At 37.0% G+C, this 57,671-nt stretch carries 47 protein-coding genes and 1 riboswitch (1 of these 48 running past the window's edge); of the genes, 13 read left to right on the forward strand and 34 right to left on the reverse strand.

The features are described 5' to 3' along the window. From MHB53_RS11860 to MHB53_RS11920, 13 genes are all read right to left on the reverse strand, one after another. On the reverse strand, positions 1-195 hold the beginning of the coding sequence (locus MHB53_RS11860) for an alpha-mannosidase (protein ID WP_340918474.1). 2,919 nt of this gene lie to the left of the window's left edge; 195 of the gene's 3,114 nt are visible here — the first part of the coding sequence; its start codon is at positions 193-195; its stop codon lies beyond the left edge, outside the window. 5 nt (positions 196-200) lie between these two features. Next, entirely contained in the window at positions 201-812 is a 612-nt protein-coding gene (locus tag MHB53_RS11865; protein ID WP_340918477.1) for a YesL family protein, read from the reverse strand. A gap of 366 nt (positions 813-1,178) precedes the next feature. Beyond that, the gene (locus tag MHB53_RS11870) at positions 1,179-2,492 is read right to left on the reverse strand and encodes a glycoside hydrolase family 125 protein (protein ID WP_340918480.1); all 1,314 of its coding nucleotides are present in this window, start codon (positions 2,490-2,492) and stop codon (positions 1,179-1,181) included. Beyond that, positions 2,492-5,200: an alpha-mannosidase gene (locus tag MHB53_RS11875; RefSeq protein WP_340918482.1), complete on the reverse strand. Its 2,709-nt coding sequence runs from the start codon at positions 5,198-5,200 to the stop codon at positions 2,492-2,494. The genes MHB53_RS11870 and MHB53_RS11875 overlap by 1 nt, the downstream gene beginning before the upstream one ends. Positions 5,201-5,839: 639 nt before the next feature. Beyond that, positions 5,840-6,826 carry a Gfo/Idh/MocA family protein gene (locus MHB53_RS11880; RefSeq protein ID WP_340918484.1) on the reverse strand — a complete coding sequence of 329 codons (987 nt, stop codon included), beginning with the start codon at positions 6,824-6,826 and terminating at the stop codon, positions 5,840-5,842. 137 nt (positions 6,827-6,963) lie between these two features. Continuing rightward, complete coding sequence (locus MHB53_RS11885; RefSeq protein WP_340918487.1) at positions 6,964-8,046, reverse strand: Gfo/Idh/MocA family protein; 1,083 nt, start codon at positions 8,044-8,046, stop codon at positions 6,964-6,966. A gap of 62 nt (positions 8,047-8,108) precedes the next feature. Then, positions 8,109-8,945 carry a carbohydrate ABC transporter permease gene (locus MHB53_RS11890; protein WP_340918490.1) on the reverse strand — a complete coding sequence of 279 codons (837 nt, stop codon included), beginning with the start codon at positions 8,943-8,945 and terminating at the stop codon, positions 8,109-8,111. A gap of 15 nt (positions 8,946-8,960) precedes the next feature. Continuing rightward, positions 8,961-9,896, reverse strand: coding sequence for a carbohydrate ABC transporter permease (locus MHB53_RS11895; protein WP_340918492.1), 936 nt, complete (start codon positions 9,894-9,896; stop codon positions 8,961-8,963). 55 nt (positions 9,897-9,951) lie between these two features. Beyond that, positions 9,952-11,253 carry an ABC transporter substrate-binding protein gene (locus MHB53_RS11900; protein ID WP_340918494.1) on the reverse strand — a complete coding sequence of 434 codons (1,302 nt, stop codon included), beginning with the start codon at positions 11,251-11,253 and terminating at the stop codon, positions 9,952-9,954. A 181-nt stretch (positions 11,254-11,434) separates the two neighbouring features. Continuing rightward, complete coding sequence (locus MHB53_RS11905) at positions 11,435-12,580, reverse strand: GntR family transcriptional regulator (protein ID WP_340918496.1); 1,146 nt, start codon at positions 12,578-12,580, stop codon at positions 11,435-11,437. Positions 12,581-12,763: 183 nt separating this feature from the next. Further along, entirely contained in the window at positions 12,764-14,665 is a 1,902-nt protein-coding gene (locus tag MHB53_RS11910; RefSeq protein ID WP_340918498.1) for a glycoside hydrolase family 127 protein, read from the reverse strand. 111 nt (positions 14,666-14,776) lie between these two features. Continuing rightward, positions 14,777-14,908, reverse strand: a complete 132-nt coding sequence (locus tag MHB53_RS11915; RefSeq protein WP_340918500.1) for a hypothetical protein — start codon at positions 14,906-14,908, stop codon at positions 14,777-14,779. A 228-nt stretch (positions 14,909-15,136) separates the two neighbouring features. Continuing rightward, positions 15,137-17,014 (reverse strand): beta-L-arabinofuranosidase domain-containing protein, encoded by a 1,878-nt coding sequence (locus MHB53_RS11920; RefSeq protein WP_340918502.1) that lies wholly within the window; start codon positions 17,012-17,014, stop codon positions 15,137-15,139. Between the two features lie 131 nt (positions 17,015-17,145). Here MHB53_RS11920 and MHB53_RS11925 point away from each other — a divergent pair, with 131 nt between their 5' ends. Next, a complete protein-coding gene (locus tag MHB53_RS11925; RefSeq protein WP_340918505.1) occupies positions 17,146-18,015 on the forward strand; it encodes a helix-turn-helix transcriptional regulator in 870 nt (289 codons plus the stop codon). Between the two features lie 136 nt (positions 18,016-18,151). Here the strand turns inward: MHB53_RS11925 and xylB are convergent, their stop codons facing one another. Next, positions 18,152-19,651, reverse strand: coding sequence for a xylulokinase (gene xylB, locus MHB53_RS11930; protein ID WP_340918507.1), 1,500 nt, complete (start codon positions 19,649-19,651; stop codon positions 18,152-18,154). A 70-nt stretch (positions 19,652-19,721) separates the two neighbouring features. Next, positions 19,722-21,053, reverse strand: coding sequence for a xylose isomerase (xylA, locus tag MHB53_RS11935; RefSeq protein WP_340918509.1), 1,332 nt, complete (start codon positions 21,051-21,053; stop codon positions 19,722-19,724). 166 nt (positions 21,054-21,219) lie between these two features. Here xylA and MHB53_RS11940 point away from each other — a divergent pair, with 166 nt between their 5' ends. The 7 genes from MHB53_RS11940 (at position 21,220) to MHB53_RS11970 (ending at position 29,346) form a co-directional block, all read left to right on the forward strand. Next, on the forward strand, positions 21,220-22,401 hold the full coding sequence (locus MHB53_RS11940; RefSeq protein ID WP_340918511.1) for an ROK family transcriptional regulator: 1,182 nt from the start codon (positions 21,220-21,222) through the stop codon (positions 22,399-22,401). A gap of 307 nt (positions 22,402-22,708) precedes the next feature. Beyond that, positions 22,709-23,305, forward strand: a complete 597-nt coding sequence (locus MHB53_RS11945; RefSeq protein ID WP_340918513.1) for a YesL family protein — start codon at positions 22,709-22,711, stop codon at positions 23,303-23,305. A 190-nt stretch (positions 23,306-23,495) separates the two neighbouring features. After that, complete coding sequence (locus tag MHB53_RS11950) at positions 23,496-24,620, forward strand: GntR family transcriptional regulator (RefSeq protein ID WP_340918516.1); 1,125 nt, start codon at positions 23,496-23,498, stop codon at positions 24,618-24,620. 61 nt (positions 24,621-24,681) lie between these two features. Continuing rightward, positions 24,682-25,638: an ABC transporter permease gene (locus MHB53_RS11955; protein ID WP_340918518.1), complete on the forward strand. Its 957-nt coding sequence runs from the start codon at positions 24,682-24,684 to the stop codon at positions 25,636-25,638. A 27-nt stretch (positions 25,639-25,665) separates the two neighbouring features. After that, positions 25,666-26,562: a carbohydrate ABC transporter permease gene (locus MHB53_RS11960; protein ID WP_340918520.1), complete on the forward strand. Its 897-nt coding sequence runs from the start codon at positions 25,666-25,668 to the stop codon at positions 26,560-26,562. A gap of 76 nt (positions 26,563-26,638) precedes the next feature. Beyond that, positions 26,639-28,237 carry an extracellular solute-binding protein gene (locus MHB53_RS11965; protein ID WP_340918524.1) on the forward strand — a complete coding sequence of 533 codons (1,599 nt, stop codon included), beginning with the start codon at positions 26,639-26,641 and terminating at the stop codon, positions 28,235-28,237. A 173-nt stretch (positions 28,238-28,410) separates the two neighbouring features. Beyond that, positions 28,411-29,346, forward strand: coding sequence for a glycoside hydrolase family 43 protein (locus MHB53_RS11970; RefSeq protein ID WP_340918527.1), 936 nt, complete (start codon positions 28,411-28,413; stop codon positions 29,344-29,346). A 147-nt stretch (positions 29,347-29,493) separates the two neighbouring features. Here MHB53_RS11970 and galT read toward each other — a convergent pair whose 3' ends face one another. Genes galT through MHB53_RS11985 form a run of 3 tightly spaced genes read right to left on the reverse strand, consistent with a single transcriptional unit; the run spans position 29,494 to position 33,236 of the window. Then, on the reverse strand, positions 29,494-31,005 hold the full coding sequence (galT, locus tag MHB53_RS11975) for a UDP-glucose--hexose-1-phosphate uridylyltransferase (RefSeq protein ID WP_340918530.1): 1,512 nt from the start codon (positions 31,003-31,005) through the stop codon (positions 29,494-29,496). A gap of 22 nt (positions 31,006-31,027) precedes the next feature. After that, positions 31,028-32,017 (reverse strand): UDP-glucose 4-epimerase GalE, encoded by a 990-nt coding sequence (galE, locus tag MHB53_RS11980; protein ID WP_340918533.1) that lies wholly within the window; start codon positions 32,015-32,017, stop codon positions 31,028-31,030. A gap of 37 nt (positions 32,018-32,054) precedes the next feature. Next, complete coding sequence (locus MHB53_RS11985; protein WP_340918535.1) at positions 32,055-33,236, reverse strand: galactokinase; 1,182 nt, start codon at positions 33,234-33,236, stop codon at positions 32,055-32,057. A gap of 118 nt (positions 33,237-33,354) precedes the next feature. Here MHB53_RS11985 and MHB53_RS11990 point away from each other — a divergent pair, with 118 nt between their 5' ends. Both MHB53_RS11990 and MHB53_RS11995 read left to right on the forward strand, forming a co-directional pair. Continuing rightward, a complete protein-coding gene (locus MHB53_RS11990) occupies positions 33,355-34,533 on the forward strand; it encodes an ROK family transcriptional regulator (RefSeq protein ID WP_340918537.1) in 1,179 nt (392 codons plus the stop codon). A 64-nt stretch (positions 34,534-34,597) separates the two neighbouring features. After that, entirely contained in the window at positions 34,598-35,779 is a 1,182-nt protein-coding gene (locus MHB53_RS11995; protein ID WP_340918539.1) for a M14 family metallopeptidase, read from the forward strand. 627 nt (positions 35,780-36,406) lie between these two features. On the opposite strand, the gene manA is transcribed toward MHB53_RS11995, so the two are convergent. Both manA and MHB53_RS12005 read right to left on the reverse strand, forming a co-directional pair. Beyond that, positions 36,407-37,351, reverse strand: a complete 945-nt coding sequence (gene manA, locus MHB53_RS12000; RefSeq protein ID WP_340918541.1) for a mannose-6-phosphate isomerase, class I — start codon at positions 37,349-37,351, stop codon at positions 36,407-36,409. 51 nt (positions 37,352-37,402) lie between these two features. Next, the gene (locus MHB53_RS12005) at positions 37,403-37,879 is read right to left on the reverse strand and encodes a VanZ family protein (protein ID WP_340918543.1); all 477 of its coding nucleotides are present in this window, start codon (positions 37,877-37,879) and stop codon (positions 37,403-37,405) included. A gap of 656 nt (positions 37,880-38,535) precedes the next feature. Between MHB53_RS12005 and MHB53_RS12010 the strand changes: the two genes are divergently transcribed. Together MHB53_RS12010 and MHB53_RS12015 are read left to right on the forward strand one after the other, a co-directional pair. Continuing rightward, positions 38,536-38,928: an SLAP domain-containing protein gene (locus tag MHB53_RS12010; protein WP_340918545.1), complete on the forward strand. Its 393-nt coding sequence runs from the start codon at positions 38,536-38,538 to the stop codon at positions 38,926-38,928. Next, a complete protein-coding gene (locus MHB53_RS12015) occupies positions 38,921-39,379 on the forward strand; it encodes a low molecular weight protein-tyrosine-phosphatase (protein WP_340918547.1) in 459 nt (152 codons plus the stop codon). Before MHB53_RS12010 ends, MHB53_RS12015 begins: the two co-directional genes overlap by 8 nt. A gap of 149 nt (positions 39,380-39,528) precedes the next feature. Here the strand turns inward: MHB53_RS12015 and MHB53_RS12020 are convergent, their stop codons facing one another. From MHB53_RS12020 to MHB53_RS12085, 14 genes are all read right to left on the reverse strand, one after another. Next, positions 39,529-40,653, reverse strand: a complete 1,125-nt coding sequence (locus MHB53_RS12020) for a glycoside hydrolase family 172 protein (protein WP_340918549.1) — start codon at positions 40,651-40,653, stop codon at positions 39,529-39,531. A gap of 40 nt (positions 40,654-40,693) precedes the next feature. Further along, entirely contained in the window at positions 40,694-41,572 is an 879-nt protein-coding gene (locus MHB53_RS12025; RefSeq protein WP_340918551.1) for a carbohydrate ABC transporter permease, read from the reverse strand. A gap of 47 nt (positions 41,573-41,619) precedes the next feature. Further along, on the reverse strand, positions 41,620-42,549 hold the full coding sequence (locus MHB53_RS12030; RefSeq protein ID WP_340918553.1) for a carbohydrate ABC transporter permease: 930 nt from the start codon (positions 42,547-42,549) through the stop codon (positions 41,620-41,622). A gap of 92 nt (positions 42,550-42,641) precedes the next feature. Continuing rightward, positions 42,642-43,976 (reverse strand): ABC transporter substrate-binding protein, encoded by a 1,335-nt coding sequence (locus tag MHB53_RS12035; RefSeq protein WP_340918555.1) that lies wholly within the window; start codon positions 43,974-43,976, stop codon positions 42,642-42,644. Positions 43,977-44,571: 595 nt separating this feature from the next. Then, positions 44,572-45,351 carry an SDR family NAD(P)-dependent oxidoreductase gene (locus MHB53_RS12040; protein WP_340918557.1) on the reverse strand — a complete coding sequence of 260 codons (780 nt, stop codon included), beginning with the start codon at positions 45,349-45,351 and terminating at the stop codon, positions 44,572-44,574. A 104-nt stretch (positions 45,352-45,455) separates the two neighbouring features. Further along, positions 45,456-46,538, reverse strand: coding sequence for a glycoside hydrolase family 172 protein (locus tag MHB53_RS12045; RefSeq protein WP_340918559.1), 1,083 nt, complete (start codon positions 46,536-46,538; stop codon positions 45,456-45,458). 158 nt (positions 46,539-46,696) lie between these two features. Then, entirely contained in the window at positions 46,697-47,287 is a 591-nt protein-coding gene (locus tag MHB53_RS12050) for a KpsF/GutQ family sugar-phosphate isomerase (protein ID WP_340918561.1), read from the reverse strand. A 46-nt stretch (positions 47,288-47,333) separates the two neighbouring features. Beyond that, on the reverse strand, positions 47,334-48,347 hold the full coding sequence (locus tag MHB53_RS12055) for a LacI family DNA-binding transcriptional regulator (RefSeq protein ID WP_340918563.1): 1,014 nt from the start codon (positions 48,345-48,347) through the stop codon (positions 47,334-47,336). A gap of 266 nt (positions 48,348-48,613) precedes the next feature. Then, positions 48,614-49,543, reverse strand: a complete 930-nt coding sequence (gene rbsK / locus MHB53_RS12060) for a ribokinase (protein ID WP_340918565.1) — start codon at positions 49,541-49,543, stop codon at positions 48,614-48,616. Between the two features lie 406 nt (positions 49,544-49,949). Beyond that, entirely contained in the window at positions 49,950-51,488 is a 1,539-nt protein-coding gene (locus MHB53_RS12065) for a response regulator (RefSeq protein WP_340918567.1), read from the reverse strand. Next, complete coding sequence (locus MHB53_RS12070; RefSeq protein WP_340918570.1) at positions 51,481-53,292, reverse strand: sensor histidine kinase; 1,812 nt, start codon at positions 53,290-53,292, stop codon at positions 51,481-51,483. Before MHB53_RS12070 ends, MHB53_RS12065 begins: the two co-directional genes overlap by 8 nt. A 6-nt stretch (positions 53,293-53,298) precedes the next feature. Beyond that, positions 53,299-54,165: a carbohydrate ABC transporter permease gene (locus tag MHB53_RS12075; protein WP_340918572.1), complete on the reverse strand. Its 867-nt coding sequence runs from the start codon at positions 54,163-54,165 to the stop codon at positions 53,299-53,301. Positions 54,166-54,183: 18 nt separating this feature from the next. Beyond that, entirely contained in the window at positions 54,184-55,062 is an 879-nt protein-coding gene (locus tag MHB53_RS12080; RefSeq protein WP_340918574.1) for a carbohydrate ABC transporter permease, read from the reverse strand. A 64-nt stretch (positions 55,063-55,126) separates the two neighbouring features. Further along, complete coding sequence (locus MHB53_RS12085; protein WP_340918576.1) at positions 55,127-56,428, reverse strand: extracellular solute-binding protein; 1,302 nt, start codon at positions 56,426-56,428, stop codon at positions 55,127-55,129. A gap of 243 nt (positions 56,429-56,671) precedes the next feature. After that, positions 56,672-56,783, forward strand: a riboswitch (TPP riboswitch). Between the two features lie 86 nt (positions 56,784-56,869). Between MHB53_RS12085 and MHB53_RS12090 the strand changes: the two genes are divergently transcribed. Then, positions 56,870-57,466 (forward strand): YkoF family thiamine/hydroxymethylpyrimidine-binding protein, encoded by a 597-nt coding sequence (locus MHB53_RS12090; RefSeq protein WP_340918578.1) that lies wholly within the window; start codon positions 56,870-56,872, stop codon positions 57,464-57,466. Positions 57,467-57,671: the final 205 nt, after the last annotated feature.

The raw sequence follows: 57,671 nt of genomic DNA on the forward strand, positions 1-57,671 counted from the left end.
CCACAGATAACGATCTCGCCCTCTCCAATACTCACCAAGAGCAAGTGTATCTCCAGCGTAATCAGCAGGTGGTTGTGCTCCAATTTCCCCATTATCTTCGCTTATATAAAATTGTTCGATAGATACACAATCGCGATAACGAAACCCAGCTAATTCCTGAATACGCGCCTCAAACTTTCTTTCTGTCAAAAACAAATCATTCACTCCTTAGTAGCTAATTTATTTTCCAAGTAATGAAACCTCTTCATACACACCGTTATAATCCAATAGGCTGGAAGTGCGCCGCTGAAAAACGGAATAAGCCCTGGTATTTTCAAAAATAAAAATCCAATTAAAAATAAACCGAGTAAAATAAAGAAAGTAGCTTTCAAACTGACAAGTGAATAAATAAAAGATTGTTTAATATACTCTTTTATACTGAATTTGTATTGAACATAAATGGGAAAAAAGAAAATGAGCGTCATCATAAAAATTAGCATGAGAAAGATGAAAAAGATATAAAGAAAAAGCGATAAAAAGCCATCCATCTGTTCAGCAATGCTAAGATCAAAAAACAGGATAATACCGATCAACCAAAAAATAGCACCGATTTTATTACTGTTTTTCCATTCTTTAAAATACGTTTCTTTAAATAGCTTCCATATAGAGAAATCAAATTCTTTCATTGTCCACCTTCTAGCAACAGCAAATAACGCTATTGTCGCAGGCATGATTCCAAATATGACAAGCCCCAAAAGAGTAAATCCTAACCATAAAAAGTTTGTCCAAATCAATCTCATTATCCATTCGCTTACCTGTTGAAATACTCTCATTTGTAAAACTCCTTTATATAAAAGAGAGGACAAAGATACAATTACTTCTGTCCTCTCACAATCAGTTTGGATTCCAGCCAAATTGTAGTTGAATTCTGGGCATTAAGCAAATTTAGGGGTAACTCCACACCAGGTACTAGCTAATCAGCCAATTTATAAGCCACACATGTCTGATTACTAGCTACTCGGTATTTTTATGAGCCACTCACTTCGATTGACTGGCCACTCGGCTTTTTTATGAGCCACTCGCGACTACTTACTGGCCGCTCGGCTTTTTTATGAGCCAAGTCGCGACGATTTACTGGCCGCTCGGCATTTTTATGAGCCACTCAACAAATTTCACAGCTATACGCCCAGACTGTTACATCACTTCGTTATTTGTTTATGCAATGGGCTGCCTTCTACTGCCATATCACACATGCTTAGGACAAATTCGCTAAACATGGAGTTCGACCAGGCAAACCAATCTCGGGTAAATTCTTCAGGTTTACTTGCATTGAATCCTTCATGCATAAAGCCTGTACCGCCGTCAGTTGCAATCATCGTTTGTAAGATTTTTGCTTTTTCTTCGGTACTAATACTTGTCATTCCTTGAATAGATAATGCGATATGCCAAATATAATGATCTGGTGTATGCGGACTGCCAATTCCGGATGCTTTTTTACCTTCATAATAATACGGATTGTCTCTGCTCAACAAAAAGTTTCTCGTATTTTGATATATTGGGTCGTCAAATGAACAATAGCCCAAATAAGGAGCGGCAAGCAAGCTTGGTACGTTTGCATCGTCCATTAAATTATACCCTCCTGCACCATCTGTTTCATATACATATATTTCCCCATAAACCGGATGTTCAATCGTTCCATATATCTCAATACCAGTACGAATTTCTTGGCCTAGGTTTTTACACGCTAGTGATAAAGCTTCGTCTTGTAATACGACTTCACATATTTCAGCAGCATAATCCAATACAACAGCTGCGAACATATTAGCTGGAACGAGATAACCATACGTACATGCATCATCACTTGGTCTAAACGCACTCCAAGTCATGCCTGTAGGAACGACTTTACTTCCTTTTCCTTCACGAGTTAGCGTATCAGACTGTCTGACGTCCTTGCGCTCAAAACGATATGGTGACTGTTCTTCGTGGTCTTGTTCGGTTTTCCACACATTTATAATCGTTTTAATCGCTTCATGAAAATCTTCTTCTAAATGAGCGGTTTCTCCCGTTGCTTTCCACAATAAATATCCAAGCTGTATCGGATAACATAATGAATCAATTTCATATTTCCGCTCCCAAACATGCGGTGACATCTCTGTCACATCCGTTTGAAATCCTTTTCCGTTTGGAGAATCATTAAACGCATTTGCATATGGGTCATGTAAGATAAATTTCAGTTGCCTCTTCACAACACCAGCAAGCATATTTTTAACTTCTTCGTCTTGATTAGCGACCATTAAATATGGACGAACTTGGGCTGCTGAATCACGTAACCACATCGCAGGAATATCCCCAGTGATAACGAAGGTTGTTCCATCATCTAAATGTTTTAATGTAGTAGAAAAGGTGTTTACATAGCACTGAGCAAACATATCATGTAGCTTCGTCTCATCTGGAAATGCTACTTTGACCTTTTCGATAGTTTCTTGCAATGAATTCGGTAATATTGAGTTCATTATTTTTTTCCCTCCATGGCAACTGTCATAATTTTATATTTACTTACAGGCATATTTGTATAAGTCTCGCCGACCTGTTCTAATTTCTCCTCGATAATATTGCTCGAAAAGTAATTAGCAATATGTGGACTTTCAATGGATAAACTCTTTTCAGCGTCTGCTGGATTGTAAAATCTCATCAAAATATCGTCTTGTTTTTCTCCCTTTTTCAAGCTTGTAAAAACTAATCCATCACTGTTCCAATCTATAAATGAACCATTTGTAGGAATAGATCCTGCTCTCATCTCAGTTTGTTGGCAGACAATAGGGGTTTGGAAATCATATGCTTGCTCATACACTTTTGCCTGAATGGCATTACCTTTATGTGGAATGACAAACCATTCAGCTGTCTGGGTTCCTAAACATTGTGCTTCCGGTGTTGGGAAATAACCCCAATCACCAAGCTCTGACACGGATCGTAACACGGTTACAGCCAATGTCGTTTGTTCTTCAAGTACTTCATATTCATGTAAGCCTTTTGTCGCAACTGCTAAACCATATTCTCCATCAGATAATGATGCAAAGGATTGTTGATGATGATCAAAGCTAGGATTTTCCCATTCTGCTTCAGGCTTATTTGGTCTTTGTACAATCTCGAAGGCACTCTCTGCTAAATGATAATCTGTTTGTAAATTTGTTGGATAAAGTACGCGCAGTCGATGATCTTTAGCTGTATTGTCAATGTTTACTTTTACAGCTAATCCTTCTGAATCTTTGTCTAATGTTAAAATTGTTTTCAACACAAGCGTTGTCATTTCTTCAGATCTTCCTACTTCGCGATCACGATGCCAAACAAGTCGATCTTTCATATCCTCTAGCTCAGCCGCAGCTGATACTGGGATTTCCCATTCATGTGTTATTTCCATCATTGCCCTTGCCGCATTGTTTTCGATAATTTGGATATCCGCTTTGAGCGATGATGTTGTATAAGGTTTTTCATTCATACCTTTCTTAAACATATATTCATTACCGATGTCGCTCGTATTCTCATATCCGCCAACATGATAATAACCTTTTCCAGACGACTTATGTTCAATGTCGTATGTACCATTATCATGAACGGAAATCCGTATATGATCATTTTCCATCACGCGATCATTTTTCATCATGAACGTTTCATCCGTCTTAGCTAGCTTTTCTACAAGAAAATACGTTTGATAACCCAATGCTGGAAGTTCGTCAGTTGCAAAAACAATTTTCAATTTCCTAGCGAAGTAAGGCTGTCTAAATGCATCATCTGGCAAGTCATAACCAAATTCCACACCTGCATCTTCAATCGAAGCGGCTTGTACTTCTCCGGAAGCATTAACGATTGCTAGTTCTGGTAATACTTTTTCTTTTAGATAATCTGGTATTTTAGTAAATGACATATCTCTAAAATACACACGCTCATAATCTATCACTTTTTCAATCACTGTATGTCTATCATGACCAACAGTATTGAAGACAACGAGCGGTTTTGCATGACTAAATCCTACAGGTGCATTTATTTCTATTTTATCGGTCAATTTCTCCATTTGTTCTTGAATGATCATATCTGTCATTTGCTCGACTTTTTTAAACCTTGTCACCATTTCTTCATGTACTTCATCAATAGAACAGCCACAAATACTATCATGTGGATGATTCTGCATTAACTGTTTCCATGCAAAACGCAAATAGTCTTCTGGATATTCTTCACCAAGCATGTAGACAAATGTCGATAGTGGCTCTGCAAGTCTTTCCAATTTAATTTGGCAAAGATGGTTCATTTGTTTCAAATAAATTCGAGCGGAAGCTGTATTTACAAGTGTTGACCAGCCATCCGTTCTTTGATTTCTTAATTCACCTTGAACCGTTTGTAAATTTTCCGGCAAGGTTTTCTGCACAGCTTCCATATAATCAGAAAAATTAGAATGAACGAATTCGATATCTGGATATAAATTCTGCGCCATTCGAATTGCTTCAGGTAAATCTTTTTGTAATGGCTGATGATCGCAACCATTCATATATAATAAATGCGGTGTAGAAGCATATTTCCTAGCATCAGATAGTTTTTGCTCCCAGAACTGCTGTGCTTCCTCTTTTGAAGTCGGCACTTCATTACCATTTGAATACCAGTTAGCTAGTAATATACCAAGTACACTTGATCCATCTGGAGATTGCCATTCCAATTCTGAAAATGGTGATTCGAAATTGACACTATCGCTAACCATATTGTTGAAACCTGTTGGCTTTACACCTCTTCCAAATGTCGCAGTTGAAATCCCAGCCTGCTGTAACATCTGTGGCGCTTGTCCATACACTCCAAATGTATCAGGAAAATAACCCAGTTTTGAGAAAGAACCAAATTTCTCTGCGTCATGCATACCAATAATTAGATTACGTACATTTGCCTCTGCGCTTGTTAAAAAGGCATCCTGCAAAATATACCATGGGCCAATAATAATTTTATTTTCTTCAATATACTTTTTTAGTATTTCACGTTTCTCCGGTCTAATTTCTAAATAATCATCTACCGCAATGGTTTGACCATCCAAGTGAAAGCTTTTATATTCAGGATCATTTTCTAGCTTTTCTAGTAAATCATCCATTAGTTTTACTAAGTAATAACGATGCTTTTCAAAAGGTAAATACCATTCCCTGTCCCAATGTGAGTGGGAGATAATATGAGCTGTTGTTTTTGTCATGTAATATTCACAATCCCTTCCATAATTGAGCTTTTTTCCAACACACTGGAAAGCGCTGTCAACCACGCTTAAACTTCTTGTTAAAAATAAACTTTTATCTGTATATTACTTTAGTTTTATATACGCTTTCATTTCCTATTTCTATTAATTATCTTCTCTTGCATCTCTACATTAGTTTTCTACAAACGTAAAGTCAATAAGGCTGAAACAATGCATAAGTTTTTTTCACTAATTCTAAATTATGTGCATATGAATAAATACTTTATACAGATTCGGCTATCCTACGATAAATGTTATTTTATAAAAAACAAAAAGAATCATTCCTTTCGATATGGTGTTGTCTCTACAGCAAACACCGCGAAAGGAATGATTCTTTTATAAAGTGAAACTTCAATCAGTGAGGGTTTTCTATCATCCCGCACTGATTGTTAAGGAACTCAGGCTAAGGTCGCCGCGTCCTGCGGCAACGCCTGAGTGACCAACATCCTGTTGGCCTGAACCAATCGGGTCTTTACGGGCAGTTGATCCCCCAATTTCTCTTCATTACTTTTACTAGGATCCTTGAAGTGGGGTTTTTACTGCGCGTTAATCTGCGAAAAATTATTGTACTGAGCTAACGTTTTCTCACAAAGAGTATAATTAACTTAGTTCAACTCTTGTCTTTTCCTGATGTGACTTTGCTGCCGCTTCATTAATCAAAGTTAAGTTCAAGACGTCTTCTTTCGTAATAGATGGTGTTGTTTCGTTCTGGATCGCCTGCACCCATTGTTCCATCGGCATTGGTAATGAGCTAACTGTCTCCGCAGAAATTACTTCATCACCATGACGACTACTTAGACGGATCTGGCCTTCTTCAATCATGATTGATCCTTCTGTGCCATAAAGTTCTAACTGAAACGGGCTGCCATGAGAAACGAAGCTTGTTTCAATTATACCAAGTGCTCCAGATTCATACTCGACTAATACAACCGCATTATCGTCTACACCGTGATTATTAATTTCTTGTAAACGCGCTTGTACAGCTGTAGCCTTGCCAGCTAAACGATTTGTTAAATAAATCGGATGTGCGCCAAGGTCCATCAGAGCTCCGCCACCAGTCTCTTCCAAATTAAAGAAACGTTCTGGAAGCCAACCGCTTGCTTGTCCTTCTGGAGCAACTGCGCCATTATGAGCGAAGCGACAACGGATCGTCGTTAATTTCCCTAATTTTCCTGCTTGCAATGCTTTTTCTGCATATACAAATGGGCTATCTGTTAACTTAGGCAATGATACCATTAGCTTTACGCCTTGCTCCTCTACAGCTTGATAGATTTGCTCGCAAGCTTCTGTCGAAAAAGCTAATACCTTTTCAGTGAAAATATGTTTCTTATGATTTGCCGCAGCAACCATTACTTCTGTGTGCAAATTTGTTGGTGTAGTAACAATAACAGCGTCGATTTCAGGATTCGCAAGTACAGATTCTAATTCTTGTTCAAAAGGCACTCCCAATTCATCTGCCCATTGTTTACCACGTTCCGCATCTTCATCCCATACTAATTCAATGGAAATTTGATCGTTTGCCTTTGCACCTCTTGCATAATCATCCGCATGTACATGCCATCTACTTAATAATGCTACCTTAATCATAAAAACCTCTCCCTTTTTAAGAAAAGCAGAAGCGCCTTGACAGCCGGACAAGACCCACAAGGATACGGATCCCTCGGTATACTAGGCGCTAGAGCTAAATTAATTTAATTTATATATTTTATTTTACCTGTCTCATATCAATCGAAATAAACAGCTTTTCCTGTTTTTGCAGATTCATAGATTGCTTCTAAAATTTGAGTAACAACGAGCGCTTCCGCAGGTTTTACAACCGGTTCTGTGTCATTAATAACACTTTCCACCCATAAGCGTGCTTCTAAGTCTGAATCATTTTCTACTTTACCGTCATAAAATGCAACGCCACCGGCACCAAGTTCAATTTTATTCGTGTAAAGTTTACCCATATCTTCCCCATTCAAGCGCAAACCATCTTTCATATCTGCTCCGCCTTCTGTCCCACTAAGGCTACATTTCGCTTCATCCACATCAAGCGAATTCAATGCCCAGCTTGATTCAAGCACAATCGTTGCACCATTTTCCATTGTAATAAATCCGAATGCAGAGTCCTCTACAGTAAATTTCTCTGGATCCCAAGGACCCCATGCATTTGCAGCATCTTTCTTTTTCCCTAATTTATGATTGACCGAACCCATAACAGACTTTGGCTTGTAGTTATCCATCATCCATAGCGTTAAATCAAGTGCATGTGTACCAATATCAATTAGTGGACCGCCGCCTTGCTTTTCTTCATCTAGAAACACGCCCCATGTCGGAACAGCTCTTCTACGAATTGCATGTGCTTTCGCGTAATATACTTCACCTAGATCTCCGCGTTTACACACATTATGTAAGTATTGGCTATCCGGTCTGAAACGATTATTATAACCAACAGTCAACTTTTTGCCTGTCCGTTCCGAAGCTTCCACCATTAATTTTGCTTGTTCTGTGTTGATTGCCATTGGCTTTTCACACATTACATGCTTGTCAGCTTCCATCGCTGCAATGGAGATTTCCGCATGAGAAATATTAGGTGTCAATACGTGAACAATATCAATCTCTTTATCTTGCAAAAGTTCTTCATAATTTTCATACACTTTCGCGTCAGCGCTTCCATATTGAGCAGCAGCTTTCTCCGCTTTTTCTATTTCAATATCACAAAATGCAACCATTTCTACTTGGTCTACCTTGCTAAGACTGGGCATATGCTTGCCATTAGCAATTCCCCCACAACCGACGATAGCAACTTTTAATTTTTTCGTCATGATTCATTCTCCTTTTAAACTAAATATTTTTTATTTGATACATTGTAATACCTTCTCACATTTTAACCTTTTATTCCACTAAAAGTAATACCATTAATAAATGTTTTTTGCATAAAAAAGAACATAATTATAATTGGCAAGGTCATCATCGTTGCCACTGACATCATTAAGCCCCACTCTGTACCCATCTGTGTTTGGAATTGCTGAAGACCTAAAGATAAAGTGTATTGAAATTCATCTGTTAAATATAGTAATGGGCCAATAAAATCTGTCCAGCTATTCATAAATTGGAATAATGCAACGGCTAAAACGGCTGGTTTTGCTAATGGTAACATAATCTGCCAATAAATCCTAAACTCTCCTGCTCCATCTATTTTAGCAGCATCCCTTAGTGTATTCGGCAGTCCCATGAAGAATTGACGCAATAAAAAGATGAAAAATGGTACACCGAAAAATGCAGGAACGATCAATGGTAAAGGTGTTCCTACCCAGCCAATTTTATTAAATAATAAAAACAACGGAATCATCGTTACTTGCGCTGGGATCATCATGACCGCAATCGTAATAATAAATAACACGTTACGTCCTTTCCATTCCAGTTTCGCGAAGCTATATGCGACCAAAGGACACGAAATAGCTACCCCTATTGTACTTAAAACAGTAATGACCACTGTGTTTTTTAGAAATGTAAAAAATGGTATGTATTCCATTGCATCTAAGTAATTCATCCATCGAAATGGACTAGGAAGCCATTCAGGCGGATAAGAAAAGATCTGTGTAATTGGCTTTAATGAAGTAGATACCATCCAAATAAACGGAATTAAAAAGAACATCGAAGCAATAATGAGACATATATGAGCTACTGTAAACTTAAATCTTTTTTTTACTATAGGTTGCATTTATAACACTCCTTTCTACTCTCCTTGATAATGAACCCAACGTTTAGAGGTCATAAATATGACAGCTGTTAATGCCATAATAATAATAAACAAAATCCAAGCCATCGCTGATGCGTAACCCATCTTAAAAAATTTAAATCCATTATCATACAAATACATAACATAAAATGTTAGTGAGTTTGCCGGAGTACCCTGCCCTGAAGTCATTGTGTATGGCAGTGTGAACTGCTGAAACGCCCCAATTGCGCCCATGACTAAATTAAAGAATATAACAGGAGTCAGCAATGGTATTGTGATATTAATTGTCTTTTGAAACCAGTTGGCACCATCCACATCTGCAGCTTCATAGTATTCATCTGAGATATCAGCAAGCCCAGCAAGATAAATGATAACAGCCTGCCCTATTCCCCATAATGACATCAATATAAGTGATGGTTTAGACCAAGCCACACTACCAAGCCAGTTCGGTCCTTGTATGCCGATTAATTCTAGCATCCCATTGACAAGACCAAACCCTGGGTTTAGTAGCCACATCCAAAGAACAGCTAGAGCAACATGCGGCACAAGGGTTGGTAGAAAAAATATCGTCCGATATACTGCCATGCCTTTGATCTTCATATTTAACATCATAGCTAGAGCAACACCAAAGATAATACTTAAAGGGACGAAATATACGGCAAAATAAATAGTATTATAGATAGACTTCCAAAATAAATCATCTTTAAAAAGATCCTTATAGTTTTGGAGTCCAACATATTTACCAGGTTGTAAAATACTATAGTCAGTAAAACTAAAGTAAATGGAAGATACTAACGGTACAGCATAGAACATAACCAAACCAATGATCCACGGAGAGGCAAACAGCCAACCGGTTCTATTTGATGCAGAAAATGTTTTTTTCTTGTTGATGGGTAAGCCTACGACACTAGTAGATTTGTCTGTCTTCGCCAATTTCAGAAACCCCTTCCTTCTTAAATGGGAGGGGGGTACCCCTCCCCATTTATAATTATTTCTTCAACGCTTTATTTACAGCGTCAGTGGCCTTATCTAAATTTTCTTGTGGCGTACCATTACCTCTAGTAGCGTTTTCAACAGCAGTAACTAATTCATTCCATAACAGTTGACCTTCCGTAATAACTGGTCTAGAGTTTGAAACCGGTAATATTTCAATAAACTCTTTTAGAATTGGATCATCTTTATGACCTAATTTCTCATTAACTGAATCTATAACGGAGAAATCACCAGATAGTTCTCCATAATAAACCTCTTGCCCTTCTTCACTACCATAATATTTCAAAAAGTCCCATGCTTCCTCAACATTTTTTGCACCTTTGGGTATAATAACAGCCCCACCACCAGACCATGATGTGAAATCAGTTCCAGTTGGTGTAGGAATTGGCGCAACACCATAATTTAAGTCCGGCTTGAATTTGTTTATCGCTGATACTGTCCAGTTCCCATCTACTTTCATACTAATTTGTCCTGCAATAAATGGATCCATTGCATCACTTCCTGCAGAACTTTCAAATCCAGAAATATCCTCAACATTGTATTTTTTACCAAAGTCAACCATCCACTGTAGGGCATCTACAATCTTAGGATCATTCGCAGTCACTTCCCCAGTTTCCTTATTATAAAAGTCACCGCCGAATCCCCAGCCCCAACTATACAACCACCCTTGACCATACCATGGAATAAAACCGATTCTCTTGAAACGCTTTCCTTCTTTTATCGTTAATTTCTCAGCTGCGTCTTCCAATTCCGCAATTGTTTTAGGCGGATTTTCCGGATCTAATCCAACTTCCTTAAAATGATCTTTATTATAGTAAAGCATGCGTGCATCAGTAGAAGTTGGGATTCCATATAATTTCCCATCATAATTCGCTTCTTCCCAAGCATAAGGATAATACAAATCCTCTGACACACCATCTGCAGCCGCCATTTCTGTTAAATCTGTCAATGAACCTTGAGCCGCCCATGATCCAACTTTGAATCTATCAAAAGTTGCTACATCAGGTGGATTGCCGCCTGCTACCGCAGTAAGTAGCTTTTGGTCTGCTCCTTCGCTAGCTTCCGTGTATACCATTTTCACCTTAATATCAGGATTCTTCTCTTCATAACTTTTCACTAACACTTTTAGTGCATTTAAACCAATTCCCGTACTACCATGCCACAATGTAATTTCCTTTTTACCCGAACTTGACCCACCGTTTGCTTTTTCCTTCGAGGAACACCCTACTAGAAATAAAGACATAGTAAGAATTAAGAGCACAATCAACTGTCCCATCTTTTTTACTTTTCCATTCATCTTTACACCCCCATTTTTTCTAGCACACTCACAAACTACTAAATTCAAAAACCCGATTCTTCAAACGCTTACATTTTCATTTGTGTAACTTCCTAAGATGTTGGTATATTCAGTATACACAACATAATATATTATCATATATCAACATGTCAACTATAATTAAAAAAAATGAAGAATATAATTAATTCTTCATTTCTAATTTAATAGATGCGGTAGACAATCCTTCAACTAAATCAAAATCCATAAATTCTGTTAGAATGTCCCTCTCACCCAATATTTGTGCCATTAGAATCTGTACAGCCTTTTCACCTAATTTATCTTCTTTTTGATGAACATGGGTGAATCGAGGCTTCGCAAAAACCGAAGGTGGAGAATCAAAACAAATAATAGAGTAATCTTCTGGCACTCTTTTGTTCATAGAATGAATTACATGAGCTAGAATTTCTCCAAAAGAATATCTACATACAAAAAAGGCCGTTATATCAGGATTGTCCATGATAAATTTTTTTATTTTTGCAAGCTCCTTATTAAGTTCCTCGCTTTTTGTTGGTTTATATGCGACTTCGCTGGCATTATTCGTAAAAAGGTAATCGGGATTAAGCGGTAGTTTCCGTTTTGTATGTGCAAGTTGATAACCTTTCATTCTATCTTCTAATACAGTTGTGCCGTCGTAAGGAAGCGTAATGTAGGCAATATGTTGGTGTCCAAGCGAAATTAAATAATCCGTTGCTTCTCTGGCTGCTTGCATATTATTTGTTGAGACTGAACTTGCAGGAATTCCACGTAAATAGCGATCAACTAGAACAATTGGAAACTTTTGTAGCACAAGTTCAAGTATTTTCGGATTATAAAGTTCTCCATGAATCGGAAGAACAATCATTCCATCCACTCCTACTTGCAAAAGTTCTGTAATGGCTTTTTCCTCATTTTCAATCATCTCATGTGTAAACTTAATGAGCAATTGCGCACCATAAATACCGACATTACTTTCAACTACCTTGATTAATTCCGTGCCATAACTATCAGATATGTCTGTAATAACCAATCCAATTTTCAGTATTTTTATTTCTGCATTCCCAAGATCGGAATTAGAGGTAGTTATAGTCGTTTCATTAGAATATATAACAAATGACCCTTTCCCTTGGACCCTTTCGATAATTTTATTTTGCGCTAAAAGATCTAATGCTTTTTTAGAAGTAATTCTACTTACATCAAATTGTTTAGCTAAATCTTTTTCCGAGGGAATCTTTTGACCTTTTTTTAGCTCTCCTCGAATGATTTGATTTAATACATTCTTATAAATTTGTTTATACAATGGCACATTCATCATAACATCACCTTATTAGTTGTTATGTTCACTATAACAACTAATTCGTTTAATGAAAAGTTTTATTCCCTTTCCATAGGGCACTTTTTACTATATAAAATCTATTGTTCATCTCTCTAATCTTTCAATCAGATTATTAGTTTTGTTACAATAAAAATAGATAGAACTCGATATAGTATGCTGTTAAATTTCTGGAATCCACACACGCATTTGCCCTGGATCACGATTGTCCCATGAATAATATGGGATTGCAGTTAAATTATATCGCGCGACTTCCGCATTTTTGGATCTATAAAGACTTCCTTCCCAGCCATTATCTTCAATAATAGATGCATTTCCTTCAATCTTTATTACTCCCCCCAGTAACGCTTGATCGAAAGAACAGTTCAATTCTCCACCTTTTCGAAGCCCAATTGTATGAAGTAAATTAATATTATCAATAGACTCCAGACAATATAATATTGGTCCTCTTTGAATAGCAACATGATTTATATTTTGTCGTACTTTTGGATTTGAATAATAACGTTCTACAGGCATTGGCAGTGTGAGCTTAATGGTGTCAGTGTTAGACCATTCCCTATCGATTGTTATATATCCTTTAACGATCCTATCTTCAATATCGACCTTTTCCTCATTAACTTCTAACTGAGCTCCATGACACCATTCCGGAATTCTAAGTTTTAAGCCAAATTTCTGCGTTTTATATGTATCTATTGTAAATGTGATTTCACCATTCCATGGATAGTTTGTCTTTTGGTGTAAAGTAATTTCTTGATTATTTACTTTGAATTTTCCACTTCCCTGAATATATAAATGTGTTACTATCTCATTATCATTTTGCGAATATATATATTCCCCCAAAGAGGCAAATAACCTAGCAATGTTAGGAGGGCAACAAGAACAGCCAAACCAATCTTTACGATGAACATTTCCGAGACTGCTTAGCGGATTTTCATAGAAAAATTTTTTACCATCTAGTGATATACCACTTATAACCCCATTATAAAGTGCTCGTTCTAATGCGTCTGCATATTTCCCATCACACTCCAGCTGTAAAAGGCGATGGTTCCAAAAAACTACTGCTACAGATGCACATGTTTCTGCATATGCCGTTTCATTCGGCAAGTCATAATCAAATGTAAATCCTTCATTATTCCTTGTAGACCCAATTCCACCTGTAATATACATATTCTTATTGTGAAGATTATCCCATAAACGTTCACATGCTGCGATTAAAGATACATCATTATACTCTCCTGCTAAATCTGTCATTGCAGCATACATATACAGTGCTCGTACAGCATGACCTACTACTTCACTTTGCTCCCTAACTGGTAGATGGGATTGATTATATGCGTTCATATCATGGAGAGAATTCATAAATGGATCAAAATAACCCGGCACTTCCTTTTTTTCAAGTTCAAAGTAATGAGGTTGCCTTCCTCTTTCGTCTATGAAATATATACTTAGACGTAAATATTTCTCTTCATTCGTTACTTTGTATAGTTTTACTAAAGCCAGTTCAATTTCCTGATGTCCTGGATAACCTTTTAACTTATTTTCCTCGGGGCCAAAAACTGTATCTATATAATCGGCGTAGCGACAAACTACATCAAATAAAGTTCGCTTTTTCGTTGCTTTAAAGTGAGCTACTCCTGCCTCGATAAGATGTCCAGCACAGTATAATTCGTGCGCATCTCGTAAATCCTTCCATCTTTTTTCTGGCTCCACAACAGTAAAATAAATATTTAAATATCCATCAGATTGCTGTGCAGATACTATCGTTTCAATCACTTCGTCTAATAAAGAATCGAGCTTTTGATCTGGATTGGTTGCAAGACTATAACTCGCAGCTTCAATCCATTTTGCTACATCGGAGTCCCAAAATATATGAGGTTTTGGGTCCATTCCTGGCTTCCATTTAAGCCCAAATGCATCAATGCGACCGGTATTTTTACATTGATCGTATTGATATGGTATTGTTTGTTCGCGATTAACTTTTAGTTTCGGTGCCCAAAATTCATCTTTTATTAATACATCCGTAAATGAGATTGGTTTTAGTAAAGTACTAGATTTTGTTTCCATTTTATTCGTCTCCTTCAATTCTCTTTTTTAACCTTTTGTTCCTGTTAACGCAATACCCTTTATAAAGTAGCGCTGCATAAAGTTCAACTAACAATCAGTGGGGGTTTTCTATCATCCCCCACTGATTGTTAAGGAACTCAGGCTAAGGTCGCCGCGTCCTGCTGCAACGCCTGAGTGACCAACATCCTGTTGGCCGGAACCAATCGGGCCTTTACGGGCAGTTATCCCCCACTTACTTTTCATTGCTTAAACTTGAATCCTTGAAGTGGGGGTTTTACTGCTCGTTAATCTGCTAAAAAGAAAAATAAAAGAATAATAGGTGTTACTACTGTAGCAGAAGCCGCCATTAAGTATCTCCTCCAAGAAAATCTTTCCATATGCCTGTAAACGTAAAGAGCCCAACTACAATTAACTTCGGCTTCGAGAACGGAATAATTACCTTGACCTGAGAAGAACGAACAAACGAATGCACTATCTCAAAACTGGAAACTCGCCAATCCGCAGCCGTGCGCAGCCATAAGGCACGAGTTCGATTGTTTCTAATAATGCATCGGGATATGGTTGTGGATTCAACGGAGGTTCTGAGGCAGAGTTTTTCTCCATAATCCAATTCGATAATAGTTTTCCCTTTGTTATCAATTTAATTGGAGCATCTTCAGTCTTATAGGGCTGCTTTGTCATTTCGTGGGTCTCTACTTTAAATCCAGTATCGTTAACCAAAGCATAGCGCCATGCTGTTGTAGGATATATTTCCCAGTCGTGGAAACGTTCACGTTCTTGAACGCGCACCCATTGTTCTCCTATTGGCATTACATATACAAGTGGTCCACGATTTACACTCATTGCGAAGTTATTACGTTCTTCCATTTTAATTTCCATAGGCAGGACTATTTCTATTTGATCATTAGGATGCCATTCACGTTCAAGACGTGCAAATCCATTTACTGCTTGAATATGTTGGATTTCTCCATTTACACTCACTTCGATATTGTCACACCAATTTGGCACTCGTAATAAAATTGGGAATATTGCTTTTTCGGATACATTTATATGAATAGATACTTGCTCACGAAATGGATAGTTACTAGTTACCAAAACATCAACTTGGATGTTGTTCGCAATCGTTGTTTGAATGTGGCATGGTGCATACGAAATAGCAGCTAGCCCCCCGTCATGGGTCGCCATCCATAGACTTGCTGCAAACTTCGGCCATCCTTGGTGCATATTGGCCGTACAGCATCCGAAATTTGGTTCTAATCCAAACATGTTGGAATCAGGGGCGTTTGACCATGGGCGTTTCGCCGCATTACAGATGATTTGGTTCACCTGTTGGTCATACTGATGGGAATCCCATTCAGGAGATATCGTTGCAGGGAGTGCATTAAATGCAACTTTTTCAAGGATATCTCCAAACTTTCCATCGCCTAGAATCCTGACCAAGTTTTCCATACTAAACATGTATTCTACAACGGCACATAATTCAACACCTTGACTAGGATGTGTCCCAGACAACCATTCATCACCAGAAAACATTCCGTGTGCTTGACCATGATATGTCATCAAACTTTCAATCCCTTTATAGACCGCTTCTTTCTCCCATTCCTGACCAGTCTGCCGATAAAAAACAGCCGGTGTCTTCATTCCCATCGCCACGTTTACAACATGAATACGATGATCCCATTGTGTTTGTTTACGCCAATATGGAAATCTTGTAAAAATAGTACTCCAATCAATTGTTTGTTCTCGAACAATTTCGGCCAACTCAAGGAATTTCGACTCTTTTGTCCGTTCGTATAGCCAATGAATGGACAATAGCAAATCCGCTCCTCGTGCTTCGGCCCATTCTTTTAAAGGATAGTGAGTTAAAGCATTTGTGAGATAATCAAAATACTTTGTCATAAAGGGAATCACACGCTCGTCTTTTGTAACTTCTTCGTATTGGGTCAACACTTTAAGCATGATCATTTCTTGCCACCAGTCCTGATTATCATGCACAACTTCATTCAGCTGCTTCAAATTACTTGGACCAAATGATCCATCCTCACGTTGACTGGTTAGCGTCCATTCAATCCAAGGCTGTACTTTTTCAATTAGGTTTTTATCCTCTAATAGATATGCTAACGGAAGAAGTCCATCTAAATAATATGGACCGCGTTCCCAACTTTCTCCATCTCCCCCTAGCCATCCATTGTTTGTACCAACGTCTTGCCATTGTTCATCTAAATGCCCACTGAACCCCCTTGCCTGGATTTCCAATTGATCCCGCAGCCACCCCTCTGGTTTAATACTTCCAAGGGGTAATGAGTGAAATGCACTTTCTTTTAATATTCGATTCACAGTTTTAGTCATACAGTCCTCCTACTTGATTAATCAGTAAAATTGCAATAATCTTAAATTAATTATAGTGATATATTTAAGGGACAGTAATGCAGAATCATAACAATAAATTGTACAATCATAACAATTCAAAGGAGGACATCATGCTACAATTAATCGCTCCGCCTTTACCAACCCTTTTAGAAACTGGGGAGGATACATATTCATCTGGTCAATCACACCCAAATCGTAGTCAGATTGGAGTATTTGATTTACTTATCGTCACACAGGGATGTTTAGTGATGGGAGAAGACCAAAAGCAGTTTCACATAGAGGCGATGCAAGCTCTTATACTTTATCCAGATCGACACCATTTTTCGGTAATACCATGTGAATCAACGACTCATTTTTATTGGTTTCATTTTACAACATCAAAGGAATGGTCAGAATTAAGTGAAGTTTCTCCTAAACAAGGGATGGAATACATGATAAACAGCAATAGAAATCCCTTTTCGGAACTTCCATTCTGGATAAGGCTTCCTAAACATTGCAAAATACATAATTGGAATGTTGTTGATCTTTTATGTAAACAAATACTATCTTCTGAAGTCGAATCTACTTATTCTTCGGAATGGCAAAGGCAAATGCTGTTTCAACAATTATTGCAGGAACTGGCAAGCACTACTCACTTGGAAAAGTCCTTACCTACATTAGCGGTGGCAGAACAGGCTGCGGATTATTTACGAAGGAATTTTTCGCGAAAAGTTAGCTATAAGGAGCTTGGCGAATCACTTTGTTATCACCCTAATCATATTGCCAGATGCATGATCAATACGTTAGGTTGTACCCCAATTGAATATGTCAATAGGGTTCGTTTGGAACAAGCAAAGGTTTTATTGGTTTCAACGAATTGGAGCATTGAAAAGATTGCTGAAAACTGTGGCTTTTCACAAACAGCTTATTTCAGCCGATTTTTCAAAAAGGAAGAAGGCATGTCTCCAAAAGAGTTTAAACAACAGTATGTAAGATGTTGACAGGAAAAAACTATTTTGTTCTGTAGGTGGTAAAAGTCAAAAAACTGACTTCCAAATGGACAGCCAGTTAATTGATTTAATATAAAAGTCGTACCTTTTTAATCGTCCCACCTAAGCATTACTCGTTGCAATAGTCTTATCTCCTAAACTCACTCAATTGCTCATTTAAATCCTTTGTTTTGCTATACACATCTTGATAAATAGGGAAAAGCTTTTCGTATGTAGCAACATTATCTGGATTTGGATGATAGGTTTCCACGACTTGTACAAATGTATCAGCACATGCTTGAAGTGATGTAAACCAGCCGCTTCCATACGCTGCGAGCATTGCAGCTCCCATTCCTGGCCCTTGTTCGCTGGCAAGTCTTACGATTTCCACATTAAAAATATCTGCCTGCATTTGCAGCCAATGTTTATTTTTGGCACCGCCGCCGATCGAGACAACTGTTTCGATCTTTTTGCCATTGTCTCTAAATATTTCAATCGACTCATGCAAAGAAAAAGTAATTCCTTCAAGAACTGCACGGACAAAGTCCTTTCTTTCATGAGCTGCATCCATTCCAATAAAACTTGCTCGAATGGTTGAATCAGCATGCGGACTTCTTTCTCCTGCCAAATAAGGCGTGAATAATAAACCGTTTGCGCCAATTGGAACTTCGTTCAAATCTTTAAGTAAACTGTCGAAATCTACATCTGCTGCAAAGGTTTCTTTAAACCAGCTTAAGCTATAACCAGCGGACAAAGTGACACCCATTGTGTAGAACCCTGCCTCTTCTCCATGGTTAAAATAATGAACTTTCCCTTTGAAATCTTGATCGCTTCTTTCCTCATATGAAAGGACAACCCCGGATGTACCAATGCTGCACAACGTTTTCCCTTCAAACAAAATTCCCGAACCGATTGCACCGCAAGCATTATCTGCTCCACCTGCAAAAACTTTTACCGATTCATTTAAACCAGTATTCATTGCAACTTCATTTGTAATCGCTCCTGTTTGCTCATGTGAGGCAATAAGCGGTGGACAAAGATCCAAATCAATGTTCAAAAGCTCGCATATTTCCTTACTCCATTTTTTCTCCCCGACATCAAGTAGTAATGTCCCTGCCGCATCGGAATATTCACTATGTATAAGTCCAGTCAGCCTGTATCGCAAATAATCCTTTGGGAGGAGAAAGACTGTTGCTTTTTCATATATAGTAGGTTCATTTTCCTTTACCCATAAAAGCTTTGGTAATGTAAATCCTTCTAACGCAGGATTTTTAGTAATTTTCAAAAGTGTATCAATTCCTACTTGTTCCTCAATATCCCTACACTGTTTTGTTGTTCTCGTATCATTCCAAAGGATAGCATTTCTTAATACTTGATGTTCATCATCAAGTAAAACGAGACCGTGCATTTGCCCAGAAAAGCTCATTCCTTCAATATCTTCTACATTTCCAGCGAAATTTTTTACAAGTTCAGCAAGTCCTTCTATCGTCTTTTCTACCCACTCTTCAGGATTTTGTTCACTATAGCCAGATTTTTCTTGAATGAGAGGATAAGATTTTGAGACCTCTTGACACACCTCACCATTTTGATTCATGAGTAAAATTTTCACTGCACTCGTTCCAAGATCGACACCGATTACATATTTCATCATTCTCACCCTTTTTTTAATTGTAATGAAGAAAATGTGCGGGAATTAGATTCCAGCACATTTTTTCAACTTATTTTCCTTGATTAGCAAGTGTTTCAAGTAAATATTGGTTGACGATACCTTGTAGGCGTTCTTGTCTACCAGAAATATTTTTAATTTCGCCTAATTCCAATGCATACTTTTCAAGTTTATGGAAGTCAGCGCGACCTTCAACGATATCAAGTCCGATTCCTTCTGTATAACTTTGGTAGCGTTTATCAATGAATTCTTCCAATGCACGATCTTCTAAAAGTTTGTTAGCTACTTTTAAACCAACCGCAAAGCTATCCATTCCTGCAATATGAGCATAGAACAAGTCTTCCGGTTCAAATGAACCTCTGCGCACTTTTGCATCAAAGTTCAATCCACCTTTACCTAGTCCACCATTTTGTAAGATTTCATACATCGCTAGTGTAGTAGAATACAAATCTGTCGGAAATTCATCTGTATCCCAACCTAGTAATGTATCACCTTGGTTAGCGTCGACTGATCCAAGCATGCCATTGATACGAGCAACTCTTAGTTCATGTTCAAATGTATGGCCAGCTAATGTCGCATGATTCGCTTCGATGTTAAATTTAAAGTGCTCGTCAAGACCATAATTTTTCAGGAAAGCAAGTCCAGTTGCAACATCAAAGTCGTATTGGTGTTTCGTAGGCTCTTTAGGTTTTGGCTCAATAAGGAATGGGCCATCAAAACCAATTTCCTTGGCATAATCAACTGCCATATGGAAGAAACGCGCTAGATTATCTTGCTCAAGCTTCATGTCTGTATTTAAAAGTGTGTCATAACCTTCGCGGCCACCCCAGAACACATAGTTTTCCGCTCCAAGTTCTTTTGCCGTCTCTAATCCTTTTTTCACTTTAGCAGCAGAAAATGCATAAACATCTGCGTTACTGGAAGTAGCAGCACCATGTACATAACGCGGATGTGTAAACATATTTGCTGTATTCCAAAGCAATTTTACTTTGCTGTCTTTCATATAATCTTTAATCATTGCTGTAATAACATCAAGATTTTCATACGTTCCTTTTAACGTATCAGCCTCGGGAGCAATATCGGCATCATGGAAGCAGAAAAATGGAACATCTATTTTTTCAAACAGTTCGAACGCTGCTTCAACACGTGCTTTCGCAAGGTCCATTCCTTGGAGATTATTCCAGGGGCGAACCGCCGTACCTACACCAAATGGATCTGTTCCATCTGCTGTGAATGTATGCCAATATGCTACTGAGAAACGTAGTAGCTCCTCCATTGTTTGGCCATTTACTATTTCCTTAGGATTGTAATATTTAAAAGCAAGCGGATTTTTTGAACCAGAACCTTCATACTGAATATTGTTTACTTTTTCGAAATAAGCCATTTTAATACCTCCAAATATAATTAGTTGAATACGGTTACACTTTATCTCTGAACAAAGTATACCATATAAAAATAAACTTTGTCTATTGATTAAACAAAGTTTATTAAGTGCTTTGTTCCGTGTATGATAAGTCTAGATTAATTTTTGCGGCTAAAAGGAGAAATCAATGAAAATTTCAACATGGAATCAGCAGTTAATAAAAATAGAAAATAAAACAATTGTGCTTCAACTGGTTAGAAATAAAGCTCCCCTTTCTCGTGCAGACATTGCCCAATTGTCTGGTTTAAATAAAGGAACAGTTTCAACTTTAGTTGCTGAATTGCTTAAAGAGCAACTTATTTTAGAGACAGGACCTGGTGTATCCAGCGGTGGAAGACGCCCAGTCATGCTAATTTTCAATCAAAAGGCAGGCTGCGCAATCGGCATTGACCTTGGGGTTAACTATATTCGTGGCATCCTAACAGATCTTCAAGGCAATATTTTACTACAGGAGCAACATTCCTATATATCATCATCCATCACTCAAACATTGAAATATGTAAAAGCTAATATCACTCAATTACTATCACAAGCCCCTTCTACACCATATGGAATCGTAGGTGTCGGCATTGGCGTCCCAGGAATTGTTGATAATAACAATGATTTGTTACTTGCACCAAATCTTGGCTGGAAAAACTCCTCGATAAAAAAAGAAATCGAAGCCGAATTTAATATTCCCGTTATTATAGAAAACGAAGCAAATGCAGGCGCTTATGGAGAGAAAATGTTTGGATTAGGCAAAGATGTAAATGATCTCGTCTATATTAGTGCTGGAATGGGGATAGGAACTGGCATTCTTTTCAATGGTCAATTGTACAAAGGTTCTGGCGGGTTTTCCGGAGAATTTGGCCATATGACGATGAATATAAATGGAGAAAAATGTCGTTGTGGAAACATTGGATGTTGGGAATTATACGCATCTGAACAATATTTAATCAATAAAGCCACCAAACTAAACCTAATTACGCGGGAGGAGAGATACGTCGATCAAATCATCGAATTGGCCGAGAATAATAACGAAAAGGCTATCGCACTTCTCAATGAAATTGCCACACATCTTGGTATGGGAATCGTTAATATTGTCCATGCCCTTAATCCGAAAAAAATTATCGTTGGCAATATATTATCTGGAGCAAAAAAGTGGATTGAAGAATCTGTACAAAATTATGTTAAAAAACATGCAATGATTTCTCTTCAAGCGGAGGTAAGTATCCAATTTTCTACCCCCTCTAAACCATCAACTGCCTTAGGTGTATCTGCCTTTTCTGTAGAACACTTTCTTAATAGTACGTTGGGGGATAGTGAATAATTATCTTTGGAGATAGAAAGATAAACCAGAAATTATGTTTAATGAAATCTAGTTATTTTCATGTCAGTACGGATCATCTTGATGCTGAAACGGTATTATACTCAATTTTTGTTAGTAAGAAATCATCCTTCCTTCGAGAATAATTATGTTATTTTGGTAAGGTAGAGTAATTCAGATAAAACACGCGCAAAACTTTAATGTACATTTTCTATTCCATTTGTAGAAGGTATCAATACAATCGGTACAAGAAAATCATTGTACCCTATGATTCGAACAATTCTATTTAACCTATAGGAGGATATGCAGGATGAATTATGGTGACCTATTTTATGAAGTATGTATGAATGTTTTGCGGTTAGTTTATGTGAACTTGCTATGGATTGCTTTTACTTTACTAGGACTTGGCCTTTTCGGCTTCTTTCCCGCGACAGCCGCTATGTTCGCCGTGATTAGAAAATGGATCATGAAAGAGACAGAGATTGCTATTTTCCAGACTTTTTGGAAGCATTATAAGTCGGACTTTATGAAGATGAATGCGTTTGGGTTCTTTTTTAGTATTATTGGATTATTCTTTATATACGATTTAAGTTTAATTAAATTTCAAGAAGGGACTTTGTTCATTTTTCTTTATTACTTTGTTCTTCTATTGTTTCTTCTTTTTATTCTATCATTATTATTTTTCTTTCCGATATATGTCCAATATGAATTCTCATGGAAACAATATATTAAACAGTCATTATTAATGGCGCTTTCAAGTCCGATAGAATCATTGATGATAGTCGGTGGGCTTATTATTGTTTGGTTTACTATCACTTTCGTTCCTAGTTTAATACTACTGGTTAGCGGCGCGACATCAGCATATTTAATAATGTGGATTACCTATCATCGAAAACTAGAAAAGTAATATAGAATCCTATAATTGATATACCAATCGAACTTAACAAAGCAAAAGCGTTTAAGGAAGGCGAATATTAAAAATATATATTTTATATTGACTATTCAGATTAGATATTTTAAACTAGGGTATACCAAAGTAAGCAATATTTCTTACAATGGTATATCTTATTTTTTAAAAAAAAGGTAGTGCATACATATTGAAAAACAACAAACCGTTATACAGAAAAATTATTGATTATCTAAAAGAAAAAATAGCAAATGAAGAGTATCTTCCTGGAGAGCGTATTCCATCAGAGATTGAATTAGCAGAACAATTTGACGTAAGTAGAATAACTTCGAAAAGAGCACTTGTAGAGTTAGAACTAGAAGGGATTATTTATCGTGCTAGAGGAAAAGGTAGTTTCGTTAAAGGTGATAATAGATTGAATATCCAATCAAAGGATGTCAAGAACAAATCAAAGATGATTTCTATGATTCTACCATTTAAAGATGAAAATGGATCCCTTGATTATATTAAAGGAGCCTCTAGCTTTCTTGAATCGAAAGGCTACTACCTCACCATCCAAACAACGGATCAAGATTGGCAAAAAGAAAAGAAATTCCTTGAGGAACTACCATTAAAAGGAATCGAAGGTATTATCTTTTACCCACAAACAACTAACCGCCATTTGGAAATATTAAATACTCTAGCTATGAATAAGTATCCGGTTGTAACGATAGATAAACATTTTGAAAGCGCTTCATTGATTAGTGTTATATCAGACAATTTCCAAGGAGGGTATGAATGTGCTTCCCACTTAATTAAACTAAAACATCGAAGAATTGCTTTCGTGTCCTACCGTAGTATTGAAACACTCCCAACAGTAAGAGATCGTTATTTCGGATATTGTCAAGCCTTATTAGATCATAGCATAGAGGTTAATCCTACTATTGTAAAAATTAATTTCAGTGTTGAAATTAGTCAAAAGGATTTAAAAACATTTTATACAGATCTAATAAGAAACTTTTTAAAGAATGGGGTGACTGCAATACAGTCAGAAAATGATATTATCGCTATTGGTTTAATTAATACGGCAGGAGAAATGGGGTTAAACATACCCAGAGATTTGTCCATAATAGGCTTTGACAATCTGCCCATATCAGAAAACTTAGAACCGCCATTGACAACGATTGCACAAAATTTTGAACAGATTGGAAAGTGTGCAGCTAAGTTAATAGTAAAACAGATTGAAAGAAGAACAAGTGAGACTAAAAATATTATACTTCCCGTAAAATTAATTAGTCGGGATTCTACATCCACTAGAAATGTTCTAGAAAACTAAAAATATTCACCGGACTCGACTACACGGTCCTTAATTCTATACAAAGGGGATGATTTAGCCGATGAACATTGTTCGTAAAACTGAATCAATGGTTGTAACTAAACAAAGTCGTTTTACTATTATGAAGAAACAATTAAAGAAAAACCTTGGTTTGTATCTTATTATTGCGCCTGTAATACTTTATTTTGCAATTTGGCATTATTGGCCAATGTATGGAGTGATAATTGCTTTTAAAGATTTTTTGCCTGGAGTCGGGATTTCACAAAGTCCCTGGGTTGGATTTGCACATTTTGAACGTTTCTTTAATTCTTACTACTTTTGGCGTTTAATAAAAAATACGCTTGGGATTAGTTTGTATGGGTTAATTGTTAGCATCCCCCTCCCTATTATTTTAGCCTTAATGTTCAATGAACTTAGAAATAAACGTTTTAAGACAATAGTACAAACTATATCTTACGCACCGCATTTTATATCTGTAGTTGTTGTAGTTGGTATGTTGATGTTCTTTATATCCCCTTCTTCGGGTGTGATCAACGCGGTAATTGAATTTTTTGGCGGGGAAAGCAAAGATTTTTTAGCTGATCCAAAATCTTTTTGGCATTTGTTTGTATGGTCTGGAACATGGCAGTCTATAGGCTGGGCATCACTGATCTATACAGCTGCTATGTCAGGTATTCCTCCCGAGCAATATGAAGCAGCCTATATTGATGGTGCAAGTAAAATCCAACGAATGTGGCATGTCACTGTTCCAGGAATTGCACCAACAATTATCATTCTTGCTATTTTAAGTGCAGGGGGAATTATGGCAGTTGGATTCGAAAAGATCTTATTAATGCAAAATGGGCAAAACTTGAATGCTTCAGAAGTTATTTCCACATATATGTATAAGAGTGGGATTTTGAATGCACAATACAGTTTCTCTGCAGCTGTTGGAGTATTTAATAACGTAATAAACTTTATTATATTGATTATCGTAAATGCAATTGCTAGGAGAATAAGTAGTACAAGTCTATGGTAATATCACGCTGAGAAAGGAGAAATAGCCATGTTACATAACATTAATCGAACAACAGGAGATAAAGTTTTTGATAGCTTAAATGTTTTCCTCATTTTAATTTTCACATTTATTATATTATATCCTTTAATGTTTGTAGTTTTTGCTTCCGTGAGCGATCCAAGATTAGTTTTTTCAAATCCAATACTTTTATGGCCAAGAGGGTTTCATCTTGAAAGCTATATAACAGTATTCAACAATCAAGATATTTGGAAAGGTTTTTTTAACTCTGTTATTTATACGACGGTTGGTACCACAATTAACATTTTTATGACAGTATTGGGCGCGTATCCATTATCAAGAAAAGATTTCTATGGCCGTGGGATAATTACTTTTATCATTACATTCACAATGTTCTTTAGTGGTGGATTGATTCCTTTATATTTGGTTAATCAATCGCTCGGTATTGTTAATTCCATGTGGGTACTTGTTCTTCCTGGAGCTATTAGTGTATTTAACTTAATTATTATGCGTACATACTTTCAAACGAGAATTCCTCGCGAATTAGAGGAAAGTGCTTTTATGGACGGCTGTAATAACATAAAATTGCTATATAAAATTGTACTTCCCCTTTCAACACCGATTATTGCTGTTATGGTCCTTTTTTACGGTGTTGGCCATTGGAATAACTATTTTGAAGCTATGATATATATTTCCGATCGTGGCAAATATCCCTTGCAGCTCATTTTGCGCGAAATATTAATTCAAAACGAGCTAAAGGACATGCTATCTGTTGCCACTGATGGTGAGTATGCAAATCGAATGATGTCGAGGGAGGGAATTAAGTATGCCGTTGTCGTAGTTTCTACATTACCATTACTGATTCTATACCCTCTTTTATCTAAATTCTTTGAAAAGGGAATTTTAGTTGGTTCAATTAAAGGTTAAGACCGCCTCACATCTCTTGAAAGGGGGGAGAAACGAAATACATGTTATCCAAATTAAAAACGTGGAGGGTGGAAAAATGAAGAAATTTTTAAGTGCTTTTTTATCTATTACACTAGTTTCTGTTATTTTGCTGCTTACGGGCTGCCAATCTAAGGAGCCTGCATCAAAAGACAAAGAATCAGATGACAACAGTTTTAAAATTGCCCGTAAAGGTTTTAATGATGTCCATCCAGCATCAAAGGATTTATGGATGTGGAAAAAATACGAAGAAATGACAGGTGTTCATATCGAATGGGAAGAAATTCCTGACGCAAGTATGGATGAACGGAAAAATATTATACTCGCATCCAATGATTTACCAGATGCATTTTATCAAATAGGATTTTCCCAGGATGAGTTAAATAAGTACGGGAAACAAGGCCTCTTCATACCATTAGAGGATTTGATTGAAGAACACGCCCCTAATATAAGGGAACTTTTTAAAGACAATCCTGATATTAAACAAGCGCTTACGATGCCCGATGGTCATATTTATTCCTTACCATATGTCGACTTTTCAAAAGAATATGCTTCCATTCGCTATTATATCAATAAGAAATGGCTAGATAATTTAGGACTTTCAGTTCCAGAAACAACAGAGGAATTTGCAAATGCCTTAAAAGCGTTTGTAGACAAGGATGCAAATGGAAACGGAGATTCAGATGATGAGCATGGTTGGTATATGTCAAGCGGTACACTTAACTGGGCATTAGAAAGACAGTTATTTGGTAGCTTTGGGATGGGCAATGGTGGTGGAAATGCAGCAGAACAATTTATTTATAAAGATGAAAGCGGTGAGCTTCAAACAATTTTTGATGATGAAAAGTATAAAAAAGTATGGAAATATTTAAATGAACTTTGGGTGGATGGAGCACTCCATCCACAAACATTTTCTGGTGCTGACTATGCCCAGTGGGTATCAGATGCTAACGAAGATAAAGTTGGGGCTTTTTCGTGGGTAGGGCCTGGATATATCGGAGAAAATATTAGAAAAGATTTTGTTGGGATAAACGCATTAAAAGGACCAGAAGGCGACCAGCTATTAAACTGGTTAGATCCTCCTACAAGAGGTATTTCTTCATTTATTATAACAAATGTTAATAAAGATCCAGCGGAAACACTTAAATGGGTCGATTATTTCTACGGTGAAGAAGGTTCGATGTTTGGATTTATTGGTCTGGAAGGAGAGACTTACAATCTAGTAGATGGAGAGCCTGTTTATATTGATGAGATTAAAGATTACAAAGGAGGGCAGCAGCTTGGTGCTTTCCAGTATGTTGATAATGTTTACGGCGGTGGCTACCCGTATGTTGAGCCACCAGTAGAACTTCGCGTCGGAATAAGAGGAATGACTATAGAGGATGATATACAGGCAAACGCTGAAGAAACAGAAAAATATGCACCTGATGAATTATGGCCGACTTTTGCACCGACAGAAGAGGAAAGCAATGAATTAAGTGCCATCTTTACAGATATCAGCAACTATATTGAAGAAATGCGCGCTCAATTTATTACAGGTGAATTAAGCCTTGATAAAGATTGGGATAATTATGTAAATACATTAAAGAAAATGGGATCCGAACGGTATCTAGAAATTAAAAGGGAACAATATGAAAGATATAAAAGTTCTAACTAAGTAATATGTATTTGCAGTTTAGAAGTAAAATAGGTACACTGATGTCTATTTATCACCAGAATTTTGAGCTCTTTAAAGAAGCACGCTGAGAATTCTGGCTCCTTTCTCTAAATAGGTTGTATACACTATTAAAATTTATATATTGATAAAAATAATATTTAGGAGAATTTATTATGGAAAATACAACTAAAATAACATCAGGTAATCCAGTTTTCCCAGGATGGTACGCGGATCCAGAGGCAAGGATTTTCGATAATCTATACTGGATTTATCCAACTTATTCAGCTTCATATGATGAACAAACATTTTTTGATGCCTTTTACTCAGAGAATCTAGTGGATTGGACAAAGGTAGAACGTATTTTGGAACTTAAGGATATCTCATGGGCTAATCGAGCGTTGTGGGCACCATCCCCAATTGAACGGAATGGAAAATACTATTATTACTTTGCTGCCAATGATATTCAGAGCAATGAAGAACTCGGTGGGATAGGAGTCGCAGTTTCTAATCGACCTGAAGGACCTTTTAAAGACGCTTTAGGTCGACCATTAATAGACAAATTTCATCACGGTGCTCAACCAATCGATCCACATGTATTTATAGATGATGATAATAATGCTTATTTATACTATGGAGGCTGGGGATATTGTAATGTTGTTAAATTAAACGATGATATGATAAGTATTGGCACTTTCGAGGATGGGTCCATTTATAAGGAAATTACGCCTAGTGGATTCGTTGAAGGCCCTTGCATGATAAAAAGAAATAACAAGTACTATTTTATGTGGGCAGAAGGCGGTTGGGGTGGTCCAAATTATTCAGTTGCATACGCTATTTCCACATCCCCGCTTGGACCATTCGAAAGAGTTGGAAAGATTCTAGAACAAAATCCGGAAGTAGCTACAGGGGCTGGACATCACGGAATGATTCAAATACCTGGCAAAGATGAGTGGTATATTGTATACCATAGAAGGCCTCTAACTGAGACGCAAGCAAACCATCGTGAGGTCTGTATCGATCGACTATATTTTGATAAAGATGGATATATTATCCCTGTAGATATTACATTTGAAGGTGTATCCAATCGACCATTATTAAAGGAAATATAGAATAGCTAAAATTTACATAGACATTAAAGATAGTAGTGACTTTTTGATCCTATCAAAGGTTGATGATCATATAGTGCAAGATCATTCTTGTACTATATGAATTTTAAAAAACAGCTCTCCACCGCATCACTGCGATGAAGAACTGCCTCACTTAATAGAATCAATGAATCGCTGAAAGGCTTCTTGCCCCTCCTGCGTCCGTTTATAAACTCCCGCATGTTCAAGGACAGTAGAAAACACACGTCCTACTTCGCTTCTAATAATATCTTGCACATTTTCTTCATTTATATCACTATGTGCTTCTTTAATTCCTAGAGCCCATGAAGCATGCTTATTCGTGAGTTCGTCGGTACGTAGTTGCTCGTAGGCTGACTCAAGTAAATAAGTAGCTACTTTATGCAGTTCTTCTTTTAATCTACCTGGCAGGACTGCTAGCCCCATTACCTCGATTAAACCAATGTTTTCTTTTTTTATATGATGAACTTCTTCATGCGGATGGAAAATCCCCATTGGATGTTCATCATTTGTCCGGTTATTGCGCAAAACAATATCAAACTCAAAGTTTTCGCCGGAACGTCGGACGATTGGTGTTACAGTATTATGTGGTTCCATATCACTAAATGCGTGAATATCAGCTCCTGGATCACTGTAGTTTTTCCATGCGTTTGTAATATAATCTGCAAGTTCAGCGATTTGGTAACGATCTTTTCCACTTAGACGAATGACGGACATTGGCCAGTGGACAATCCCTGCCTCCACCTCTTCATACCCTTCGATAGTAAAGGTCGATTCCAACTTTGCTTTTGCCATTGGAAATGCATGGTTTCCACCTTGGAAATGGTCGTGGCTAAGGATGGATCCGCCAACGATTGGTAAATCTGCATTCGAGCCAACAAAATAATGTGGGTACTGATCGACGAAATCTAGTAGTCGCTGAAAACCGACTTTTGATATTTTCATTGGTTCATGTTCTCCAGAAAACACAATCGCATGCTCATTGTAATACACATATGGTGAAAATTGGAGATACCATTGTTCCTCATTCAGAGATACGGGAATGATCCGATGATTTTGTCTCGCAGGGTGATCGACTCTCCCAGCATACCCCACGTTTTCCTTACATAACAAACAGTCCGGATAAGCAATCTTTACTTTGTCTTTTTCAACTGCAATCGCAACTGGATCCTTCTCCGGTTTTGATAAATTGATTGTAATTTCTAGATCTCCATAAGGTGTTCCTGCATACCAATGTTCATTTTTTGCTACTCTATCTGTTCTTATATAATTAGAGTCTTGTGATAAACGATAAAAATAGTTTGTCGCCTCTTCCGGACCCTCAGATTGATACAATTCATTAAAGGTTCGAATCACTGTGGATGGACGAGCAATAAATGCAGCCATTATTTTAGTATCGAGCATGTCACGGTATGTGATCGTATTATGCGAAATTTTTCTATTCTCTGCGGCCCAATCTAAAATTCGTTTTAAAATGAGAACAGGCGATTCATCATTTATTTGCGCTACTTCAACCGATTTCCACTCGTCAAGACCTAATGTTGCTAGCAAGTCATTGCGAACAAAGTCGACATCCCATTTTTCAATTAAACCCTTTTTCAATCCATATTGTATGAGTAGCTCTAATGATTCATATATATCCATGGATATACCTTCCTCCTTCATCTCACTGTCCGTAGCCTTCAGGATGTTTCTGGAACCATGCCCATGCACTTTCGATCATTGACTCTAATGATTCAAATTTCGGTTTCCAACCTAGTTCTGTTTTTGCCTTTTCTGATGAAGCAACAAGTCTAGCTGGATCACCACCACGGCGTGGAGCGATAACTGCTGGAATTTCCTTGCCAGTGACTTCTCTAGCAGCTGCAAGCACTTCGCTAACGCTATATCCATTACCGTTACCTAAATTATAAATAGCGCTCGTACCAGATTTACGCAATTTTTCAATCGCTAAAATATGTGCTCCAACCAAGTCGATGACGTGAATATAATCCCTAATACATGTCCCATCAGGTGTTTCATAATCATCACCAAAAATAGAAATCTGATCACGTTTACCTAGAGCGGCTTCTAAAATGATTGGGATTAAATGTGTTTCCGGATTATGATCCTCTCCGATCACACCATTTGGATGTGCTCCCGCAACATTGAAATAACGAAGAACAACATAGTTGATTCCATATGCCTGTTCACTCCACTTCAACAACTTTTCGATCGCAAGCTTCGTTTCACCATATGGATTTGTTGGTACAGTTTCAGCTGTCTCGGTGATTGGGCTTTCCTTTGGTTCACCATACGCTGCAGCGGTGGATGAAAATACAATGTTTTTTATGCAATGCTTTTGCATTGCCTTCAACAAAGAAATCGCTCCGCCAACATTATTATCATAATACTGCAATGGCTCTTGGACGCTTACGCCTACAAGTGAATCGGCAGCAAAATGCATGACAGCATCGATCTTATTTTCTGCAAAAACAAGATCAAGAAAAGATTCATTACGTAAATCACCTTTGTAAAATTTAGCCCCTTCTGTTAATGCAGCAGCATGACCTGTTTGCAGATTGTCCACAACGACAACATCTTCTCCGTTTGCAATCAATTCCGCCACAGCATGACTACCAATAAACCCAGCTCCACCACAAACTAAAATCGCCATCAATGATTCCTCCGCTTCCTTTTGCTATTTATAAATATTATTCAACAAAGCTAGGGAGAGGCCTAGCACTAGCACCATCGCCAATTTTCACGATATAAAAGTCGGCTTTGATTCCCGTTTTTGTTTCGTATTGTTCGCCCACATTTTTTATGAATTCTTCGCTTTCTTCTGTATTTACAAGATTGATCGTGCAACCGCCAAAGCCTGCACCTGTCATGCGTGCACCAACGGCACCAGCATTCCAAGCCGCTTCAACGAGCGCATCCAACTCAGCGCCTGTCACAGCATAATCATCTCTTAGTGAAATATGTGATTCATTCATCAATTTTCCAAATGCTTCAATATCTCCACCATTTAACCTCTCAACAGCTGCCAATGTTCGCTGATTTTCATAAACCGCATGTTTTGCACGTTTACGATCTACCTCATCTTGAATAAGATGTTTATTTTCTTCAAACAGATCTAGCGATAAATCTCCAAGTGAAGCAATCTTAAGCTCGCTCTGTAACTGATCTAAGGCACGGTCACATTGCTCTCGTCGCTCGTTATATTTAGAATCAGCTAAACCACGACGCTTATTCGTATTCGCAATAACGAGCGTATGTTTCTCAAGACGGATAGGGCTATATTGATAATCTAATGTTTGGCAATCTAGTAATATAGCATGGTCAGCTCTTCCCATTCCGCTTGCAAACTGGTCCATAATACCACAATTCACACCAATGAATTCATTCTCTGCTTGCTGTCCCATTTTAACAAGCTTAACCATATCTTGGCGAAGATCAAATAGATCATTTAGCATGACAGCGGTTACCATTTCAATGGACGCTGACGAAGACAAACCTGCACCATTAGGGATATTGCCAAAGTATAAAACATCGAATCCAGCATCTAGCTTAATATTATTTTTTTGGAAGATGGCAGCTACACCTTTCGGATAGTTCGCCCAATTATCTTCTTCCTTAAAAACAAGCGATTCCAAACTTACTTCAATAACTCCGTGATCAGGAAAATTGATCGAATAAAAATGCAACTTCTGATCCTTTCTTTTTCTTGCCACCGCTGTGGTTCCTATATCAAGTGCACATGGAAACACATGGCCTCCGTTATAATCTGTATGTTCCCCAATTAAGTTGACACGTCCTGGGGCAAAATAACAATGAATTTCTCCCTCTGCACCAAATACTTCTATGAACTTCTCTTTTAACTTTTCCATCATGACACCTTCTTTTTATTTATTTTCAAAAAAATACTTTGTTAATTAATTTAATTTACTTTTTATGTTATAATAACTTCATCATATTTGCAATGGTTTTCTTATAAAAAGGTGGTATTTTATGAAAAAGGGTAGCTTTCAATGGATGGAGTCGCTAAATCGATCCATTGTTTTAAATAAAATTCGCGTTGGTGGTCCGATTTCTCGAGCAGAAATTGCTAGAGATACAAAACTGACTCCACCGACTGTTAGTAAACTGGTGAGTGAATTATTAAGCTCTGAACTAATAATGGAAAGTGAAATTGGTGAGTCACTTGGTGGACGTAAGCCAACGATGCTTATTATTAACAGCGACCGTTTCTTTGTCATTGGTTTAGATATTGGAACGAAGTCTGTTCGCGGGACTTTGACGAACTTAACTGGAGAGTTGATAGAACATAATCATTGTCCAATACCTAAATTGATCACGAATGATACACTTGTTATTTTAATAAAAAATGTCATTAGTCAACTTATTTCAGCACACGAAGATATAGAAGTAATTGGTATCGGTGTGGGCATGCACGGGGCTGTCGATGTGGATAATGGTATTGCACTATATGCTCCAATGCTCAACTTGAAAAATGTGATGTTAAAGTCTGAACTCGAATTAGCATTTGATTTACCTGTAATAGTAGATAATGATGTTAGAGCAATGGCTTTTGGAGAATATTGGTACGCACATGGCGAAAGCAATGAGAATATGGTGACGGTCAATCTTGGACATGGTGTCGGCGCTGGAATTATCTCGAACGGGAAACTTTTTCACGGTGAACATGATCTTGCCGGAGAAATTGGCCATATGACAGTCGATCTATCAGGTAAACAATGTTCATGTGGAAATATTGGCTGCTGGCAGACACTTGTTTCTGGTCCCGCAATTGCTGATGAAGCCAAACTTGCTCTCGCGCGTGGAAGAATTAGTATATTAGAAAATAAAGATTTGGAAGGAAAAACAGTGTACGATGCAGCGGTAGCAGGAGATCTGTTAGCGATTGAAATATTATCAAAAACCGGAGAATACATTGGTATAGGTCTAACTAATTTAATTCATATATTAAACCCCGAAAAAATTATTATTGGTGGTGGCGTATCTGGTGCGAGTAAATTTATTTTACAAAACATTAAAGAAGCTATTAAGAATAGAGGGTTGACGGAACAAGCACGATCGACTGAAATTTTTTGTTCTAATAGAGGTCCATACAGCACAGCAATGGGAGCAGCTTCCCTGATGTTAGCAAATGTCTTTTTAGAAAACTAACTGTCATTGACTTTCCTTTTCTCACATACATCTAAACTGATGACGATTTTGAGGGGGAATGCTTATGGATGTACGTGTTCGATCCGGCGATACGCTTTGGCATTATAGCCAGCTATTTTATATACCGCTAGTATTACTAATTGATTCAAATCCAAACATCGATCCAAATGCACTTCCGTTGGGTGAATTCGTTAAAATACCCGGTTTTTTAACGAACGAATACACGATTCAAAACGGCGATACTTACTGGAAGCTAGCACGTGCACGAAATGTAGACATCGATGTTTTAATGCTATTAAATCAAGATGCAAACCCAACCCATTTGAAAAAAGGAACAATCATCCGGTTACCATCAAGGGTGACAAATATTATCGTTAACGGCAATCAAGCATATGATTTTCAAAAAATGAGTAATGATTTAAAACAACTTCGATCCATTTATCCGTTTATGAAATGTGATAATATAGGAAAAAGTGTACTTCAATTACCACTTCATCAAGTAAGGATTGGAAAAAGTAGTAGAAAGGTAAATATCAACGCTTCCTTTCATGCGAATGAATGGATTACGACACCAATTCTTATGAAATTTTTAAATGAATACTTACTCGCATTAACAAATGGGCAAACCGTTAAAGGAATATCTGCTCTTACTCTATATTTCCGATTTCAGCTATTCGCTGTTCCTATAGTGAATCCAGACGGTGTAAATCTCGTGTTGAACGGTCCACCTGCTCCTGTAAGGGAGGAAGTGCTTACCATGAATAAAGGTAGCAGTGATTTTTCCGGCTGGAAAGCGAATATTCGTGGAGTCGATTTAAATAAACAGTTTCCTGCAAAGTGGGAACTTGAAAAAGAGCGCAAACAGAAAGAACCCGGCCCCCGTGACTTTTCAGGTTACGCTCCCTTATCACAACCAGAATCGCAAGCAATGGCAGCATTAGCCGAGCAAATCAAATTCGAGCGACTGCTAGCCTTACACACACAAGGAAAAGAGATATACTGGGGCTATGAAGGCCATGAACCAGCCGAATCAGAAATACTTGCAAACGATTTCTCGATGGTGAGTGGTTATAAGGCTGTTCGTTACGTAGACAACTTCGCTGGATATAAAGATTGGTTTATTCAGCAGTTCCACAAACCTGGATTTACACTAGAGCTTGGAAATGGGCAAAACCCGCTACCCATTGAACAATTTGATGAAATTTACGAGCATGTATCAGGCATTTTTGTGAGGTCACTTATGTAAAAAAAGCGCAAGCGATCTGTTCAGACGTACAAATTGCTCCCACATGAAGTTAAGTGCGTTGTCGCCACGTCACGTTTAGGAGGTGGCACTAGTACATCCTGTACGTTGAAGCTAGAACATCAAAACTGCAAAACTTATACTTATCTTGAAAAAAAGTTGACTCGATTATGAGTCAACTTTTTTTAAACCATATTTTTCATATAAGCTAATCGCTTTATGATTTGCTGTTTGCGTGGTTTTATCAGCCGCTCGCAACTATTGATTGGCCACTTGGTGTTCTTATGAAGCCTCTCGCGACTTTTTACTGGCCACTCGGCATTTTTATGAGCCGCTCACGACTAATTACTGGCCGCTCAGCGTTTTTATGAGCCACACACAACTTTTTACTGGCCACTCAGCATTTTATGAGCCGCTCACGACTTTTTATTGGCCACTCGGCATTTTTATGAGCCGCTCGCGACTAGTTACTGGCCACTCGGCATTTTTATGAGTCTTTCACGACTAGTTACTGGCCACTCGGCATTTTTATGAGCCGCTCACGACTAGTTACTGGCCACTCGCCATTTTTATAAGCCACTCACGACTAGTTACTGGCCACTCGCCATTTTATAAGCCACTTACGACTTTTTATACATGCGAAACAATCAACATTGCTTTGCCGTCTATTTCAAATTCACCGGAATTAGCTGGAATGATGAAATGCTCGCCTTTTGTGATAGGATATGTTTGTCCAGCTAAGGTTAATGTTCCCTCGCCATCTAACACACTGGCCAATAAAAATGGTGTAAATTCAAATTGTGCTTTTCCGTCAATATCCCATTTATAGACAGTAAAGTACTCCGCTTCCACGAATTTTGTTATATCGGCACCTGGGATTGTGCTTTGCTCTGGAGTTGCCACTGCATCACGATGTGGAATTGTACTTACTGCTATCGATTTATCTATATGTAGTTCACGTAATTTTCCATCTTGACCAACACGATCATAATCATATAGGCGGTAGGTTGTATCAGAACTTTGCTGCGTTTCAAGCACGACGGTTCCTTCACCTAACGCATGAATTGTTCCACTTGGAACATAGAAAAAGTCCCCTGGTTTTATCTTCACTTTTCGCAATAATTGGTCCCATTCTCCTTTTTCAACCCGCTCTATAAATGCTTCTTTCGTATTAGCATTATGACCGAATATGATTTCCGCATCTTCGTCACAATCTACTATATACCAGCACTCTGTTTTTCCAAGTTCCCCATTTTCATGAAGGTCCGCGTATTCGTCATTTGGGTGAACCTGTACAGATAAATCTGTATTCGCATCTAAGATTTTTGTTAAAAGTGGAAATACCTCCGTATCATAATTTCCGAATAATTCCGGTTGTTCTTCCCAAAGATCAATTAACGTTCTTCCGGTAAACTCTCCGTTCTTCACGATGGAAGGTCCATTCGGATGTGCAGATATCGCCCAACATTCTCCAGTTAGATCAGATGGAATATCATACCCAAATTTTTCTTTCAGAGCAGTACCGCCCCAAATTCTTTCTTGAAATACTGGTTCTAAAAATAATGGTTGTTTCATTTCTATCATCCTTTCAATGCATATCTAACCTATCTCATATTTTAACTCACTTTAACTTCTATTCATATGTTGCTGTTGTTTTTTCTTTATGTATATAAGGCCAAATAAGGCGAGCAGTGCGCCAATAGAATCTAGTCCAACATCAAAAATAGCACCTGTACGATCCGGTAAAAACGCCTGATGGATTTCATCAGTTATAGCGTAAATTGTTGTAAGCAACCAAGCCAACCACAACTTTTTTTGTTCAAAACCGTTATAAAATAAAATGGCAAGAAGTCCGTATGCACTTAAATGAACGAATTTCCGAAAAACCACATTAACAAATACAGCCTGACTATCTGTAAGTTGAAAAAGCTGCTGAATGAGGATTCCGGTATTACCTCCCGTTGCGGAAGGAGATGAGGCAGCTAAATAAATAGCAACACACCAAATAATTGCAACTGCTAACCAAAGGTATTTTTTGTTTATTTTATGTTCACCTACTTTTCTGAGAATATAGTGGGCCCCCTTTGGGTTTTCTAATTCCAATGTTGTTTTGTACAATTACTTTAAAAGGTCTATCCATGGATCCATATAGAGTTCCTCTTAGACAAGGATAATCTAATATTAACATTTCTTGCAAATAAAACTCTACCTTTGCAGCGCCTATCCCCCAATATCTCATATCAATTTTCTTTCGATTTTTCACTGTTTGCTCCGAAGCTCATCTGATTAGCGGTCTGCACAGCGCCCAAACATACGGATAAATTGATTTACTTGAATTGGTGTCCTCTTTTTCTAACATATTTCATACTCCATCTCACGTTGATGAATAATACTACTAGTCTTATAAAAAAGGCATTATGCCTTTTATTCTATTTATTGAAAGTAGTTCTGTCTATACGGAATATAGCTTCTACCTACATTATTTAATGGAATCCTAATTGAGCTTACCAAAAATAAAAAAAGCCTATAAAACATGTTATTTATTTACCTTATTAGTACGAAAAGGATTAGTCTCAGTATTGATATTCCGATCTTGGGTATTATGTTGACAATTAAACTGAAAACATTAAAAAAAAGATAGGGTCAAATCGAATAGCACTTTTATTTTTAAAACTTTCAAAAAAGAGGTAAGATGAGGATGAAGACAAAACATAGGACCATTTCCATTCTGGATCCCATTTTTAGGTGGTGGATCAATCATGCATAAATATCAACTACAATTTCAGTCTGTTTGGGAACAAACAATGTCCGATGATCAAAAAAAGAAATTCGCTCGTATCGTCTCTTCTCTTCCTTTTGTAGAAAACCAATTAACAACTAAATCAGTGATCGCAAACTATAAAGAAAATGGTGGGTTCGTTGTAACTGTTTTACTTAATAACGGTTATCCACATTCTTTTGAAATCCATCAAGCCTTCGTAAAAGTTACAAACTCAGATAATGTTTTAATAGCTGAAGGAAGATTCAAACCCGGACTTACTATTGATCGACATTGTTCACAGCCATGGTCATTTGTTTTTTCAAAAGAAATGGTACTACATCCAAACGGAGCGTTATATCAAGTTAATGTGGAGGTTTTTACTAATGATTAATGTACTTTTTGTTTGTCTAGGAAACATATGCCGCTCACCAATGGCAGAAGCAATGTTCAAGGATATGGTGAAAAAAGAAGGACTAGAGGAGCAGATTTCTACTGATTCTGCAGGTACTGGAGATTGGCATATCGGTTCTCCCCCTCATAAAGGAACATTAAGTAAACTGAGTGAATACGGAATCAATGCTGAGGGGCTCGTTGGGAGACAGTTTGCGAGTGAAGACTTTGAAAAATTTGATTACATCGTCGGGATGGACGAAAGTAATATCCGCAATATGTACGAAATACTCGGCCAGCCAAAACATCCAAAAATCTTTCGCTTGCTAGATCTAACAGATCATAAATCTGATGTTCCTGACCCTTATTATACTGGTGATTTTCAGGAAACGTATGACCTTGTTGGCGAGGGCTGTAGAGTATTGCTAGAAAAAATAAAAGAAGAATTATAATATGAAATCATGCTGCATCTGATAAACATGGAATCACGAGTCACTCTTGAGGTTATACGCGTTTTTGGTAAAAAAATAAAAGCATGGGCTGATTTTCGAAGGCAGCCATGCTTTTTTTGATTTGGGCGTTTTATAGCAGCTAAACCATCTTACTTTCTCTGTTCATTCCCCCATAATTTGCTTCCGTTCCCCATTGCTCTTCTCCATTCATGACGCCATTTGTGTACATCAGCTACTGTAATTTCCGGCATATTTTGACGATGTATCTTGCTAGGTATAGGTGGGAATATCTTATGTGGCTCTGTTTGATACCAATAAGATACTGTACTTAGATCTAATGTCAGGTTATTATCATGTCCATGTTCTATACTGGCGCGTAATGATTTATTAAAATAAATAGGATCTTCTAGAAGAAATCTGTAACAGTGTGTTCTTCCCATCCATCCGAGTTTATCGGGAACTCTGGCATATCCAAAGTATGGATGAAGGTAAAGTTCATTTGGACACCAGGAACTGTTAAAAAAGTCCTCTGTCCCTGTTCCATGTAAAGATCCTGGCCATGTTTCTCCATCAACCATAAACATATCGTCCCCTTCTCCATACCACATTGGACCAGGGCTATCTACATAATAATTCACACCAACAAAATGGCCTGTTCCTTCAATATCTGCAAATAGATAATTATGCTCATCTGTTTTATTATTCCCTTGTGGCCCTACAACACCCCATTCAGTCTCACCCGCTTTAGGATTTACTCCTGTTAACTCCTTGTTCCACCATGCATGAAAACGTCCTGCTGATTGTGGCATTGACGGATGAACCTCATAATCAATGTAAAAATAGAAACTATCAATGTTTACATCCGCTTGATTTTCAATTGTAATTCTTGCTCCATTTCCGAAAGGCATTGGAAAATAACAATTTAAAGCTTTACCTGCTGCTGGTGCCGCAGCCAATGGAAGTGAAATGAAGTTGTATTCCTCTCCCCACCCTTGTCCAAAAAAGTCACCGATGGGAGACTCAACACTAGGATTCTCTTCGCCATCCCAATACATCCTTATTATTGCATTCCGGCGAATAAAAGGATCTAGAGTAGCAATCGTTATCCATATATGCTTAACAATACCCGCGCCATTAATATTAGCAATCTCAGAAATTTCTCCAGACTCTATGACAATTTTATCTGAATTTCCTCCAGTTTTATCATAACTAGAAACACGTTTAGTTTTTATATCCGCTTTTATCTGATAAATATTACCTAATGGTCCTAACATATCGCTACACCTCTTTTAATTTTTTTAATATCATCTCTGCTTACCCTTTAATACCAGTCATCGCAATCCCCTCAATGAAGTATCGTTGTCCCATAAAAAACACAATAATAACAGGCAAGGTTACAAACGTAGCAGCTGCCATTAAAATCGGCCAACTTTGTACATACTGCCCGGCTGCCAATGAAGCAATAGCTAAAGGGAGTGTTTTCATAGAATCACTACTTATTACTAGTAATGGAAATAAAAAGTCATTCCATGCACCTACAAAGGTAAATATCCCCAATGCTGATAAAGCTGGCTTACTAATAGGGAGAACAATTTGAAAAAAAATTCTAGCTTCTCCAGCACCGTCAATCCTCGCCGCATCCAAAAAATCATCTGGAATATTTAACATAAACTGTCTCATAATGAATATCCCAAATGCTGTTGCTAAACCTGGTGCGATCAAACCATAATAAGTATCTAAAAAACCTATATTTTTTAAAATTAGATATACTGGTATCATTGTAACTTGTCCAGGAATCATCATTGTCGAAAGGAGTAAAAGAAAGAGTAGTTCCCTTCCTCGAAACCTAAATTTTGCGAATGCATAACCCGCCATACTATTGAATAATAAACTAAATATCATAATTGTTGATGTAATAAAAACACTATTAAATATATATCTACTGAAATCAGCGATCTTCCATGCCTCTATATAATTATGCCACTGCATATCTTCTGGTAACCATGTAATTGGAATTGTAAATACGGTTTGATCCGTTTTTAATGAGGTTAATATCATCCAAATAAATGGTATTAACATCGTAAACGCTCCCAGAAATACAATAATAACGACTGTTAACCTTATTGGTATACGTAGCGATTGTACTAAACTTTTCTTTTGCACACTTTCTTCAGAATTAGTATCAGAAGCCATCAAAGAAACCCCCTATTGTTTAATTACTATAATTATCTTGTATATTATTAGTAATGTACTCTACCCATAAATCTGTATTGAATCAGAGTAATTGCCAGAATTATTAAAAATAAGATCATTGATAAAGCAGACGCATAACCAAATATCAACTCTTTAAATGCCTTTTGATAAATATAAAATACAATAGCATATGTGGATTGTGCTGGGCCTCCACCAGTAATAATGAAAATTTGATCAAAAATTTGAAATCCACCTATAACTCCCATCGTACAAACAAAAAAAGTCGTTGGTATTAAAAGGGGCCATGTAATAAATCGAAATTTTTGAAGTGAATTTGCACCATCCATTTCTGCTGCTTCATAATAACTTTTATCAATCCCCTGTAATCCTGCTAAGTAGATAACCATATTAAAACCTATCGCTTTCCAAACTCCAATGATAATTAACATTGGCATTGCTAACTTTGGATCACCAAAAAATTGTTGATTGGAAATCCCAAACGTTGATAACCACTCATTAATTGGGCCAAACTGTGGATTAAAAAGCCACATCCATACAAAAGCTACTGCTACCATCGAAACAATAGTAGGTAGAAAATATGTAGCTCTAATAATATTTTTAAATGGAAACCATTTCTTATTTAATACAATTGCAATTGCTAATGAAATAACTACTGCTGGAACTAACGATCCGAATACATAATACACCGTTACAAGGAGTGACTTTATGAATAATTCGTCCTCTAATAAGTAAGCGAAGTTTTCTAAACCTACAAATTTAGCTGGATTCAATGCATCGTAGTTAAAAAAGCTCAATCCCAAACCTGCTACTGCAGGTATAGCAACAAAAATAAGAACTATTGTAATAGCTGGAGCCATAAATAACCATGGTGCAATATTTCTCGATGTTAATTTTCTTTTTCTATTTACCACTTTTATTAAATCAACAGAGGTTATTCCTTTATTCATTTCTGACATTTGCTTCACCCCTAACTATTAATTTCTCATAATGTATGATATTTCCGTAATGTACAGCACAAGAAGTTATCCTTGTGCTGTACAAGTACTTCCTACTTTTGTTGCTGTTTTATCGACTTATTGATATTTTTTGTAGCTTTTTCTAGTGCCTCTTTTGGTGTAACTTTTGAACCTTCTACCAATACAGATTGAATCGCATTATCAACTTCCGGCCCATAAATAGATGTATAAGGACCTATCCATTCTTGGGTATCCCACTCGTTTTCAAATGTATCGATAATCCATGCACCTTTATCTTCAAATTCTTCGGCGTCCATTCCTGGAATGTCTTTGAATCCCGTCACATTCTTAAATTCGTCACTTTGCACTGCTGAATATCTAGCTGGAGGTGCAACCCACAAAGTTTGCCAATACTTAGTTAATGCCTCTTTCGATGATAAATATTCAGCTAGCTTATATGCGGCATCTGGCTGTTTTGAATCATTATTTACTCCCCAGAGAACGGATCGAGCAGTGACTACCTTCCTTTCTCCTGCTGGAAAACTAGTAGCTTTGAATTTTAAATCTGGTGCAGCTTTAGTAATGGATGGGGAGATCCAAGAACCCTCAATAAACATAGCTGCTTTTCCCGTTTGAAAGTATACATCTGGTCCAATTTGTCCCATTTCGGATTGATAAGGAGTTAAATTGAAGTCGACCATTAACTGCTTCCAATATTCTAACGCCTTAATTGATTCATCAGAATCGACCGTTGATGTTTGCTTGTCTTCACTCCATAAAGATCCACCAAATGCCATGACATAATTACTAAAAGTAAAGGAATTCCATGCTTGTACTAAACCATATCGCTCAATTTTGTCTCCATTTTTTTTCGTTAACTTTTCAGCATCTTTTAACATTTGATCTAATGTATAATCGTGATCAGGTTCTTTTAACCCAGCTTCCTTAAAGGCGGCCGGGTCAAAATATAAAGTCAACAAAGCTTCATCTTGTGGAAGTCCATATGTTTTTCCATCTTCTGTAGCTATATCCCATACAGTTTTTACAAAGTCATCTTTATCTAGAGCCGACTTAGTAATATAGTCATCTAAAGGCAATAACATCCCTTTAGATAATAGCTGAGGTAATCCATCTCCTCCCACCCTCATTACATCAGGAGCATTTCCTCCAGCTGCCAATGTGATCAATTTTTCTTGATATTTTGTATAGTTATTAAAAACTACTTTAATATCAGGGTTTTGCTTTTCAAATTCCGGTATATATATATCTTTATATAGAGCGTCTTCCCAAGGCATCCCCCAAACTGACATGCTAATTTTGGTTTTCCCACTATCACTGTCTCCTGAAGCTTTATCATCAGAACTACACCCTGCGATTAACGCCATGACCAAAAGAAGCATCAGTCCTATATTATATTTAGCTTTCATGTTTATCCTCCTTGGAATGATTCGTCTAGTGAAAAGTTGTGGTATTAAATCTAGATGATGTGGTTTTTCATTGCAAAACAACCTTAACCTTAATTTTCAGCAGTAAGTTATCACACAATGTTGTAAGAGTTCGTAGATGATCTTGAGGAAATACTTCGTTGCTATTCGCCATATTAAAGTTTGTGGTTTTTTAATGGCGAGAACAAATGCTATGCAGCAGATTAAATAATTGATCCCCTATGGTGTTTGTAATTTTTTCTCATTATTTTTCTAAATTACTGTCACCTCCATTTGGTAAATTAAACACATATTTATTAATAAACTAGGAACTTCTAATAAACCATATCCTCAATTAACCCCCTCCTTTTTTGAGGAATTCTGTTTAGGCGAGTATACCGGTACATAATAGGTAATCGTTTACACACAGTTTAAATAAATGAGTAAAAATAATATTAATACTCATTTATTTGGAAAACACGCCTATCATAATACCTGATATTATGAATTCCTATTCCTAGTACAATAGTAGATCTTTATTGTCTGTTTACAATATTCCATTTAATTTATTCGTATGTCATATTAGCTACGGCTTAACCTACAACGCCGTATATCCCCCATCAACAGAAAATACAGAGCCTGTAACAAATGATGATGCTTCGGATGCTAAGTATAGGGCTATCGCACCCAACTCATCAGGCGTACCTGGTCTTCCCATTGGGGTTGAATTCATCCACGTTTCAACCATATTCTGATTCTGTTCGAAAAACTTTTTTGTCAGTTCTGTTTTCATATAACCCGGTGCTATTGTATTGACTCTAATATTATGCTGCGCCCATTCCATCGCCAAACTTTTGGTAAGCATAATAACTCCCGCTTTCGATGCATTATAAGAAGACTGACATTGTGGAGTATTAGCAATCAACCCTGACATGGAAGATATATTTACAATGCAACCTTTCTTTTGCTTTATCATGACTTTTCCAATAGCCTTGGAAACGATAAAAACACCATTTAAATTAATATCAATTACTTTATACCAATCCTCAAAAGACGTATCTTCAGCTTTTTCATTAATGACGATTCCTGCATTATTGATTAACACATCAATTTTTCCAAAATGATCTAATACATCATTCACCATTGCGTTTACTTGGTCTTCTTTTGTGACATCCATAGCTAAAGCAATTGCTTCTATTCCTTCATTTCTTTTTAACTCGTCAGCCGTTTTTTGAGCTTCACTAAAATTGATATCTGCAATTACAATATTTGATCCAGCTTGAGATAGTGCTGTTGCCATTGCTTTTCCCAATCCTGTAGCAGCACCTGTAATAACCGTGACTTGATCTTTTAGATTAAATCGATCTAATACTTTCATGATTGTACACTCCTCTGATCGGTGATAGATTTACATTGTTCTTTTAAAACGTCCTCCGGTTTTATTATCTTCCTTCCATAGAGCCACGATCTTTTAATATTAGTTTATATAATTTCAAGTTCATCTTTACTTGAAAGCTTCGGAAAAACAGTATGTGGTTCTAATTGATACCAATACGCAACAGACGCAATATCATCTTGTAACGGAAGATACCTTCCTTCAGAGCGCCAACCAAGAGCTTGAATTGTTACTTTCAAATCCTCTTCAAAGCGAATTGGATCCATCACATGCCATCTATACATTCCAAATCGTTGTTGGCTACGGTAAAGACCATCCGCTTTAATCACTTGTGGCATCCCTAGATATGCAGTAGAGTAAGCACAATACTCACCCTTAGGTTGCTCAAAATTCCAAGCGCCTCCGAAATAATCCTCTGTACCCGTTCCAACAATCGTTGGAAAATCATCATCTCCATCCATATAAAATTTAATTTCACCTTCTCCCCACCACCCATTATTGTTAACACCCCAAGCAATATATGTTCCTACATAGTGACCCACGCCTGTTATTCCATCTACGATTGTATGAACATCTTTGTATTTAAGCGGATTGCTCCTATTCCATTGAGCATGGAAATAAGCCATATCTTCAGGAATTTCCGTTAGGGCATAGTCAAATTGGTAATATAGAGGGAACTCTACTTCATCTAGATTTTCAATTGTAATCTTAGCCGATTTTCTAAATGGCATTTCCCAATAGGAGTTCATCCCTCCAGCTGGATTAACTGCGATTGGCAATGAATTCACATTACAACGTTCATTCCATCCATTACAGAAAAAGTCGCCAAATGGAACTTCGACTGAAGGCGTTTCTTCTTCATCCCAATACATTCGGATAATCGCACTTCGCCAATGAGCAGGGAAACAAGTCATCCAAATATGCTGTATCACACCCGGCCCTTCAATTTCTGCCAAAGTGATTGTACTTTTCGGTTGAAGCATAATGGACGGGGATACTTTCCATCCTTTCCCTAAGTCACGAGCAGCATTTTTCCCTGTTCCTTCTGTAGCCATTGCTCCTTTGCCTTTTTCACCTGTAAAATTTTCCGCACTAATCGACCTTGTTTTTGCTTTTGATACTCTTGACAGATTTCCCAACCCCATACCTAATCCGTTAAATTCACTCATTTTTTTCATCCTTTCGCCTATTTTTTATATGTTTCTATTAAACCCCAATACAAAATGGAAACTCGGGCAATATATTTTCTCCGTGATAATTAAATTCTTCTTTATTTTTCATATTTATATTTCCAATATATGAACACGCTTACAAATAACCTTTTAAATTACTTTTTTGATAATTGTTTGCCTAGACTCCCACCTGGATGATATAGGTGAAAGTCTTCTTTAGTGAAAAACTTCAATTTCGAAAGTGCAATTGCTAAAGCATCCCCAATAACTAGAGTAATAGTTGAGCTTGTAGAAGGTGCTAGCCCTAGGTGATCAGCTTCAGATACGTACTCATAAGTTAAGGCAACATCACATGATTTTGCTAGCGTAGACGCCCCCTTAGAAGTAATCGCAATTTTTTTAGAGCCTATTTTAGATAGGGATGGAAGAAGATTTAACACTTCTACAGTTTCACCACTATTAGATATCAAAATGACAATATCTTCTTTTTCAATCATGCCTAAATCACCATGCACCCCTTCTGTACTGTGCAGAAAAAATGCAGGGGTCCCTGTACTTGCGAGCGATGCAGCAATTTTCTTACCGACATGCCCTGATTTACCTACACCGGTAATAATCACTTTCCCATTGCTATTTTGAATTAAATTTACGGCTGTTTCATAATTTGGACCAATTTGTTCTAACATTCCTTTAATAGCAGTCGCTTCTGTTTCAATGGTCTTTTTTATATCGTGTAGGACTGTCATCTCTCGTCTCCTTTATATATAGTAAATACCATTCGATTTCCATTGCTTAATGAAAAGTATTCATATTTATATTGATGCTAGGACGAAATTTTTCATGGGTAGGTGTCTGCACTTTATTTATCAATCTATCAATTAAAATTTCCCCCACACGGACACCCATCTCATATGGAACTTGTATAATGTTCACAATGCCAGGAGGTTTTAGAAATTGTGCTGCATCAGTTTCGCCATAAGATGCAACAACCAGATCTTTAGGTATGTCCTTTCCCATCCTTGTTAACTGAAGAATGACACCAAATGTCATTGTGTTATTAAAAGATAGAATTGCTGTCGGCGGCTTAATAATTCTATTAAAAAAATGTGCTACTGCTTCAATGCCATCTTCCTGTGTAAAATGACCGTTAAAAACTAAGTCGGGATTAAGTTCAACTTCATGTTCATTCATTGCATTTTCATACCCTAAATAGCGTTCCTTACCTGTACTTACATTCAATGGACCGTTGACTACGCCAATCCTCTTATGTCCTTGTTCGATTAGATACTTTGTTAATTGATATGAACCATCAATATTGTCTTCTTCAACTAAATCAAAATCAACTGCTTCATTCTCTAACTTCCTATCAATTAGAATGATTGGTACTTCTGCTTCTTTTATTTTATAAATAGTCTCTTCATTTCCACCAGATGTTGCTAAAACAATGGCATCAACCCTCTTCTCTATCAACACTTGTAACATCCTTTTTTCTTTATCGGGATTTTCATCGCCACTAACAAATATTAAGTTATAATCATGTTTTTGAATTGTATCTTCTATTCCTCTAGAAATTCTCATGAAGTATGGGTTAGATATATCAGGAATAATCACCCCAATTGTATTTGTTCTATCTGTTTTTAAACTTCTGGCAATTGCATTTGGCTGATAATTTAATTTCTTCGCAACCGAATGTACTTTTTCTTTGATCTTATCACTTGCATACCCTGTATTAGTCAGAACTCTAGATACAGTTGCAGTAGAGACTCCGGCTTCTTTAGCAATATCTTTTATTGTTATTTTATTCATTTAAGCACTTCCTAGGTGTAATCGTTTACATATTACAAATAACATTATATGTGTAATCGTTTACACTATGATAATATAAATTAACTTTCTTTTCAAGCCATTTTTATAATTTTTAGAAAGTATTTCCTGACTTTAATATGAGCTACAGTTCACGTTCACTTCGTTTATCAAAAGAAGTTAATCAGGTAATCCTTTATATCATTTGAATAAAGATAAGTAGACATATATTCATTTAAAGCTATTAATATTAAGAGGACAACTCTCTATTATCCTTCTACGAAATTATATTTATTTATAAATTCATCTACATCTTTATCAGTAGGCAAGGATGGAATCGCCCCTCCTTTTGTTACAGTTAAGGCACCAACCGCATTGGCATACTTCACCGCGTCCTTTAATGGTTTTCCTTTCAAAATCCCAATAGAGAGCGCCCCATTAAAAGCATCGCCTGCGGCCACTGAGTCAATAGGGGTAACAGAAAATCCATTGACATAACAAATTTCGTTTTCATTAACGATTAACGATCCTTTTTCAGCAAGTGTAATAATAACATTTTTAACTCCCTTATCCAAGAGAACATTCCCTGCTCTTTCTGCATCTTCTTTAGAAGCAATCTTAATTCCAGTTAACATTTCAGCCTCTGTTTCATTAGGAGTAAGATATGTTATGTTCCTAAGTAAATCATCACTTAATACTTGGGCAGGTGCAGGGTTTAAAATAACTGGAACTTGATAAAATGCCGCATAAGATACTGCTTGTTCAATCATATTGAGTTCCATCTCCAGTTGAACGATTAATATTTTGGAATTTCTAATCAAACCTTTTATTTTTTCCAAATCTGATGATTTATAGTTCATATTAGCACCAGGGACTACGATAATACGATTGCTTCCATTTTCCTCCAATGTGACAAAACCGACCCCAGTAGCAAAGTTCTTATCACGTAAAAGATATTGCGTATTAATCTGCTCTTTTTTTAATGTAGCTAACGCCTCGTCACCATATAGATCTGTACCTACTTTACCAACCATTGTTACCTTTCCACCTAGTCTAGCTGCTGAAACCGCTTGATTTGCCCCTTTACCACCAGGAAATCTAGAAAAGCTATTACCAATAATGGTTTCTCCGTCTTTAGGCGCTCGAGGTGTATAAACAACTAAATCCATCATAAAACTTCCAATCACTAAAATCCCCACAAGCATCTCCCTTTATTTATTTTTAAGTAATCGTTTACATATACAGATCCCAAAATAGGTAATCGTTTACATAAATATAATCTGTATATTTAATTAAGTCAACATATTTTTGTAATTTTTATAAAAGTCTAGCCTGATGATGAACAAAGCATATATATGCAGCCCCATCTGTTTGAGCATGTAAAAAGTTTATAAGGAAGTACATATTCCATCTATATACCTACCCACCATGAATTAGAACTACCTGATTATATTCACACAATTAGCTTCCTTTAACCATTCATTTTGATCGCATAACGTAGTTGTGACCAGCCCTAACCCTAGGACTGGCCACTTTTGGCTAGTATTATACTATACTATTAATCGCCGAGATTTGGATAGTATCCCTTCTTTTTAGCGAATTTTCTTATTTTCCCATTACTTCAACAGAAGCATTGCTTATTTTCATATTCCTATATTGAGTTGGAGTAATATTAGTCAACTTTTTAAAAATATGGACAAAGTATTTATAATCTTTATAACCGACCATTTCTGCTATTTCAAAGATATGATAGGGTGTTTCTTTCAACAGTATTTTTGCATTGTTAATCCGAATAGCATGTAAATAATCGTTAAAATGCTGCCCTGTTTCCTGTTTAATTAATTGGCTAAAATAATTGGCTGATACATTAATCGCATCTGCCACCTCTGTTGCTTTTATGTCACTTGAAAAATGTTCATTCATATATATAGTCGCCTGTTTTGCCAGCGTTTGCTGGCTACTATGCGCGAGTGTTTTTCGATAAGTAAAATATTCTTGAAGGTCTTCTAAAAATAGACGTTCCATTTGGTCATATGAATTGTAGATATCTACTTCTATTTGATGAAGTAAATTAAAATGTAATATATCCATAAATTCTTTGAAGTGTTTTTCTTCCATTGCTTTTAAATAACCTACGATTTCTTTCATAGACCAATGATTTTCTCGAAAGTATTGAAATAGACTATTGGAGAATGGAATAAAATCCTCTGAAACCTCGTCAATCTTTTTAAACTGATGCTCAAAAAAGTCAGGTGCTGCTTTTTCAGATAATATTGCTACCTCATTTGATTTATATACATTTTCCTCTGTAAATGGATGTGCCTGCATTCCATTGTTCGTTATTTTAAACAAATTAGGTAATTCACTTGCTGATTCCGAATAAGCCGAAAAACATATATTGAGTTCATATCCGATCTTTTTATTAACTACCAAGATTGCTTCGTTTAACACAGATAATGTTTGATTATCATCGAGATTAAGTTTGCTACAAGTAATCAAGCGATTTTTGCTGATAAAAACGGAAGTGCAATAAATACCTTTCTTTACAAGTTCTATTTCTAATTGCTGAACCCATTGCTGCTTAATATAGTTTTTTTCCTCATCAGATAAAGGGTGGATCTCCCTAGCATACTCCTTTATTTCACTGCCAATCAGCCTGTAGCCTTTCATTAATAATCGATTTGTGGAATCCCTTTTTTCTAATACATGTTTCATAGCCAACGAGGTTAAAGATTGACTAATAGAATATTCCCATCCCTGCTGTTTCTCTTGTTCATCCTCATTTTTAATTGTTTTTACTAGCTTTAACAACTCGTCAATATCAACCGGTTTTAGTAAATAATCTCTTACTCTATATTTGAGTGCACGCTTAGCATAGTTAAATTCATCATAGCCGCTGATAATAATCATTCTGATATAGGGATACCGATTCGCAATTTGCTCGGCCAATTTTAGTCCATCCATTACAGGCATTTTGACATCCGAGATGACTAAATTCACTTCCATACGCTCAATTATTTCAAGTGCTTCTTCACCGTCATATGCTTCACCTATCACTTCCGCCCCAAAATCTTCCCAGGGAACTGTCTGCCTAAGTCCCTTACATATAATTTGTTCATCATCAACAAGTAAAACTTTAAACATTACTTGTCCCACCTCCGCTAGCTTCGCTCTCGCTTTCCAATGGGTTTTCTGTATATGGATGTGTAATTCGCACCCATGCTCCAGGTTCATCCTTTTGAATGATCGCGATGTGTGCAGTGTCACCAAATGCCGTTTGTAATCTAGTCTGAATATTTTGCAGAGCGAATCCCTTTTTTATAGCTGTGTCTAAATGATCCGTCTCAAAACCATTTCCATTATCTATGACATCAATGACCAGCATGTCTTCATCCTGAAAACATCGAATATATATATGACGTATAGTTCGCATGTTTTCAAAACCATGCTGAAGACTGTTCTCAATTAATGGCTGAATGGTTAGTTTTAACACGAAGCTCTCTAATACATTATGGTCACAGTAAAGCGTAAATTGTAACTTATCCCCAAGTCTATTTCTTTGTAATTCTAAATAGCTTTGGCTATATGTTAGTTCATCCTTTAATGTTAGCCATGGTTTTCCACGATTTAAGCTGATACGAAACATTTTGGAAAGCTGTTCAATTGATTTGCTCGTATCCAGCGCATTTTCAAGACGGGCCGTCCAACGAATCATATCTAAAGTGTTATATAAAAAGTGAGGATTGATTTGACTTTGCAGCATTTTTAATTCAGATTCACGATTCCTAATTTCCATTTGGTATTCATTTTCTATCAAATGCTTCAAACGAGTCACCATTGCATTAAATCTTAAACCCAAAAGGCCAATTTCATCACCGGATTTTACGGAAACATTAGCAGAAAAGTCTCCCTTCTCCACTTGTTTCGTTTGCTTCGCCAAATCTTTAATTCGTTTAATATTAAAATGGTAAAAACCAAGCAATGCGAGCAAACCAAAAATGCTTAAAACGACCATCATGGTCCTAATGGAATTTTGCATTGGTGATATACCTTCCGCTACACTTGCCTTATTCACAATCCCAAGCACAATTGCGTTCGTACCTTCCACTCGATCTGCAACAGCAGTATACTTTATATTATCTTTTAGAAAGCTAAACGAAGCTGATTTTTCCTTATTTTTGCGAATAGTGTGAATGACTTTCTGCTCTGGGTAAGGTTGACCAATTAACCTAGGATCAGAATGAAGCAGAACATTTCCATTCACGTTAAGAACGATAATTTCATCTAAACTTTGAAGATCTGGTTCCATTACGCGATACAACTTTTCCGCATCAAGGCGGATCATAACCATTCCTAGTGGCGAAGTAAAATTGTTAATATCATTAATGACTCGATAAAGTGTCAACACCTTTTTTTCCCTATCCCAATGATCGACAATGGAGTAAGCATCGCTCCAAAAAACCTTACCTTCTAGATTCTGCGCTTTATTTTCCCATATACTTTCATCATTCTTGCCAAGATTTGTTCCAATATCGATCTGATTCCCGTTGATGCTTTGTAGTGAAATAGAATCCAAATATGGTTTGGATGTAAGATGAAATACGGCAAACCCATTAATCCGCTTCTCAAAAATATTGCGATCTATCGGATTAGATGCCTGTAAAAAAGCACGGATATCTTCGCTATATATCATATATGCTGAAATATCTTCTATATCTTGTATAGCGGTCAGAAAGTTTTGATCCATCTTTTCAAGATGACTTTTGACATTATTAATGGCTTGGAGCTGAACAGCTTTATTCGCTTGAGCGTAAATATACATGCTGAAAGCAAGCATAGGCAGTAATACGAGTACCAAAAATATGAATAGAAATTTCCACTGAAGTTTCCATCTGGAAAAAAACAGAATATTTTTCATAACATTCGCCTCTTTATGATGATCTGTCACTCCAGATTATCCTTTTACTGCCCCTGCTGTCATCCCTTTTACGAGATATTCTTCAAGCAGCATATAAATTACGATCGTCGGAATGATCGCGAGCGTCAATCCAGCCATTTGCGCACCATAATTTGTTGTGTACTGTCCTGCAAAATTAGCAAGCCCCAATGGCAGTGTCTTCAACGCGTCATCATTGATTAAGACTAGTGCGAATGAGAATTCATTCCAGTTATTAATGAAATTCAAAATGACGACTGTTGCTAATGCTGGCATGGTCATTGGTAAAATAATCGACCAGAATATGCGAAACACACCACATCCATCCATGATGGCTGATTCCTCAATATCCTTTGGAAAAGCTCTCATAAAGCTAACAAGAATAAATATAGTTATTGGCAAATTAAATGCAATATACGGCAAAATCAGTCCAATATGTGTATTTAATAAATTTAAGTTTTTCATCAGTAAAAACATCGGTACCAATGTTGCGTGAATCGGGATAAGTAAACCGAAAACAAAAAATGCATATAATAATTTTCCCCATTTATACGTAAATCTTGCTAAAAAATAAGAAGCTAAGGCACCGATAAATACGGTAATAATAACAGCTGTGACCGAAATGATGACACTGTTTAAAAAATACGTATCTAAATGCGCTGTTTCCCATGCAGTTTTGTAATTTTGGATGAGCCATTGCGTTGGTATTTCAAATGGATTTTTTGCGAATTCAATATTACTTTTAAATGAATTCAATACCATCCACAAAATTGGATAGGCGTTAATCAAAGCATAAATTGTTAACAATATATAAATAATTGATTTTTTTGAGATATTTCTCGCTTTAAGTTGGTTATCACTATGTTTTAAATATGTTTTTGCCATCTGTTCTTCCCCCTTTCCTTATTTCGACGATTTCCTTTGAAGTATCAGAGTAGTTAGATATACCAATGCTAAGCTAAAGAAAAAGATAAATAAGGATAAGGCACTTCCATAACCATATCTAGTTGACGAAAATGTTTGATCAAACATATACATTGCTAGTACTTCGGTAGAATGTCCTGGACCTCCAGATGTCATGACATAAATAAGGTCAAATGTGCGCAGGCTTCCACTAATACACAAAATAACAGCAATTGTAATAATATCTTTCATCATCGGAAGCGTAATAAAAAGTGTTTTATTCCAGCCAGTTGCCCCATCTATTTCTGCAGCTTCATAAATCTCTTGAGGTATATTTTGCAGGCCTGCCAAAAAGATGATTAAGTATAGACCAACGAATTGCCAAATAATTGTTATACAAACAGATATCATTGCCCATTTAGGGTCACCAAGCCAATTTTGCGTCCAACTTTCCAAGCCTATTGAAGTTAGTAATTGGTTGAATAATCCCATTCTTGAGTTATACATCATGCCCCAAACTAAAGAGATGATGACAGTAGAAATAACAACAGGCATGAAACCAAGTGTTCTGAAAATTTTTCCACCTTTTAATTTTCTATTTAAAAGCAGCGCAAGGCCAAGAGCAATCGGTATCTGCCCAAAGACGGATGCACCAACAACAAACATATTATTTTTTAATGATTGCCAAAAGATTGGATCATGAAGCGCTTCCTTAAAGTTTGCTAGACCAATAAATTTCATCTCTGTGAACCCATCCCATTCCATGACCGAATAATAGAATGAAATAATGATAGGAACAATAGCAAAAACAACGTAAATAAGCACTGCTGGCGCTAATCCAATAATTGCTGGCCACTTACTTCGGCTTAATAAATGCATAATTTCCCTCCTAAAAAAGGGAGGAAATCAAGCGTAAATCTATCTTGATTTCCTACCAGTCTTTTTACTTTTGTTTATCAACTGCCTGCTGCAGCTTTTCAGCTAATTGTTCAGGAGTCAATGTTCCTATTGTCATTTCCTGTAATCCTGAATTAAGAATATCGGTAATTTCGGTTGGTAGCGATGCGTCGTAAACAGGTACAATTTTTTCAGATGTTAATTTCGATACTTCTTTCGCCAATTCACTGACTTCTGCGGGTGCTTCAATATCTGCTACAACTAAAATGTCAGCTTTCATTAAGTTATTAAAGTAATCCTCCGAATAAAAACTTTTCAGGAATTTCTGTGCTGCTTCTAACTTTTCCCCTTCAAGTTCATTATTCAAAGCTATCCCTGTTCCTGTAACTGCTGAAACGGCTTTCGGATCCCCTAACCCCCCTGGTACTTCAGGAAATAATGCCATGCCAATGTTTTTGTCAGGTGCGCCTTCCAATACCGGCCCAAGTGACCACGCTCCGTCAATCATCATTGCCGCATCACCTAACATAAACAGGTCTCTATGTTGGTTGTTATCTATAGAGTTAAAGTCCTCGTTAAAAGCTTTCAAATCAGACAGTTCATTAATGATACCTAATGCTTCAATAAACTTCTTATCCGTAAATTTCTTTTCACCAGTATCTAAAACAGCCGTCAGAAAATCATCGCCAGTTAAGCGGTCGCCAATCGTACTAATGTACGAGGACTGTAATAACCATTGGGCTTTGTTCCCAAGTGCAATTGGAATAATTTTTTGTTCGTTAAATTTGTTAATTAACTTTTTAAATTCAGCGTATGTTGTGGGGAATTCATCGTATCCTGCTTTAGCCAGCATATCTTTGTCATAATATACAAGGCTTGTCGGTGTAACGTTCGCAGGTATTGCATATTGTTTCCCATCAACTTGATAATCTCCAAGCTGTCCTTCTGGAATTAAATCTTTCCAGTGACTCATAATATCATCAATTGGCTGGATCAATTCGCCACTAACTAATGGCTTTAGTTCTGCTCCGGGAAACACTTGCACTAAATCCGGAAGTTGCTTTCCTGCTGCCTGTGTTTTTACTTTCACCTTGAATTGGTCATGAGGGATACTTTGTTGCTTAATTACAATGTCAGGATTTTCATCCATAAACTTCTCGATTTGTTCCAAGTTGGCAGTGTTTTGAGGAGATGGTTCAGTCCAAATATTCCAAAGTGTCAACTCCACTTTGTCACCATCCACTTTTCCCTTGGAACTACTATCTTTCTCTTTACCAGAACAAGCTGCGATAACTAAGATCATTGCAAGCAACAGAGCAAATAAACTATGTCTTTTAAATTTATTCAACTAATTTCTACCCCCTAATAATTCTGATTACTTAACAATCTAATTGTAAGCGCTATCCCTATTTGCAGTAATCCTAAAATTTTAAGATAGCATCCTAAAATTTCACTTTCGACAAGCATACTTCTTATCCTTCGACAAAAAATATAGTCTTTACTTCTTCCGAATAATCAGATATGATGTTGGCGAACGAACAAAAAGGCGCAAGCGATACTGTTCGTTCAACATTAATTAACTGCATATGATCTGTTGCACTAGGGGTGCCGAAATGGCTGAGATAAGGACGTGGAAGAGCGTTCAAATCCCTTATTTACCCGATCTGGATAATACCAGCGTGGGGAAGTGTAGCTGTTTTACGGACGCTTAATTTTCCGTATACTGCTGCATCTTCCCATAGATGCAGTTTTTTTATTGTAAAAAAAATAGATTCAAGGAGGATTTTTTATGACACATTCAGTTTGCGGTACTAGTAGAATTGTAGGTTTAAGGTTTTCTCTTTACCCGATGAGCGATCAGTTCGTTGAGATTATCAAAACTACTTTGAAGGATGTAGATACATCAAAAGTGTGGATGAAAACCGACGATATTAGCACATGCATTCGTGGGAAAATGGAGCATGTTTTTGACGTGGGAAAAGCCGTATACATTCATGCAGCAAAAACGGGTAAGCACATTGTATTAAATGGAACCTTTTCCATCGGCTGCCCTGGTGATTCTGATGGGGATACATATATGTCCGAAGACAATTTCCGCAATAATGAACCTATTGTTGCCGACCTTCATATCGAAGCACCAACCCAATTCGCGCTTTACCCGTTGAATAATGAGAACTATATGCAAATTATTGCTGATGTTTGTGGGATTGCAAAAGAAAAAGGCACATTAACAGGCGGGGTCCACTATGCAAGTCGGCTCGACGGTGATGCTCATGATGTATTTGCAACGCTTGAACAAGCGTTGCGTTTTACCCAAGAGCAAGTAAGTCACGTCACAATGACCGTCAATATTTCGGGTAATAGTCCATCAAGAAAAAACAAGTGAACTCGTTTAAGCAAAGCTGTCGGGGAAATCAGGTGGGGACTCTTACCTTACCTGATTGGTAACTCCCACTTACGCTTCGCTTAGAGTGAATATCATCAACCCTAAAGAAAGACCAGGGTAAATGTGAATAGAATAGACTCTCGGAATTTCGAGGCGTAAATCTGCCGAATTTCCAAAAAACTACTGGGAATTAAGCTTTATTGAA

Source organism: Bacillus sp. FSL K6-3431 (genome assembly GCF_038002605.1).
In the GTDB taxonomy this organism is placed as follows: Bacteria; Bacillota; Bacilli; order Bacillales; family Bacillaceae_C; genus Lederbergia.

What these genes read in the sequence shown, in the direction of transcription:
- MHB53_RS11865 (WP_340918477.1), bottom strand. Translation starts at nt 812, where the DNA reads ATGAGAGTATTTCAACAGGTAAGCGAATGGATAATGAGATTGATTTGG.
- MHB53_RS11870 (WP_340918480.1), bottom strand. Translation starts at nt 2,492, where the DNA reads ATGAACTCAATATTACCGAATTCATTGCAAGAAACTATCGAAAAGGTC.
- MHB53_RS11875 (WP_340918482.1), bottom strand. Translation starts at nt 5,200, where the DNA reads ATGACAAAAACAACAGCTCATATTATCTCCCACTCACATTGGGACAGG.
- MHB53_RS11880 (WP_340918484.1), bottom strand. Translation starts at nt 6,826, where the DNA reads ATGATTAAGGTAGCATTATTAAGTAGATGGCATGTACATGCGGATGAT.
- MHB53_RS11885 (WP_340918487.1), bottom strand. Translation starts at nt 8,046, where the DNA reads ATGACGAAAAAATTAAAAGTTGCTATCGTCGGTTGTGGGGGAATTGCT.
- MHB53_RS11890 (WP_340918490.1), bottom strand. Translation starts at nt 8,945, where the DNA reads ATGCAACCTATAGTAAAAAAAAGATTTAAGTTTACAGTAGCTCATATA.
- MHB53_RS11900 (WP_340918494.1), bottom strand. Translation starts at nt 11,253, where the DNA reads ATGAATGGAAAAGTAAAAAAGATGGGACAGTTGATTGTGCTCTTAATT.
- MHB53_RS11905 (WP_340918496.1), bottom strand. Translation starts at nt 12,580, where the DNA reads ATGAATGTGCCATTGTATAAACAAATTTATAAGAATGTATTAAATCAA.
- MHB53_RS11910 (WP_340918498.1), bottom strand. Translation starts at nt 14,665, where the DNA reads ATGGAAACAAAATCTAGTACTTTACTAAAACCAATCTCATTTACGGAT.
- MHB53_RS11915 (WP_340918500.1), bottom strand. Translation starts at nt 14,908, where the DNA reads ATGAAAAGTAAGTGGGGGATAACTGCCCGTAAAGGCCCGATTGGTTCC.
- MHB53_RS11920 (WP_340918502.1), bottom strand. Translation starts at nt 17,014, where the DNA reads ATGACTAAAACTGTGAATCGAATATTAAAAGAAAGTGCATTTCACTCA.
- MHB53_RS11925 (WP_340918505.1), top strand. Translation starts at nt 17,146, where the DNA reads ATGCTACAATTAATCGCTCCGCCTTTACCAACCCTTTTAGAAACTGGG.
- xylB (WP_340918507.1), bottom strand. Translation starts at nt 19,651, where the DNA reads ATGAAATATGTAATCGGTGTCGATCTTGGAACGAGTGCAGTGAAAATT.
- xylA (WP_340918509.1), bottom strand. Translation starts at nt 21,053, where the DNA reads ATGGCTTATTTCGAAAAAGTAAACAATATTCAGTATGAAGGTTCTGGT.
- MHB53_RS11940 (WP_340918511.1), top strand. Translation starts at nt 21,220, where the DNA reads ATGAAAATTTCAACATGGAATCAGCAGTTAATAAAAATAGAAAATAAA.
- MHB53_RS11945 (WP_340918513.1), top strand. Translation starts at nt 22,709, where the DNA reads ATGAATTATGGTGACCTATTTTATGAAGTATGTATGAATGTTTTGCGG.
- MHB53_RS11955 (WP_340918518.1), top strand. Translation starts at nt 24,682, where the DNA reads ATGAACATTGTTCGTAAAACTGAATCAATGGTTGTAACTAAACAAAGT.
- MHB53_RS11960 (WP_340918520.1), top strand. Translation starts at nt 25,666, where the DNA reads ATGTTACATAACATTAATCGAACAACAGGAGATAAAGTTTTTGATAGC.
- MHB53_RS11965 (WP_340918524.1), top strand. Translation starts at nt 26,639, where the DNA reads ATGAAGAAATTTTTAAGTGCTTTTTTATCTATTACACTAGTTTCTGTT.
- MHB53_RS11970 (WP_340918527.1), top strand. Translation starts at nt 28,411, where the DNA reads ATGGAAAATACAACTAAAATAACATCAGGTAATCCAGTTTTCCCAGGA.
- galT (WP_340918530.1), bottom strand. Translation starts at nt 31,005, where the DNA reads ATGGATATATATGAATCATTAGAGCTACTCATACAATATGGATTGAAA.
- galE (WP_340918533.1), bottom strand. Translation starts at nt 32,017, where the DNA reads ATGGCGATTTTAGTTTGTGGTGGAGCTGGGTTTATTGGTAGTCATGCT.
- MHB53_RS11985 (WP_340918535.1), bottom strand. Translation starts at nt 33,236, where the DNA reads ATGATGGAAAAGTTAAAAGAGAAGTTCATAGAAGTATTTGGTGCAGAG.
- MHB53_RS11990 (WP_340918537.1), top strand. Translation starts at nt 33,355, where the DNA reads ATGAAAAAGGGTAGCTTTCAATGGATGGAGTCGCTAAATCGATCCATT.
- MHB53_RS11995 (WP_340918539.1), top strand. Translation starts at nt 34,598, where the DNA reads ATGGATGTACGTGTTCGATCCGGCGATACGCTTTGGCATTATAGCCAG.
- manA (WP_340918541.1), bottom strand. Translation starts at nt 37,351, where the DNA reads ATGAAACAACCATTATTTTTAGAACCAGTATTTCAAGAAAGAATTTGG.
- MHB53_RS12010 (WP_340918545.1), top strand. Translation starts at nt 38,536, where the DNA reads ATGCATAAATATCAACTACAATTTCAGTCTGTTTGGGAACAAACAATG.
- MHB53_RS12015 (WP_340918547.1), top strand. Translation starts at nt 38,921, where the DNA reads ATGATTAATGTACTTTTTGTTTGTCTAGGAAACATATGCCGCTCACCA.
- MHB53_RS12020 (WP_340918549.1), bottom strand. Translation starts at nt 40,653, where the DNA reads ATGTTAGGACCATTAGGTAATATTTATCAGATAAAAGCGGATATAAAA.
- MHB53_RS12025 (WP_340918551.1), bottom strand. Translation starts at nt 41,572, where the DNA reads ATGGCTTCTGATACTAATTCTGAAGAAAGTGTGCAAAAGAAAAGTTTA.
- MHB53_RS12030 (WP_340918553.1), bottom strand. Translation starts at nt 42,549, where the DNA reads ATGTCAGAAATGAATAAAGGAATAACCTCTGTTGATTTAATAAAAGTG.
- MHB53_RS12035 (WP_340918555.1), bottom strand. Translation starts at nt 43,976, where the DNA reads ATGAAAGCTAAATATAATATAGGACTGATGCTTCTTTTGGTCATGGCG.
- MHB53_RS12040 (WP_340918557.1), bottom strand. Translation starts at nt 45,351, where the DNA reads ATGAAAGTATTAGATCGATTTAATCTAAAAGATCAAGTCACGGTTATT.
- MHB53_RS12045 (WP_340918559.1), bottom strand. Translation starts at nt 46,538, where the DNA reads ATGAGTGAATTTAACGGATTAGGTATGGGGTTGGGAAATCTGTCAAGA.
- MHB53_RS12050 (WP_340918561.1), bottom strand. Translation starts at nt 47,287, where the DNA reads ATGACAGTCCTACACGATATAAAAAAGACCATTGAAACAGAAGCGACT.
- MHB53_RS12055 (WP_340918563.1), bottom strand. Translation starts at nt 48,347, where the DNA reads ATGAATAAAATAACAATAAAAGATATTGCTAAAGAAGCCGGAGTCTCT.
- MHB53_RS12065 (WP_340918567.1), bottom strand. Translation starts at nt 51,488, where the DNA reads ATGTTTAAAGTTTTACTTGTTGATGATGAACAAATTATATGTAAGGGA.
- MHB53_RS12075 (WP_340918572.1), bottom strand. Translation starts at nt 54,165, where the DNA reads ATGGCAAAAACATATTTAAAACATAGTGATAACCAACTTAAAGCGAGA.
- MHB53_RS12080 (WP_340918574.1), bottom strand. Translation starts at nt 55,062, where the DNA reads ATGCATTTATTAAGCCGAAGTAAGTGGCCAGCAATTATTGGATTAGCG.
- MHB53_RS12090 (WP_340918578.1), top strand. Translation starts at nt 56,870, where the DNA reads ATGACACATTCAGTTTGCGGTACTAGTAGAATTGTAGGTTTAAGGTTT.